Annotated in this window: 60 protein-coding genes and 1 riboswitch (2 of these 61 only partly in view); of the genes, 33 read left to right on the forward strand and 27 right to left on the reverse strand. The window is 64.3% G+C overall.

Annotated features, from left to right (window positions below):
• The 9 genes in view from cobJ to cobW are tightly spaced (at most 23 nt apart) and all read right to left on the reverse strand, a layout consistent with a single transcriptional unit that may run on beyond the window.
• A protein-coding gene (gene cobJ, locus AC1RRE_RS03135; protein ID WP_492979628.1) for a precorrin-3B C(17)-methyltransferase crosses the window boundary here: on the reverse strand, window positions 1-573 show its 5' portion. 1230 nt of this gene lie to the left of the window's left edge; only the first 573 of its 1803 coding nucleotides appear in the window; it begins with the start codon at window positions 571-573; its stop codon lies off the left edge, out of view.
• Complete coding sequence (cobI, locus tag AC1RRE_RS03140) at window positions 570-1289, reverse strand: precorrin-2 C(20)-methyltransferase (protein ID WP_492979629.1); 720 nt, start codon at window positions 1287-1289, stop codon at window positions 570-572. Before cobI ends, cobJ begins: the two co-directional genes overlap by 4 nt.
• Window positions 1286-2485, reverse strand: coding sequence for a precorrin-6y C5,15-methyltransferase (decarboxylating) subunit CbiE (gene cbiE, locus AC1RRE_RS03145; protein WP_492979630.1), 1200 nt, complete (start codon window positions 2483-2485; stop codon window positions 1286-1288). Before cbiE ends, cobI begins: the two co-directional genes overlap by 4 nt.
• A gap of 4 nt (window positions 2486-2489) precedes the next feature.
• The gene (locus AC1RRE_RS03150) at window positions 2490-3125 is read right to left on the reverse strand and encodes a precorrin-8X methylmutase (RefSeq protein WP_492979631.1); all 636 of its coding nucleotides are present in this window, start codon (window positions 3123-3125) and stop codon (window positions 2490-2492) included.
• The gene (locus AC1RRE_RS03155) at window positions 3122-4138 is read right to left on the reverse strand and encodes a sirohydrochlorin chelatase (RefSeq protein ID WP_492979632.1); all 1017 of its coding nucleotides are present in this window, start codon (window positions 4136-4138) and stop codon (window positions 3122-3124) included. Before AC1RRE_RS03155 ends, AC1RRE_RS03150 begins: the two co-directional genes overlap by 4 nt.
• Before the next feature lie 23 nt (window positions 4139-4161).
• Window positions 4162-4545, reverse strand: a complete 384-nt coding sequence (locus AC1RRE_RS03160) for a RidA family protein (protein ID WP_492979633.1) — start codon at window positions 4543-4545, stop codon at window positions 4162-4164.
• On the reverse strand, window positions 4545-5159 hold the full coding sequence (gene cobO, locus AC1RRE_RS03165; protein WP_492979634.1) for a cob(I)yrinic acid a,c-diamide adenosyltransferase: 615 nt from the start codon (window positions 5157-5159) through the stop codon (window positions 4545-4547). The genes AC1RRE_RS03160 and cobO overlap by 1 nt, the downstream gene beginning before the upstream one ends.
• Window positions 5156-8938 carry a cobaltochelatase subunit CobN gene (cobN, locus tag AC1RRE_RS03170; protein ID WP_492979635.1) on the reverse strand — a complete coding sequence of 1261 codons (3783 nt, stop codon included), beginning with the start codon at window positions 8936-8938 and terminating at the stop codon, window positions 5156-5158. The genes cobO and cobN overlap by 4 nt, the downstream gene beginning before the upstream one ends.
• An 18-nt stretch (window positions 8939-8956) precedes the next feature.
• On the reverse strand, window positions 8957-10024 hold the full coding sequence (cobW, locus tag AC1RRE_RS03175) for a cobalamin biosynthesis protein CobW (protein WP_492979636.1): 1068 nt from the start codon (window positions 10022-10024) through the stop codon (window positions 8957-8959).
• A gap of 115 nt (window positions 10025-10139) precedes the next feature.
• Window positions 10140-10380, reverse strand: a riboswitch (cobalamin riboswitch).
• A 120-nt stretch (window positions 10381-10500) separates the two neighbouring features.
• On the opposite strand from cobW, the gene AC1RRE_RS03180 reads away from it, so the two are divergent.
• Together AC1RRE_RS03180 and AC1RRE_RS03185 are read left to right on the forward strand one after the other, a co-directional pair.
• Complete coding sequence (locus tag AC1RRE_RS03180; RefSeq protein WP_492979637.1) at window positions 10501-11130, forward strand: HupE/UreJ family protein; 630 nt, start codon at window positions 10501-10503, stop codon at window positions 11128-11130.
• Window positions 11123-11890 (forward strand): sulfite exporter TauE/SafE family protein, encoded by a 768-nt coding sequence (locus tag AC1RRE_RS03185; RefSeq protein WP_492979638.1) that lies wholly within the window; start codon window positions 11123-11125, stop codon window positions 11888-11890. The genes AC1RRE_RS03180 and AC1RRE_RS03185 overlap by 8 nt, the downstream gene beginning before the upstream one ends.
• Window positions 11891-11893: 3 nt before the next feature.
• Here AC1RRE_RS03185 and AC1RRE_RS03190 read toward each other — a convergent pair whose 3' ends face one another.
• From AC1RRE_RS03190 to AC1RRE_RS03200, 3 genes are all read right to left on the reverse strand, one after another.
• Complete coding sequence (locus AC1RRE_RS03190) at window positions 11894-12382, reverse strand: hypothetical protein (protein ID WP_492979639.1); 489 nt, start codon at window positions 12380-12382, stop codon at window positions 11894-11896.
• Window positions 12383-12404: 22 nt separating this feature from the next.
• The gene (locus AC1RRE_RS03195; protein WP_492979640.1) at window positions 12405-12935 is read right to left on the reverse strand and encodes a response regulator; all 531 of its coding nucleotides are present in this window, start codon (window positions 12933-12935) and stop codon (window positions 12405-12407) included.
• Window positions 12936-13147: 212 nt separating this feature from the next.
• A complete protein-coding gene (locus AC1RRE_RS03200; protein WP_492979641.1) occupies window positions 13148-14566 on the reverse strand; it encodes a penicillin-binding protein activator in 1419 nt (472 codons plus the stop codon).
• Between AC1RRE_RS03200 and rsmI the strand changes: the two genes are divergently transcribed.
• From rsmI to AC1RRE_RS03240, 8 genes are all read left to right on the forward strand, one after another.
• Complete coding sequence (gene rsmI / locus AC1RRE_RS03205) at window positions 14565-15464, forward strand: 16S rRNA (cytidine(1402)-2'-O)-methyltransferase (protein WP_492979642.1); 900 nt, start codon at window positions 14565-14567, stop codon at window positions 15462-15464. The two genes, AC1RRE_RS03200 and rsmI, sit on opposite strands and share 2 nt — an antisense overlap.
• Window positions 15448-15804: a YraN family protein gene (locus AC1RRE_RS03210; protein ID WP_492979643.1), complete on the forward strand. Its 357-nt coding sequence runs from the start codon at window positions 15448-15450 to the stop codon at window positions 15802-15804. Before rsmI ends, AC1RRE_RS03210 begins: the two co-directional genes overlap by 17 nt.
• A gap of 43 nt (window positions 15805-15847) precedes the next feature.
• Window positions 15848-16462, forward strand: coding sequence for a BON domain-containing protein (locus AC1RRE_RS03215; protein ID WP_492979644.1), 615 nt, complete (start codon window positions 15848-15850; stop codon window positions 16460-16462).
• A gap of 8 nt (window positions 16463-16470) precedes the next feature.
• Complete coding sequence (locus AC1RRE_RS03220) at window positions 16471-17295, forward strand: SirB1 family protein (protein ID WP_492979645.1); 825 nt, start codon at window positions 16471-16473, stop codon at window positions 17293-17295.
• Window positions 17296-17320: 25 nt separating this feature from the next.
• Complete coding sequence (gene gshB, locus AC1RRE_RS03225) at window positions 17321-18277, forward strand: glutathione synthase (RefSeq protein ID WP_492979646.1); 957 nt, start codon at window positions 17321-17323, stop codon at window positions 18275-18277.
• Window positions 18278-18345: 68 nt separating this feature from the next.
• The gene (locus AC1RRE_RS03230; protein ID WP_492979647.1) at window positions 18346-18543 is read left to right on the forward strand and encodes a hypothetical protein; all 198 of its coding nucleotides are present in this window, start codon (window positions 18346-18348) and stop codon (window positions 18541-18543) included.
• Window positions 18544-18642: 99 nt separating this feature from the next.
• Window positions 18643-19401, forward strand: a complete 759-nt coding sequence (locus tag AC1RRE_RS03235) for an FkbM family methyltransferase (RefSeq protein WP_492979648.1) — start codon at window positions 18643-18645, stop codon at window positions 19399-19401.
• A gap of 162 nt (window positions 19402-19563) precedes the next feature.
• On the forward strand, window positions 19564-20703 hold the full coding sequence (locus AC1RRE_RS03240) for a DUF2336 domain-containing protein (protein ID WP_492979649.1): 1140 nt from the start codon (window positions 19564-19566) through the stop codon (window positions 20701-20703).
• Between the two features lie 10 nt (window positions 20704-20713).
• On the opposite strand, the gene AC1RRE_RS03245 is transcribed toward AC1RRE_RS03240, so the two are convergent.
• The 4 genes from AC1RRE_RS03245 to AC1RRE_RS03260 all read right to left on the reverse strand — a co-directional run bounded on the left by AC1RRE_RS03245 (window position 20714) and on the right by AC1RRE_RS03260 (window position 24813).
• A complete protein-coding gene (locus tag AC1RRE_RS03245; protein ID WP_492979650.1) occupies window positions 20714-22507 on the reverse strand; it encodes a sensor histidine kinase in 1794 nt (597 codons plus the stop codon).
• A gap of 65 nt (window positions 22508-22572) precedes the next feature.
• On the reverse strand, window positions 22573-23706 hold the full coding sequence (locus AC1RRE_RS03250; protein WP_492979651.1) for an alanine racemase: 1134 nt from the start codon (window positions 23704-23706) through the stop codon (window positions 22573-22575).
• 11 nt (window positions 23707-23717) lie between these two features.
• On the reverse strand, window positions 23718-24110 hold the full coding sequence (locus AC1RRE_RS03255; RefSeq protein WP_492979652.1) for a PaaI family thioesterase: 393 nt from the start codon (window positions 24108-24110) through the stop codon (window positions 23718-23720).
• A gap of 7 nt (window positions 24111-24117) precedes the next feature.
• On the reverse strand, window positions 24118-24813 hold the full coding sequence (locus AC1RRE_RS03260) for a glutathione S-transferase family protein (protein WP_492979653.1): 696 nt from the start codon (window positions 24811-24813) through the stop codon (window positions 24118-24120).
• Between the two features lie 260 nt (window positions 24814-25073).
• On the opposite strand from AC1RRE_RS03260, the gene groES reads away from it, so the two are divergent.
• The 4 genes from groES to AC1RRE_RS03280 all read left to right on the forward strand — a co-directional run bounded on the left by groES (window position 25074) and on the right by AC1RRE_RS03280 (window position 28392).
• Window positions 25074-25391 carry a co-chaperone GroES gene (gene groES, locus AC1RRE_RS03265; RefSeq protein ID WP_374466228.1) on the forward strand — a complete coding sequence of 106 codons (318 nt, stop codon included), beginning with the start codon at window positions 25074-25076 and terminating at the stop codon, window positions 25389-25391.
• A 44-nt stretch (window positions 25392-25435) separates the two neighbouring features.
• Complete coding sequence (gene groL / locus AC1RRE_RS03270; protein WP_492979654.1) at window positions 25436-27094, forward strand: chaperonin GroEL; 1659 nt, start codon at window positions 25436-25438, stop codon at window positions 27092-27094.
• Window positions 27095-27202: 108 nt separating this feature from the next.
• Window positions 27203-27613, forward strand: a complete 411-nt coding sequence (locus AC1RRE_RS03275; RefSeq protein WP_492979655.1) for a DUF2177 family protein — start codon at window positions 27203-27205, stop codon at window positions 27611-27613.
• A gap of 119 nt (window positions 27614-27732) precedes the next feature.
• Entirely contained in the window at window positions 27733-28392 is a 660-nt protein-coding gene (locus AC1RRE_RS03280; protein WP_492979656.1) for a peroxiredoxin, read from the forward strand.
• A gap of 67 nt (window positions 28393-28459) precedes the next feature.
• Here the strand turns inward: AC1RRE_RS03280 and AC1RRE_RS03285 are convergent, their stop codons facing one another.
• From AC1RRE_RS03285 to AC1RRE_RS03300, 4 genes are all read right to left on the reverse strand, one after another.
• Window positions 28460-29200 (reverse strand): hypothetical protein, encoded by a 741-nt coding sequence (locus tag AC1RRE_RS03285; protein ID WP_492979657.1) that lies wholly within the window; start codon window positions 29198-29200, stop codon window positions 28460-28462.
• A 105-nt stretch (window positions 29201-29305) separates the two neighbouring features.
• Window positions 29306-29635 carry an aminoglycoside phosphotransferase family protein gene (locus AC1RRE_RS03290; RefSeq protein WP_492979658.1) on the reverse strand — a complete coding sequence of 110 codons (330 nt, stop codon included), beginning with the start codon at window positions 29633-29635 and terminating at the stop codon, window positions 29306-29308.
• Between the two features lie 416 nt (window positions 29636-30051).
• Complete coding sequence (locus AC1RRE_RS03295; protein WP_492979659.1) at window positions 30052-30348, reverse strand: SemiSWEET family sugar transporter; 297 nt, start codon at window positions 30346-30348, stop codon at window positions 30052-30054.
• 77 nt (window positions 30349-30425) lie between these two features.
• Window positions 30426-31460, reverse strand: a complete 1035-nt coding sequence (locus AC1RRE_RS03300; RefSeq protein ID WP_492979660.1) for a methionine synthase — start codon at window positions 31458-31460, stop codon at window positions 30426-30428.
• Between the two features lie 149 nt (window positions 31461-31609).
• Here AC1RRE_RS03300 and AC1RRE_RS03305 point away from each other — a divergent pair, with 149 nt between their 5' ends.
• On the forward strand, window positions 31610-32800 hold the full coding sequence (locus AC1RRE_RS03305) for an acyltransferase family protein (RefSeq protein ID WP_492979661.1): 1191 nt from the start codon (window positions 31610-31612) through the stop codon (window positions 32798-32800).
• Here the strand turns inward: AC1RRE_RS03305 and AC1RRE_RS03310 are convergent.
• A complete protein-coding gene (locus AC1RRE_RS03310) occupies window positions 32786-33811 on the reverse strand; it encodes a GlxA family transcriptional regulator (protein WP_492979662.1) in 1026 nt (341 codons plus the stop codon). The genes AC1RRE_RS03305 and AC1RRE_RS03310 overlap by 15 nt on opposite strands.
• 121 nt (window positions 33812-33932) lie before the next feature.
• Here AC1RRE_RS03310 and AC1RRE_RS03315 point away from each other — a divergent pair, with 121 nt between their 5' ends.
• The 4 genes from AC1RRE_RS03315 (at window position 33933) to AC1RRE_RS03330 (ending at window position 37545) form a co-directional block, all read left to right on the forward strand.
• On the forward strand, window positions 33933-34991 hold the full coding sequence (locus AC1RRE_RS03315) for a class I SAM-dependent methyltransferase (protein ID WP_492979663.1): 1059 nt from the start codon (window positions 33933-33935) through the stop codon (window positions 34989-34991).
• A gap of 2 nt (window positions 34992-34993) precedes the next feature.
• A complete protein-coding gene (locus AC1RRE_RS03320; protein WP_492979664.1) occupies window positions 34994-35227 on the forward strand; it encodes a YjiS-like domain-containing protein in 234 nt (77 codons plus the stop codon).
• Window positions 35228-35260: 33 nt separating this feature from the next.
• A complete protein-coding gene (locus AC1RRE_RS03325) occupies window positions 35261-36628 on the forward strand; it encodes an MATE family efflux transporter (RefSeq protein WP_492979665.1) in 1368 nt (455 codons plus the stop codon).
• An 86-nt stretch (window positions 36629-36714) separates the two neighbouring features.
• Window positions 36715-37545, forward strand: a complete 831-nt coding sequence (locus AC1RRE_RS03330) for a hypothetical protein (RefSeq protein ID WP_492979666.1) — start codon at window positions 36715-36717, stop codon at window positions 37543-37545.
• A 77-nt stretch (window positions 37546-37622) separates the two neighbouring features.
• Here the strand turns inward: AC1RRE_RS03330 and AC1RRE_RS03335 are convergent, their stop codons facing one another.
• Window positions 37623-38903: an MFS transporter gene (locus AC1RRE_RS03335; protein ID WP_492979667.1), complete on the reverse strand. Its 1281-nt coding sequence runs from the start codon at window positions 38901-38903 to the stop codon at window positions 37623-37625.
• Between the two features lie 184 nt (window positions 38904-39087).
• Complete coding sequence (locus tag AC1RRE_RS03340) at window positions 39088-39873, reverse strand: MipA/OmpV family protein (RefSeq protein WP_492979668.1); 786 nt, start codon at window positions 39871-39873, stop codon at window positions 39088-39090.
• A 395-nt stretch (window positions 39874-40268) separates the two neighbouring features.
• Between AC1RRE_RS03340 and AC1RRE_RS03345 the strand changes: the two genes are divergently transcribed.
• The 5 genes from AC1RRE_RS03345 to AC1RRE_RS03365 all read left to right on the forward strand — a co-directional run bounded on the left by AC1RRE_RS03345 (window position 40269) and on the right by AC1RRE_RS03365 (window position 46286).
• Window positions 40269-41660: a CmpA/NrtA family ABC transporter substrate-binding protein gene (locus AC1RRE_RS03345; RefSeq protein ID WP_492979669.1), complete on the forward strand. Its 1392-nt coding sequence runs from the start codon at window positions 40269-40271 to the stop codon at window positions 41658-41660.
• Between the two features lie 46 nt (window positions 41661-41706).
• Window positions 41707-42546, forward strand: coding sequence for a nitrate ABC transporter permease (gene ntrB, locus AC1RRE_RS03350; RefSeq protein ID WP_492979670.1), 840 nt, complete (start codon window positions 41707-41709; stop codon window positions 42544-42546).
• A gap of 10 nt (window positions 42547-42556) precedes the next feature.
• The gene (locus AC1RRE_RS03355; protein ID WP_492979671.1) at window positions 42557-43408 is read left to right on the forward strand and encodes an ABC transporter ATP-binding protein; all 852 of its coding nucleotides are present in this window, start codon (window positions 42557-42559) and stop codon (window positions 43406-43408) included.
• Window positions 43409-43441: 33 nt separating this feature from the next.
• Window positions 43442-43891, forward strand: a complete 450-nt coding sequence (cynS, locus tag AC1RRE_RS03360) for a cyanase (protein ID WP_492979672.1) — start codon at window positions 43442-43444, stop codon at window positions 43889-43891.
• 208 nt (window positions 43892-44099) lie between these two features.
• The gene (locus AC1RRE_RS03365; RefSeq protein WP_492979673.1) at window positions 44100-46286 is read left to right on the forward strand and encodes a methyl-accepting chemotaxis protein; all 2187 of its coding nucleotides are present in this window, start codon (window positions 44100-44102) and stop codon (window positions 46284-46286) included.
• 21 nt (window positions 46287-46307) lie between these two features.
• Here the strand turns inward: AC1RRE_RS03365 and AC1RRE_RS03370 are convergent, their stop codons facing one another.
• The 3 genes from AC1RRE_RS03370 to AC1RRE_RS03380 are packed head-to-tail and all read right to left on the reverse strand — an operon-like array spanning window position 46308 to window position 48564.
• Window positions 46308-46802: a hypothetical protein gene (locus AC1RRE_RS03370; RefSeq protein WP_492979674.1), complete on the reverse strand. Its 495-nt coding sequence runs from the start codon at window positions 46800-46802 to the stop codon at window positions 46308-46310.
• The gene (gene rlmN, locus AC1RRE_RS03375; RefSeq protein WP_492981329.1) at window positions 46802-47968 is read right to left on the reverse strand and encodes a dual-specificity RNA methyltransferase RlmN; all 1167 of its coding nucleotides are present in this window, start codon (window positions 47966-47968) and stop codon (window positions 46802-46804) included. The genes AC1RRE_RS03370 and rlmN overlap by 1 nt, the downstream gene beginning before the upstream one ends.
• 32 nt (window positions 47969-48000) lie before the next feature.
• Window positions 48001-48564: an invasion associated locus B family protein gene (locus AC1RRE_RS03380; RefSeq protein ID WP_492979675.1), complete on the reverse strand. Its 564-nt coding sequence runs from the start codon at window positions 48562-48564 to the stop codon at window positions 48001-48003.
• A 244-nt stretch (window positions 48565-48808) separates the two neighbouring features.
• Here AC1RRE_RS03380 and AC1RRE_RS03385 point away from each other — a divergent pair, with 244 nt between their 5' ends.
• From AC1RRE_RS03385 to AC1RRE_RS03400, 4 genes are all read left to right on the forward strand, one after another.
• Entirely contained in the window at window positions 48809-49366 is a 558-nt protein-coding gene (locus tag AC1RRE_RS03385) for a sigma-70 family RNA polymerase sigma factor (protein WP_492979676.1), read from the forward strand.
• A 141-nt stretch (window positions 49367-49507) separates the two neighbouring features.
• A complete protein-coding gene (locus AC1RRE_RS03390) occupies window positions 49508-50086 on the forward strand; it encodes a PAS domain-containing protein (protein WP_492979677.1) in 579 nt (192 codons plus the stop codon).
• A gap of 95 nt (window positions 50087-50181) precedes the next feature.
• Entirely contained in the window at window positions 50182-50730 is a 549-nt protein-coding gene (locus tag AC1RRE_RS03395; protein WP_492979678.1) for a PAS domain-containing protein, read from the forward strand.
• A gap of 78 nt (window positions 50731-50808) precedes the next feature.
• Window positions 50809-51165, forward strand: coding sequence for a hypothetical protein (locus AC1RRE_RS03400; protein WP_492979679.1), 357 nt, complete (start codon window positions 50809-50811; stop codon window positions 51163-51165).
• 14 nt (window positions 51166-51179) lie between these two features.
• Here AC1RRE_RS03400 and AC1RRE_RS03405 read toward each other — a convergent pair whose 3' ends face one another.
• Window positions 51180-52031, reverse strand: coding sequence for an NHL repeat-containing protein (locus AC1RRE_RS03405; RefSeq protein WP_492979680.1), 852 nt, complete (start codon window positions 52029-52031; stop codon window positions 51180-51182).
• 145 nt (window positions 52032-52176) lie between these two features.
• On the opposite strand from AC1RRE_RS03405, the gene sppA reads away from it, so the two are divergent.
• The 5 genes in view from sppA to AC1RRE_RS03430 are tightly spaced (at most 40 nt apart) and all read left to right on the forward strand, a layout consistent with a single transcriptional unit that may run on beyond the window.
• Window positions 52177-53100 carry a signal peptide peptidase SppA gene (sppA, locus tag AC1RRE_RS03410; protein WP_492979681.1) on the forward strand — a complete coding sequence of 308 codons (924 nt, stop codon included), beginning with the start codon at window positions 52177-52179 and terminating at the stop codon, window positions 53098-53100.
• A 40-nt stretch (window positions 53101-53140) separates the two neighbouring features.
• On the forward strand, window positions 53141-53446 hold the full coding sequence (gene ihfB, locus AC1RRE_RS03415) for an integration host factor subunit beta (RefSeq protein WP_492979682.1): 306 nt from the start codon (window positions 53141-53143) through the stop codon (window positions 53444-53446).
• Window positions 53447-53466: 20 nt separating this feature from the next.
• A complete protein-coding gene (locus tag AC1RRE_RS03420) occupies window positions 53467-53769 on the forward strand; it encodes a LapA family protein (RefSeq protein ID WP_492979683.1) in 303 nt (100 codons plus the stop codon).
• A gap of 2 nt (window positions 53770-53771) precedes the next feature.
• Window positions 53772-54713, forward strand: a complete 942-nt coding sequence (gene lhpI, locus AC1RRE_RS03425) for a bifunctional Delta(1)-pyrroline-2-carboxylate/Delta(1)-piperideine-2-carboxylate reductase (RefSeq protein WP_492979684.1) — start codon at window positions 53772-53774, stop codon at window positions 54711-54713.
• A protein-coding gene (locus tag AC1RRE_RS03430; RefSeq protein ID WP_492979685.1) for an FAD-dependent oxidoreductase crosses the window boundary here: on the forward strand, window positions 54710-55195 show its 5' end (the start). 717 nt of this gene lie beyond the right edge of the window; 486 of the gene's 1203 nt are visible here — the first part of the coding sequence; its start codon is at window positions 54710-54712; the stop codon falls past the right edge of the window. The genes lhpI and AC1RRE_RS03430 overlap by 4 nt, the downstream gene beginning before the upstream one ends.

Raw genomic sequence — 55195 nt, forward strand, 5'->3', positions numbered from 1 at the left:
GGTCACCTCGATCACCAGCGTGCCATCCTCGCGGATCGGCAGACTGCTGTCGGCCAGCCAGGGTGCCTCGCCGATAATGCGGATACCGGTGCCACGCAGAAGATTGGCCATCAGGCCTTTCGCGTCATCGGGATTGGCCAGCGTGTAGCCTTCGGGCGGTTCGTCCAGCCCGAGGCCGAAGGCCAGATCGCCAGCCGTGGTGATGGCGGCGATGCCCTGCAGCACACTGGCGATGCGGCGCGAAAGGAGATTGGCGCCGTGATGACCACCCAGCAGCGGCACGACGCTGGAGCCATCGGTGGCCACCGCGATCAGCGGTGGTTCGGTCTGCTTGTCGCTCACCACCCTGGCCACGGCACGGATCAGGATGCCGGCGGCGCAGATGCCGATCACCGGCCGGCCGGCCGCAAAGAGCTGCGCGATGGTGTCGGTGGGCTTGCCGATAGGCAGGGCATGCACCAGCGCCGCATCATCGGGCGCATAGACATCCCAGGCCGGAAACGCCGTCATCAACGCCTGCGCCACGCCGCGGGCATTGGGCGTCAGCAGTACCAGCGCGGGTTTTCCGCTCACGACTGGAACTCCATGAAATGTCGATCGCCCTGCTTGTGGATGAGGATCATGGCAAAATACGGGATGCTCTGCGGGTCGACATCCTTCAGTGGCAGGATGCGCTGTTCGGTCATGGTGGCACGTTCGATATATTGCGCGCGGTCGGTCAGACCAAGCTGTTGCAGCAGCGCCACGATGCGCGGGCCATGACGGCCGAGCTTCAGGATCGCGGCGGCATCGGTATGCAGCAGCTTCTGCGCAATGGTCTCGTCATCCAGCGGCGCCGGAATCACGGTCAGCACGTCGTTGCGCGACACCAGCGGATGTTTGAGTGCGGCAGCGCAGGCGTTCAGCGACGACACGCCGGGCACGACTTCCACCGGGAAGCGCTCGGCCAGCCGGCCGAACAGATACATGAACGAGCCATAGAGGAAGGGGTCGCCTTCGCATAGAACGGCAATATTCCGTCCCTGCAACAGGTGAGCAGCCAGATCACTGGCGGCCTGGTCGTAGACGGTCTGCGCGGGAAAACGCGCCACGGTGAGCGGCATGCGGATGGCCAGCTCGATCTGACCGCCCTTCAGATGCGGCGCGATGATGCGCCGCGCCAGACTGTCGCCGGTTTCCGGTGCCGGATAAGCCACGACATCTGCAGACTGCAGCAGCCGTAGCGCCTTCAGCGTGATCAGCTCGGGGTCGCCCGGGCCGATGCCGAGACCATAAACGGTACCATTCATTCCTTGACCGCACTCCACTGGGTGACCGGAAACATCGCGTGCCAGCCATGGAAGCGGCCGACAGGCTCGGCGCGCTGCACGGAAAAGCGGGCGAGGTCGCCGCCATGGGTCTGGCGCGCCTCCGTCAGCAGGCTTTCGCCTTCCAGCGTGACGACATTGGCCACGATACGCCCACCGGGCTTGAGTGCGTCCCAGCAGCGCGCGATCACGCCCTCGGCGGTGACGCCGCCGCCGATGAAGATGGCATCGGGTTCGGGTAGGCCATCGAACACCTCCGGCGCACGGCCTTCGCGGATATCCAGTGTCGGCACGCCAAGCTGCACGGCATTCTGCGCGATCATATTGCGGCGCGAACCCTTGTCCTCGATGGCGATGGCGCGGTTGCGACTATCGGCGCGCATCCATTCGATCGAGATCGAGCCCGAGCCGGCGCCGACGTCCCAGAGCAGGTCGCCGGGGAAGGGCGACAGCCGGGCCAGCGTCATGGCGCGGATTTCGCGCTTGGTGATGTTGCCGTCGTGCAGATAGAGGTCGTCTTCCAAACCGGCGAGGCGGGTGAGTCCCGGCCCGTCATGCAGCTGCAGCGCGATGGTGTTGAGATCGGCGCAGGGCCCATGCGGCCAACCCTTGGCGCGGCCGTGCAGAAGATTTTCTTTCTCGCCGCCCAGATGTTCCAGCACAGTGATCTCGGCGGAGCCGAAGCCGCGTTTGTCGAGCCAGGCGGCAAGCTTGGCCGGCATCGCGCCGTTTTCACTCAGGATCAGCAGGCGTGCGCCGGGATGCAGATGCACGGCCAGCAGGTCAAGCGGGCGGCCATGAAGCGTCAGGCAGGTCACCGCATCGAGCGGCCAGAGCAGCTTCGCCGCCGCCAGCGCAAACGCACCCGGATGGCTGACGGCGATCATCTCGCTGGCCGGGACGCGTTTGGCGAGCGTCGCACCGATGCCGAACCACATCGGATCGCCGCTGGCCAGCACGCAGGTGCGGCGGCCTTTATGCTCCATGATGCGGTCGGCCTGATCCAGCAGCGGCGAGGTCCAGGCGATGCGCTGCTGCCCGTCGCGTGGCGGTGCCATCGCCAGATGACGCTCGCCGCCGATCAGCAGATCGGCCGACTCCACCAGCGTGCGGGCAGCCGGGGTCAGACCCGCCAGGCCGTCCTCGCCGATACCGACCACCGATAGCCAGGCTGTCATTATGTCAGGGCTCCCATGCGGCCAGGGCGTTGATGGCGGCTGCCGCCATGGCGCTGCCGCCGCGCCGTCCCTTCAGTGTCGCATAAGCCACGCCCTTGGGCGACGCCTCGATCAGCGCCTGCTTGGATTCTGCCGCGCCGACGAAGCCGACCGGGAAGCCGAGGATGGCCGCCGGGCGTGGCACGGCTTCATCCTGCAGCAGTTCCAGCAGGCGGAACAGCGCGGTCGGCGCATTGCCGATGACGACAACGGCACCCTCCAGATGCGGCACCCAGAGTTCGACCGCGGCGGCCGAACGGGTGATCTGCTTCTGCTGGCCGATCGCGCGGGCCTCGGGGGTGTTGAGGAAACTCAGCACACGATTGTCGGCCGGCAGGCGCGAACGGATCACGCCATAGGCCACCATGTCGACATCGCTCAGGATCGGCCTGCCGGCATGCAGCGCGCCATGCACGGCCTGCGGCAGGCCCTCGGTCCAGACCAGGTCGGGCAGGATTTCCGGCATGGCGCAGGCATGGATCAGGCGCAGCGCCAGCTCGTCGATGCCCGCCGGCAGGTGGCCCAGATCGACCTCCTTGCGGATCAGGTCGAAGCTGAGGCGATAGATCGCATCGGGATCGCGCAGGTAATCGTAGGTCATTTCACAAGCGTCTTCGGACCATGCGGATGGTCGGCATGCGGATAGGGGTGGTGGCCATGATCATGATGGGCATGGTCATGGCCGTGATGATCGTGGCTGTGGCTGTGGCTGTGGCCAGAGCCGATGCCTTCCACATGATGATGATGGCTTTCCTGGGCCAGGCCGACCTCGTCTTCGAAGCCGAGCACCTGTGCGCGGTATTTGCACATCTGGCAGTTCATGTTGTTGGTGCCGCCGAGTATCTCCTGCAGGCGATCTTCAAAGACTTCCAGCACCAGCGGATGGTCGTTCAGGTAGCCGGCCTTGATGAATTCGATGCCGGCATGGTTCGCCGCTGCCTCGTCGACGGCGCTGTAGATGCGCTCGACCAGGATGCCGGTGAACAGGAAATAGGGAAAGACAATGACGCGCCTGTAGCCGAGCTTCGCCACATGCGCGAGCGAGGGCTGCACCAGCGGGAAGGTCACGCCGGAATAGGCGGTCTCGCCCCAGCCGAAGCCGAAGCCTTCCCACAGCAGGCGCATGACCTTGGCCACATTGGAATTGGCGTCGGGATCGGAGGTGCCGCGGCCCACGACGACCAGACAGGTCTCATGCCGCGGCACGTCATTGCCGGCGGCATCCAGTGCCTGCTGAACGCGGTCGCCGGCGGCGCGCAGCATCTTCAGGTCGATGCCCAGGTCGCGGCCATAGGTGATGGTGACGTCGTCATGCTCGGCCTGATAGCGGTTGAGCACGCTCGGGATATCGTTCTTGGCATGGCCGGCAGCGAACAGCATGCCGGGCAGTGCGAGTATCCGCGTGTTGCCCTTGGCGCGCAGGGCGTCCAGGCCGTCGCGGATGATCGGTGTGGCGAATTCCAGAAACCCGTAATCGACGTCGTATTGCGGCAGGCGCCGCTTCATATGTTCGGCCAGCGCCTTGAACTCGGCCACCGCGCGCGCGTCGCGGCTGCCATGGCCGCACAGCATGACGGCGGTTTTCTCGAAGGCGGATTTCTCAAGCGAAAACATGGGGCGGTGGTGTCCTGAATCCGTCAGGCCATGGCGATGGCTTCGATCTCCAGCAGCCATTCCGGCAGGAGGGTCGAGGCCACGATGGCGCTGGAGGCGAATTTTCGGTCGCCGATCATGTCGTTGCGGACCTGACGGTTGGCCTGCAGGTATTTGTGGTCACTGAGGAAGATCGTGGTTTTGACGAGGTTGTCGAAGCTCATGCCGGCGTCCTGCAGGATGCCTTCGATGTTGCGCCAGCAGTTGCGGGCCTGGCTTTCGAAATCCTTCGGGATGGTGCCATCCTTGTCGGCAGGAATCTGGCCGCTGATGAACAGCATGCGCTGGCCGCCGGTGACCAGAACGCCATGGGCATAGTTGCCGACGGGCGGCGCGACGCTGGCGGGATTGATCAGGGTCTTTTCCATCAGAACTCGATTCCCTTTTGTGCCTTCACGCCGGCCTGGAACGGATGCTTGATCTCGGTCATTTCCGTCACCAGATCGGCAGCCTCGATCAACTCCGGCTTGGCGTTGCGGCCGGTCACCACGATGTGGAGTTTCGGGTCGCGGGCCTTCAGCGTCTCCACCACATCGGCCAGATCGAGATAATCATAGCGCAGCACGATGTTCAGTTCATCGAAGACCAGCATGTCATATTGCGGGTCCGCGATCATGCGTTTGGCCTCGGCCCAGGCTTCGGTGGCGGCGCGGATGTCGCGGGCGCGGTCCTGGGTATCCCAAGTGAAGCCTTCGCCCATCGCCTTGATGGTCACCTGGTCGGGGAACATCTCCAGCACCGGGCGTTCGCCGGTCTGCCACTTGCCCTTGACGAACTGCACGATGCCGATGCGGAAGCCGTTGCCGATGGCGCGCATCACCAGACCGAAGGCGGCGGTGGATTTGCCCTTGCCCTTGCCGGTATGGACCATGAGCAGGCCCTTCTCGATAGTCTTTTCGGCCAGCACGCGCGCCTTCACTTCCTGGCGCTTCTTTGCCTTTTCATTGGCGCGTGCGTTGAGGTCATCATCAGCGGTTGTCATGCAGCCCGCATCCTTTCCAGCAGATCGGCGGCGGAATTGGCCTGCGGCCGCCACAGGCCGCGCCGGATCGCCTCCGAAAAGCGCTCGGCAATCTCGCGCGCCGCCGCCGGATTGTTGATCTCGATGAAATGCCGCGTATCCGGATCGGCCAGATAGGCATCGTACAGCGCATCGAACTGGTGGTCGCGCACCAGCCCCGTGGTGGCGGCGAAGGCGAACAGGTAATCCACGGTGGCGGCGATCTCGAAGGCACCCTTGTAGCCATGGCGCTTCACGCCATCGATCCATTTCGGATTGGCGGCGCGGCCGCGCACCACGCGCGCGATCTCTTCCTCCAGCCGGCGGATGCGCGGTGCTTCGGGGCGCGAATGATCATTGTGATAGGCCGTGGGCGCCGCGCCGGAAACAAATTGAACAGCCGCCACCGCGCCGCCCTCGAACTGGTAATAGTCGTCGGAGTCCAGCAGGTCGTGTTCGCGGTTGTCCTGATTCTGCACCACGGTGTCGATGACGCCGAGCCGCCGGGTGAAGCCGTCCTTGGCCTCCACGCCTTCCGCATCGCCGCCATAGGCATAGGCGCCCCAGGCGATATAGGCCTTGGCCAGATCGGCGGCCTCGTTCCAGCCGCCCTGGTCGATCAGCGCCTGCAGCCCGGCACCATAAGCGCCCGGCTTGGCGCCGAAGATGCGATAGCCGGCGCGGCGTCTGGCGTCATCCTCGGTCAGACCGCGTGCCATCATGGCTTCCACTTCGTCGCGGAAGCGTGCCGCCAGCGGATTGAGCTCGGGCGGTTCATCCAGCATCTGCACGGCGCGGATGGCGGCATCGAACAGCGTCAGCTGTGCCGGGAAGGCATCGCGGAAAAAGCCGCTCACCTTCAGGGTCACGTCGATGCGCGGACGATCCAGCAGGTCGAGCGGCACAATCTCGAAGCCGGTGACGCGGCCCGATGCGGTTTCCCATGTCGGTCGTGCGCCAATCAGCGCTAGCGCCTGCGCGATATCGTCGCCGCCGGTGCGCATGTTGGCGGTGCCCCAGGCATTGAGCAGGATGGCGCGCGGCCATTCGCCATGATCCTGGCGATGGCGCTGCAGCAGCGCATCGGCCGACTGCCAGCCCAGCGTCCAGGCGGTCGGCGTCGGCAGGCTGCGCGCATCCAGCGAGAAGAAGTTGCGTCCCGTCGGCAGCACTTCGGGCCGGCCACGCGTCGGTGCGCCGCTCGGGCCCGGCGGCACGAAGCGGCCATCCAGGCCCAGCAGCAGGTTCTCGATCTCGGCGCGACCGCAGGCCAGCACGCTCGGCCGCAGGCGATAGTCGATTTCGTTCAGCACGGCCTGCGTCGCGGTCCAGGTCTCTTCCGGCATGCGGCGGTCGCCGACCAGCTGCTTGGCCAGCAGTTCCAGCCGCTCGATGGTGTCGCCGTTGCTGCGCCAGTAGCCGTCGGAGACAATCTCCTCCAGCACGGCGGGGCGTGCGCCGGTCCATTCGGATACGTAATCGGTGGTCAGCGGATCGAAATCGAGGCCGAGATCGGCACTCAAGGCGCGCAGCACGGAAGCCTGTCCATCTTTTCCGTTGCCGCGCGGCAGCCGCACCAGTGCCACCAGCAGGTCGACCAGCTGTTCGCCATGGGGCTTCACGCCATAGACATGCAGACCGTCGCGGATCTGCAGTTCTTTCAGGTCGCAGAGATGGTTGTCGAGCTTCAGCAGCGCCTGTTCGGTCGGTTCGCCCGGCTGGATGTCGCAATCGGCATCCAGACCCAGCCGGCGCGCCTCATCGATGATGCGCTCGGCCAGCAGCGGCAGGCGGCGGCGATCAAGGCCGGCAGCCTCGTAATATTCATCGATCAGTTGTTCCAGCGCGGACAAATCGCCGTAGATTTCGGCGCGCGTCAGCGGCGGCGTCAGATGCGACAGGATCACCGCCGATGTGCGGCGCTTCGCCTGCGTGCCTTCGCCCGGATCGTTGACGATGAAGGGATAGAGCTGCGGCACAGGCCCGAACACTACTTCGGGGAAGCAGGCATCGCTCAGGGCCAGCGCCTTGCCGGGCAGCCATTCCAGATTGCCATGCTTGCCGCAATGGATCACCGCATCGGCGCCGAAGCTTTCGCGCAGCCAGGCATAGGCGGCCAGATAATTGTGCGGCGGCACCAGGTCGGGATCGTGATAGCTGCGCGAGGGATCAATGTTGTAGCCGCGCGCCGGCTGGATCATCACCGCGACATTGCCCAGCGGCAGCACCGGCAGGGTGAAGCCGCTGCCATCAGGTCCGTCATGCAGCAGCGGATCGGCTTCGGCATCGCCCCAGCGCGTCTGCACGGCCTGCTGTACGGATGCCGGCAGGGTTTCGAAGAAGCGGCGATACAGCGCCAGCGGATAGGTGGCGCGAATCCGGCGGCCGGCCGCGCGGGCGAAATCGTTGGTGACGCCTTCCTGCAGCGCCTCGATCAGGCGGTTGCCGCTGACCGGCAGGGCGTTCAGCTCATAGCCGGCGTCCTTCATGGCGCGCAGGATTTCCACCACGCTCTGGGGCGTGTCCAGCCCGACGCCGTTGCCGATGCGGCCGTCGCGGTTCGGATAATTGGCCAGCACCAGCGCCACCTTGCGCTCGGCGGGCGCCAGCCGCGCCAGCCGCGACCAGGCGGAGGCCAGTTTTGCCACATAGAGGCAGCGTTCGGGCATCGGCTGCATGCGCACGATGCTGCATTCGGTGCGCGTATCGAAGGTGGCTTCTGCCTTGAAGGCGACGGCGCGGGTCATGATGCGGCCATCGATCTCGGGCAGCGCCACGGCGATGGCAAGATCGCGCGCATTCAGGCCGCGCGTGCCGGTCATCCAGTCCTCGCGCGGGCCCGAGGCGAACACCACCTGCAGCACCGGGCAGTCGCATTGCCCGAGCGGATCTTCGTTCTGCGGTCCGCCATTCGGGCTGGCGCCATTGGGATTGCCGATGGCGAAGCTGGTGGTGTTGAGGATGACGTCGGGCAGCGCCTGGTCCAGCATGGTGCCGACCAGATCGGCCGACAGCCTGTCCTTCAGGCTGGTGACATAGATGGGCAGCGGATGCAGGCCCTCGGCGCTCAAGGATTCGATCAGCGCATCGACGGCGGCGATGTCGCCGGCCTGCATCAGCGCGCGATAAAAGACGATGGCGCAGATCGGGTGCGGCGCACCGCGATGCGTCGCGGCCCAGGCATGGCGCAGCGTATCCAGGTCGGGATCGGGCAGGCCGGGCCAGTAGAGACCGGCGGCCGGCAGCGGTCGCGCCGGCGGCGGGTCTTCGGCGCGGCCGATGATCGATGCGGCGTAGCGCAGCGCGTTGCGCAGGTTCTCGATGCCGCCTTCACGGAAATAGCTGAAGAGTTCGGCGCGGGTTTCGTCGGTGACGGTGGAGAAGCCGTCGAGACCCGGATCAGCCTGGCGGTCGCCGGGCAGGAAGGCCAGCGCGATGCCTTTGGCGCGACAGATGTCGCTCAGGCGCTCGACGCCATAGGCCCAGTAGCTCTGGCCGCCCAGCAGCCGCACGATCACCAGCTTGGCCTGCGCGATCACGCTCTCGACATAGAGGTCGACGGCATAAGGATGGCCAAGCTGCAGCAGGTTGGCCAGGCGCAGGGTCGGGAAGTCATCGGTCAGCGCGGCGCAGGCGCTGCTCAGGGCCGCCAGTTCGGAATCGGCGGCGCTCAGCACCACGATCTCGCCCGGCGACTGCCGCAGGTCGACAGCGCCATCCGCTGTCGCCGTGCCGCCGGGTATGGCATTGAGCAGATGCAAGGGGCCGCCTTTATCCGGTCAAGCGGCGAGGAGCGCGGCGCGGATCGCCGCCTCGTCGAGGCCGGCGCGGCCGATCACCACCAGACGGGTGGTGCGCGCTTCCGTGCCGCTCCAGTCGCGGTCGTAGTAATGCGACAGACGCGCGCCCACGCCCTGCAGCACCAGCCGCATGGTCTTGCCGGCGACGGCGACAAAGCCCTTCACCCGCAGGATGTCGTGTTCGGCGATCACCGGCAGCAGGCGATCCAGCAGCGCATCGGGGCTGCCCTGTTCGGGCAGGGTGAGCGCGAAGCTGAAGAAATCCTCGTGATCGTGATCGTCTTCATTGTCGTGATGCGACTTGCGTGCGGCGATATCGTCCTCGGCCGCCGCATGCAGGCCCAGCAGGATATCGGCGGCGATCTCGCCCCTGGAAATCGCCAGCGTTTTCACGCCGCTGCGCAGATGCGCGCCGATCTCGGCCCGCACATTGTCCAGCGCGCCGTCGTCCAGCAGGTCGGTCTTGTTCAGCAGCACCAGATCGGCGCAGCCGAGCTGGTCCTCGAACAGTTCCTCCAGCGGATTGTCATGATCCAGATTGGGGTCGGCGGCACGCTGGGCGGCGAGGGCGTCTTCATCATCGGCAAAACGCCCTTCGGCCACGGCGGCTGCATCCACCACCGTCACCACGCCGTCCACGGTGGTGCGGTTTTTGATGCCGGGCCAGGCAAAGGCCTGAACGAGAGGTTTCGGCAAGGCGAGACCGGAGGTCTCGATCACGATATGCGTCGGCGGATTGGGCCGGTCGAGCAGCTTCTGCAGCGTGGGCAGGAAATCATCGGCAACCGTGCAGCACAGGCAGCCATTGGCCAGCTCGACGATATCGTCTTCCGTGCAGTCGGGCGCGCCACAGCTTTTTAGCAGGTCGCCGTCGATGCCGACTTCGCCGAACTCGTTGACGATCAGCGCGATGCGCCGGCCCTTGGCGTTGGTGATGAGGTGACGGATCAGCGTGGTCTTGCCGGCGCCGAGAAAACCGGTGACGACGGTTGCCGGAATCTTGGGGGCGGGAATTTTTGCCGTGCTGGTCTTCGCGTTCGTCTGCATGTTCTAGCGTCCTGATCCTGTGACGCCGACGCGGACAGGCTTTGGCCGATCCCGCCTTCGGAGGGGCGCAGAATGGCACAGGCCGGCTGCCGGCACACCCCGTCCGACATGTCCGCTTCGACTGAAGCCGATGGCAGGTCTCCGGGCTCGCGGGTTATCGCGGTCAACGCGCCTTCCCGGACCGTCATGCTGGTCCAGTGGCTTGTTGCGTGCCGCTCGCCGCCTACCGTAGCGGGGGCTGCCGCGGTTTTCGGAGTTGTACAGAAACCTGCACAGGAATCCGGCACCGCGTTCCCTTTTCATCGCCGCACTGCCCGTCAAAGGCGGCTTGGCGAACCATCGCGGCGGACCGTAAGCCCCGGGTATGCTCTTGTCAAACCAGGGTCCGGCTTGTCAAACGCGACCGGCTTGGGGCACAAAGGAGCGGGTGGTTCGCACGCGCATGATTGAGGGCGCGCATCATACAAGAGGTCGCCATGTCGTTCAGGTCCAAGCTCGGTCAGTCCATTCTGCCGGTCCTTTTTCTGGCGAGCATCGCCCTGCTTTGTGCAGTACCGGCTGCCCTGGCCCATCCGGGTCATCCCGGCGGTGAGCCTGCGGCGAGCGGTTTCGCGGCCGGCTTCGCGCATCCCTTTGGCGGTTTTGATCATCTGATGGCCATGCTGGCCGTCGGCCTCTGGGCTATCCAGCAGTCTGCGGCGCAGCCGCGTGCACTCTGGCTGCTGCCGGCCAGCTTCATCACCGCCATGGCCGCGGGTTTTGGCCTTGGCCTGACCGGTGTCGCTCTGCCCGGCGTCGAGGCCGGCATCGCGCTGTCGGTGCTGCTGCTCGGCCTGATCGTCGCCTTTGCCGCGCGTCCGCCGCTGCCTGCCGCCATGGCCGTCACCGCGCTGTTCGCGCTGTTCCATGGCCATGCCCATGGCACCGAAATCGCCGATCCGTCGCAGGCGCTGGTCTATGCCGGCGGCATGGTGCTGGCGACCGCGCTGCTGCATGGCTTCGGCCTGGTGGCCGCGCGTCTGGCCCAGCAGCTCAATCTGTCGGTGCTGACCCGCGCCGCCGGTGCCGCCGTGGCGCTGGCCGGCATCGTCATCCTGGTTGGCTGACACCCTTTTCAGTTTCCTGACCGAGCCGCGTTACTGGGCCGTCGCCGGCGCAGCAGCGCTGGCCGGTCTGGTGCGCGGCTTTTCCGGCTTCGGCGGCGCCATGATGTTCATGCCGATCGCCGGGCTGCACTACGAGCCCAAGCTCGCTGCCATCCTGCTCTACATCGCCGATGATCTCGCGGCCCTGCCCCTGTTGCCCGATGCGCTGCGCCGCTGCGTGTGGCGCGAGGTGCTGCCGCTGGGCCTGAGCGCCGTGGTCGCCGTGCCGTTCGGCGTGGCGCTGCTGGTGATCGCCGATGCGGATGTGATGCGCTGGACGATCTGTATCCTGATTCTTCTCGCGGTCGGCATGATGGCGGCCGGCTGGCGCTATCGCGGCCGCCTCAGCCTGCCCGCCACCCTGGGCACCGGCGCACTCGCCGGATTGAGCGGCGGCGCGGCGGCGCTGCCGGGTCCGCCGGTGGTGCTGCTTTGGCTCGGTGGCCAGAGCGAGGCGGCGACCGTGCGCGCCAATCTGGTGGTTTTCTTCGGTTTCACGGCGGTAGCCTCAGGCGTGGCCTATTGGTGGAATGGCCTGTTCACCGCGGAAAGCCTGCTGATGTCGCTGCCGCTGATCCCGGCCTATCTGCTGCCGCTGCAGCTGGGCAGCCGGCTGTTTGCGCGCTCCAGCGAGCGGCAGTTCCGCATGATGGCGTTGCTGCTCTGCGCTTTTGCCGCGCTCAGCGGCTTGCCGCTGTGGCGCATGCTGTTCGCAGGCTGACGATCAGGTCTTGTGGGCTTCCATCGCCTGGCGCAGGGCCTGCAGCAGCTCGGCCTCGACCTTGGTGCCATAGCCCTGAATCTGCTGACCCATCACCACATACAGCGCATCGATCTGCGCCGCGATGATGTCGAGCTGGATCGGGCTGGGCGCGCCCATATCCCTGGTGAAGTCGTTCAGCGATTTGGCGAAGGCGGTCAGCAGCGGATACTTGAACATGCCGCCCATGCCCTTGATATCCAGCGACAGCGAGCGGATCGCCTGCATCGCCTGATCGACGGCATGGTTCATCGCCACGTCTTCCAGCGCGGCGCGCAACTGTCGGAGCTTCTCGGCGATTTCCTGGCTGAAACTGTCGGTGGCTTTTTCCACCACCTCTTCCAGCCGGCGCAACTCCGCAGGCTCCAGCTTGAGGCGGAAGCCTTTCTTGAAGTTGACCGCCTTGCGACGCAGGTCCTGCTGCGGCGGAGTGAAAACCGGCTTCTTTGCCATTGGTCTGAATAGGGCCGGTCGATCAGTTCATGTCGATGCGGCGTTCGGGGCCGCCATATTCGGCGATCCTGCGGCGGCGGCGATCGGGGCCGTAATACTCGCCTACGCGGACGAACTGGCGCGGCCGCGCGACGGCGGCGACCAGGCGGGTGTAGAAGCCGTTCACGGTGTAGGGCTTGGCGACGAATTCCGAGACGCCGCAGTCGCGGGCGCGGCAGACATACTCTTCTTCCGAATTGGCGGTCATCATCACGACCGGCATCATGCGGTTGGGCGAGGCGGCATCATTGCGCACCCATTGCACGATATCCATGCCGGTGCGGCCGAGCTTTTCCTGGCCCAGCGCCCATTCGGTGATCATCATGTCGGTGCGGCCGAGCCGCAGGATGTTGGTGGCGGTGTCAAAGTCGCGGGCGCGATCGATGTACTGGGCATCCAGCATCATCAGCACATCACGCACCATCTGGCCCATCAAACGGTTCGGCTCGACGACCAGAAAACTGATCTTCGAGAAATCAATACGCTCATGGTCAACCATGCTGTCTTCGCTCACTGCTAGTATCCCCCCTGCCTAGGGCCGCAAAAACACTACTAGAAACAAATCCCGAGCAAAAGCGCGTTACAGTAGTATTAGAGTATTAGGGGTCGTAGCACGGGGGCTTAGCAGGTGCGGGATTATTTATTGGTAATCAGAGAATCCCAACTCATCTCTGGGCGAAGTAACGCGAAGTTCAACCTTCGGGCGGGGTCTCGCCGGGGAACCGGTTAATTTGCGGGCGGCTGGAAGCTGGCCGGGGCCTTGTCGATCACCCGGCTGCCGCGGCGCTGGATTTCCAGCACGGCCAGGCCGCGTTGCACCAGCCCGTCGCTGCGGAACCGGAAAATCCCGTCATAGCCGGCAAAACCGTCCGGGTTGGTCATCGCGGCATCGCTGAACATATCGGTGCCGGCCGGGCCGCGGGCCAGGATGCCGACCAGGGCGGTGGCATCATAGGACAGGCTGGCCAGGCGCGGCGGCCGGCGGCCGAAGCCCTGCTCGAAACGGCGGGCGAATTCGGCAAACCCTTCCGGGGCCGGGCCTGCATACCAGCCGCCGACCAGGGCCGGTTCGCTGCCCAGCGCGGGATCGTCCCACAGGCCGGTGCCGAGGAAGCGCGTGGCGCGCGGGTCGATGTCGAAGAAGGGCAACAGGGGCGCCAGGGCGCGCAGGCGTGCGCCGCCCTCGGGCAGTAGCAGGGCATCCACCGGTCGCGGCAGGTTGGGATCGACGCCGTCCACCGGCGGATCCTCCAGGCTGCGGGCCGGCAGGGCGCGGAGCGAGGCGGCGAAGCGCCGCACGATCGGGGTCAGGTCGGGCGTGTCGCCGGGATAGCGGTCCTGCTTCAGAAGCTGCGTGCCGGTCTGGCTGGCGGCGCTTTCGGCCGCTTGCGCCACGGCGGTGCCATAGGCGGAATCCGGCGCCAGCAGCGCCAGCCGCGTCATGCCCTTGCCGCGCGCATAGGCGACCACGCGTTCGATCTGCTGGTCCGGCGTGAAGCCGAGCAGGAAAACGCCACCGCCGGCCACGCTGCGGTCGGTGGAGAAGCTGAGCACCTTCACATTGCGCAGGCGGGCGACCGTCGCCACAGCCGCGGTTTCATTGGCAAATAGCGGCCCCACGATGACCTGCGCGCCTTCGGCGATCACCTGGTTGGCGGCGATGGCGGCCTTCTCGGGCGACCCTTCGGTATCGCGCGGCACCAGCAGCAGGCGGTCGTCGGCCAGATCGAACAGCGCCAGCTGGGCGGCGTCGAACAGGGCGCGGCCCAGCGCGGCGTTCGGCCCGCTCAAGGGAACCAGGAAACCGATCCGGATCGCATCGACGCTGGGCGGGCGCAAGGCCGGCGCCGAGGGCATCGGCAGGGTCTCGATCGCCACCGACGGCGTCGCGGCCGGCAGAAGTGCCGGTTGCGCCGGTCCGGCAGGAACTGTATTCGCTTGGGTCTGGACGGGTGCGCCGGGCGAGGGCGCCACACGTTGCGGCGCACCGGCCCCAGGCACCACGCGCTCGATCAGGCCGGGCAGGCCGCCCTGACTGCCGCTGCCGCTCTGGCAAGCGGTCAGAATCATGACTGGCAGCAGCAGGATAGACACGGCCGAAAGGCCGGCCTTAAGGTAACGCACGCAGCTCATTGCAACGCTCATGACAGACCCGATCCAGCCGCTGCCCGACAATCTTGGGGTCGATGCGGCGCAATTCACTCCCGGCTTATATCTGGTGGCTACCCCCATCGGCAACGCCGCCGACATCACGTTGCGCGCCCTGGCTTTGCTCCGCCGCGCCGATCTGGTGGCCTGCGAAGACAGCCGCGTGAGTGGCCCGCTGCTGAAACGATACGGCATCGGCACCCCGCTCTTCCCATATCATGAGCATAATGCGGCGAAAGTGCGACCCCAGTTGATCGGCAAACTGCAGGCCGGCGCCGTGGTGGCGCTGATTTCCGATGCCGGCACGCCGCTGATCAACGATCCCGGCTACAAGCTGGTGCGGGACTGCATCGCGGCCGGCGTGGCTGTCACGGCTCTGCCCGGGGCGTCGGCGGTGCTGACCGGCCTCAGCCTGTCCGGCCTGCCCAGCGACCGCTTCCTGTTCGCGGGCTTCCCGCCGCCGAAAGAGGCCGCCCGCCTCAAATGGCTGGCCGAGCTGAAATCCGTCCGCGCCACGCTGGTGCTGCTGGAAGGCCCGCAACGCCTGGCCGACAGCCTGGCCAGCATGGCCAGCGTCTTCGGGCCGCAGCGCGAGGCTGCGGTGGCGCGCGAGCTGACCAAGAAATTCGAGGAAGTGCGACGCGGCCCGCTGGCCGAACTGGCGGCGCATTATGCCGAACACGGACCGCCCAAGGGCGAGATCACGCTGGTGATCGGTCCGCCGCCGGAGGATGCCTCAGAGGCCACCGCCGACGATCTGGACACCGCGCTGCGCGCGGCGATGGCACGCCTGCCGCTGCGCCAGGCCGTCGACGAGGTGGCCACCGTGCTCAATCTCGCCCGCAAGCCGGTCTATGCAAGAGCGCTGGAATTACGGGATGACGACAACGGATAGCCGGCACCGGCGTGGCCGGCAGGGCGAGGCCTGGGCGGTGTGGTGGCTGCGCCTGCAGGGCTATCGCATCCTGGCGCGCAACTGGCGGCATCCCTTGGGTGAAATCGACATCCTGGCCCGGCGCGGCCGCCTGCTGGTTGCCGTGGAAGTGAAGGCGCGTGACACTTACATGCAGGCGGCCGAGGCGATACGCCTGCAGCAGCGCCATCGCATTGCCAATGCGGCTGCGGTATTCTTGGGCCAGCAGCCGGATGCGGCGATTCTGTCGCTGCGGTTCGATGCGATGCTGCTGGTGCCGCGCCGCTGGCCGTATCATATCCGTGATGCCTGGCGACTGTAGTGGCCGGCCCTGTGACGATCGACTGACTGACCGGGAGATGCTCGTGCGTTTCAAGACTGCAAGCCGCCTTGTTCTTTGCCTCGCCCTGCTGGGGGCCGCGCCGCTGCTGAGCGGGTGCATCGGTGCCGCCATCGGTGCGGGTGCCGCGACCGGCGTGGCTGCCGCCGAAGAGCGCGGCATCAAGAATGCCGGCAACGACAAGGGCATCCAGCTGGCGATCAACGACCGGCTGATCAAGGACAACCAGTATCTCTGGCGCAAGCTGTCGATCACCGTCTACGAAGGCCGCGTGCTGCTGACCGGAGTTGTCGGCACCGAATATTCGCGCGATGAAGCGACCCGCCTGGCCTGGGCTGCGTCCGACCGCGTCAACGAGGTGATCAACGAAATTCAGGTCACGCCGTCGGGCAACCTGTTCGATTACGCCAATGATGCCTGGGTCACCACGCAGCTGCGCACCAAGATCGCCACCGACAAGCAGATCGTCGACATCAACTATTCGATCGAGACGGTCAACGGCATTGTCTATCTGATCGGCATCGGCCAGTCCGATGAGGAGATCACGCGCGTGACCGATCATGCGCGCACGCTGAAAGGCGTGAAGCGCGTCGTCAGCCATGTCTGGCTGAAAACCGACACCCGTCGTCGTCCGGTCTAGGGCAGGGCATGAGCGAGCGCGCGGCGATCGAGATGGCTTTGAAGGCGCTCGGTGCCGCGCCTGACGACGGCATCGACATCGCCGAAGCCGCGCTGCTGCTGGCGGCGCTGGATCGACCCGGCCTCGACCTGACGCCCTATCGCCGCCATCTCGCCGATATTGCCGCAGCCCTCAGCCGCATCGGCGCCGATGCGGAAGCCGCGCCGCGCGCCATGGCGCTGGCCGGCGTGCTCGGCCTGGAATTCGGTTACCGCGGCGACACCGAGTCCTATGACGATCCGCAGAATGCCGATCTGATCCGTGTGATCGACCGTCGCATGGGCCTGCCGGTCAGTCTGGGCATTCTCTACATCTTTGCGGCGCGCGCGCAGTCCTGGCCGGTGGCCGGCATCGATTTCCCCGGCCATTTCCTGATCCGGCTGGAGGGCGAGGACGGCATGCTGGTGATCGATCCCTTCCATGGCGGGCGGATTGCGGCGCCGCCGGAAATGACCGATCTGCTGCGCCGCGTCGGCGGTGGCGAGGAAGTGCAGCCCGAACATGTCCGCGTCATGACGGGGCGCGAGGTGCTGCTGCGCCTGCAGAACAACATCAAGGGCCGCGCCTGGCGCGCCGGCGATGTCGACCGCACGGCTGAAATATTGCAGCGCATGCTGCTGGTGGCGCCGAATTTCGCGCCGGCCTGGCGCGAGCTGGGCGTGGTCGAGGGCAAGCTCGGCCACATCCGCCAGTCGATCGCCGCCACCGAGCGGTTCCTCATGCTGGCGGGTGATGAGGCGGCAAGCCTTGAGGCCGAGGCCTTCCTGCGCCACATTCGGCTGCAGCTGAATTAAGGTTTCTACAAAAAAGGACTGTGCCATGGCCCTCAAGGTGGCGATCCAGATGGACCCCATCGAAAGCATCGATTTCGATGGCGACAGCACATTCGTGCTTGGCCTCGAAGCCGAGGCGCGCGGCTACAGCCTGGTCCATTATCTGGCCAAGGACCTGAGCTTCCGCGATGGCCAGGTGCTGGCGCGCGCCCGTCCGATGAAGCTGCGGCATGAGCGCGGCAATCATTTCACGCTGGGCGAACCGGCGCTGATCGATCTGGCCGAAATGGATGTGGTGCTGATGCGCCAGGATCCGCCGTTCGACATGTCCTACATCACGGCCACGCATATCCTGCAGCACATTCACCCCAAGACGCTGGTGGTGAACAATCCGGTCGCCGTGCGCAACGCGCCCGAGAAGCTGTATGTGACGCATTTCGACGGCGTGATGCCGCCGACGCTGATTTCGTCGGACATGGAAACCATCAAGGCCTTCCGTGACGAACACAAGGACATCATCCTCAAGCCGCTGTTCGGCAATGGCGGTGCCGGCGTGTTCCATCTGAAGCCCGATGACGAGAATCTCGGCTCGCTGCTGGAAATGTTCACCAAGCTCAGCCGCGAACCGGTGATCGTGCAGAAATACCTGCGCGAGGTGCGTCAGGGTGACAAGCGCATCATCCTGATCGACGGCAAGCCGGTTGGCGCGGTCAACCGCGTGCCGGCAGCCGGCGAGGCGCGGTCCAACATGCATGTCGGCGGCCGTCCGGAAAAGATCGGCCTGACGGCGCGCGAACGCGAAATCTGCGACATCATCGGTCCGCATCTCAAGCGCGAAGGCCTGATCTTCGTCGGCATCGATGTGATCGGCGACTATCTCACCGAGATCAACGTCACCTCGCCCACCGGCCTGCAGCAGATCAACCGCTTTGACGGCGTGAAGCTGGAAGCGGAAATCTGGGATGCGATCGAGGATGCGCTCAGCCGCCGCGTGATGGCTTAGTCCCGTTAAGGTCACAGGAACCGAGCTGCGCCACAGGGTGTTTTCCTCTTACACAAGGAGGAAACACCATGCGCAAGATATTGATGGCCGCCGCTGTGCTGGCCGCCCCGCTGATGCTGGTCGCCTGTGCCAGCCCGGCCCCGCAGCCCCAGACGGTGATTGTCGATCCGCCGCCGCAGCGGGCGGTGGTGCAGCCAGGCCAGGCGGTCGTCGTGCCGCCCGGCAGCACGGTTCGCACCTGCCCGCCGGGTTACACCGTCTGCTAAAGGGATGCAGCTTCCGGCTGAAATGAGCCGGTAAGGCGCAAATATCCTGCCCTCCCGTCATGCCTTGCTCTACAGTCTTCTGAACGGGGACTGTGGGGCATGGCAATGGCGGGTCTGGAGCGGGGGCTCTGGACGGTGGAGGAGCGTGTGAAACACGCCCTGATTCCGTCTGGTCTGTATATCCGGTACAAGGTGCTGAAGGAGCGGTGGCGGGGTGAACCCGAACTGCGTCTGCTCGACATTCTGGTCGACAGGGATCGCAACGCTGTTGATGCCGGTGCCAACAAGGGCACCTTCACCCATGTGATCGCCGGCCTGTCACGGCATGTCTATGCCTTCGAACCCAATCCGAAAATGTTCAGCGTGCTGCGCCGGACGGCGGGACGCAATGTCACGGTGTCGTCGCTGGCCCTGTCCGACCAGGACGGCAGCGCCGATTTCCTGATCCCGCGCGGCCATGACGGCAGCCACTCCAACCAGGGCGGGTCGCTCAGCCGCATCAAGGTTTATGGCGATCATACTGCGCTGCCGGTCAAGACCGGGCGGCTGGACGACCTGAACCTGCCCGATATCGGCTTCATCAAGATCGATGTCGAGGGCAGCGAACTGGAGGTCCTGGCCGGAGCGGAGGCGCTAATCGCGCGTGACCGTCCAGTGCTGCTGATCGAAATGGAAGAAATCCACACCCGCCAGCCGATCGAACAGTCGCTGGCGCGCGTGGTGCAGCGTGGCTATCGCGGCCTGTTCTTCGATCGCAACCGGCACAGCCTGCGCCTGCTTGAGGATTTCGATCCAGAGACGATGCATCGCCAGCGCGACGCCGGCTATGTGTTCAATTTCATATTCCTGCCGGTCTGATTTCTGGCGGTCTGATTTTCTGCCGGTCTGATCACGGGCCGTAGGTATGCATACAAAGCTGGTGGACCTGCCTGTATTCTGATCAGATTTCATCAGGATATTTCCCGTGACATTCAGCGAAGCTTTGCTATTGTCCGCCGCCAAGATTGCGGGGGAAATTCAGTGGCGTCTGGGGCGTTTCTGAGCGTACAGGATGTCGAAAGGCTGCTGGCGGATCCGTCCCCGACAGCCCGCAAGGACACCGCCGTCAAGGTCGCGCTGGCCTGGACCGGTGGCGCGCTGACTCCGGCCGAACGCCATCTCGCCGAAGCCATTGTGCATGCCCTGGCCCGTGATGCCGAAATCACTGTGCGGCAGGCGCTGGCCGATCACCTCAAGGACACTGCGGCCCTGCCGCGCGGCGTCGCGCTGAAACTGGCGCGTGATGTGGCTGCCGTCGCCACGCCGCTGCTGCAATTCTCGCCCGTCTTCACCGATGCCGATCTGATCGAGCTGGTTCAGGCCGTGTCGCCGCTGCATCAGGGCGCCATCGCCGGCCGCCGCACGGTGTCGCCGGCGCTGTCGGATGCCCTGGTCACTCACGGCGCGGAACCTGCCGTGGCGATCCTGCTGTCCAATCGCGGCGCGCAGGTCAGCCCGGCGATGATGGAGCGCGCGCTCGACCGTTTCCCCGACAGCCGGGGCGTGGGCGATGCGCTGGCCCGTCATCCGAAGCTGCCGCCGAAATTCGCCGCTCGCCTGATCGCACAGGTCTCGGTCGCGCTGCGCGATGCCCTGGTGGCGCGGTATCAGATTCCGCCGGCCATGGCCGCCGACCTGATGATGCAACTGCGCGAACGCAGCCTGCTGGGTCTGACCGGCGACGGGGCCGAACCACTGGCGCTGGCCGACCTGGTCGCCGATCTGCAGAAGCGCGGGCAGCTCTCGGCCACGCTGATCCTGCGCGCGCTGGGTGGCGGCGATCTCGCCTTCTTCGAGCAGGCGGTGGCGCAGAGCGCCGGCATCTCGCTGGCCAATGCCCGCCTGCTGATCTACGATCCGGGCCGTCGTGGCCTGACAGCGCTGTATCAGCGCATCGGCCTGCCCAGCGACCGCTTCCGCATGACGGAAGCCATCATCGATCTGGCACGGGGCTTCGATTTCCTGCGCGGCACCGTGGAGCGCGCCGAATTTGTCGATGTGGTCATCGGCATGATGCTGGCCGATTACGCCATCCTGTGGGATCCGCAGGAACAGCGCTGGCTCACCCGCCGTCGCAGCCGTGCGCAGGCGGCCCAGCGTATGGCCGTCGCCGCGGCTTAAATCCGACTCTTTAAAGTGTGGTGCCGGTCCGGCTGGCCGGGAAGGTGACCGTGATCAGCGTGCCGCGGCCCGGCGCGCTGTCGATGGCGATGCGGCCCTGATGGGCCAGCACGAAGGCGCGCACCAGCGACAGGCCCAGACCGACGCCGCCATAGTTGCGGCTGAGCTGGCTGTCGGCCTGTTCGAAGGCATCGAAGATGCGCTTGTGATCCTCGGGCGCGATGCCGATGCCCTGGTCGCGCACGGCAATCGACAATTCCCGGTTTTCAGTATCGTAGCGGCCAGAGACCTGCACCGGCACGCCCGAGGGCGAGAATTTCAGCGCGTTGCCGATCAGGTTGATCATGATCTGTCGCACCAGCCGCGCATCGGCATGCAGCGGCGGCAGGTCGTCGGGTACATCGAGACGGGCGGCGTGTATGTCGCGACCGTAATGCGAGGCGGCGAGGCGTGCCGAAATCTGCAGCTCCTCGTCCAGCATCACCGGCTGCTCGTTCAGCACGATCTGGTTCGCCTCGATGCGGGCCAGGTCCAGGATGTCGTCGATCACGCCCAGCAGATGCCGGGCGCTGCCATTGATGTCGACCAGATACTCGTCGTATTTCTCCGGTGAGTCGCCGAACAGCTTTTTCTGCACGATGTCGGAAAAGCCGATGATGGCGTTCAGCGGCGTGCGCAGCTCGTGGCTCATGTTGGCCAGGAAAATCGACTTTGCCTGACTGGCCCGCTGGGCTGCGTCGCGTGCGTCCGAGACTTGGCGGAACAGGTCTTCCAGCCGGGTATTCTGCTGTTGCAGCTGGGCCGAGACCTGCTGCTGTTCGGTGGTGTCGATGACGATCAGGGCCTGGTCGTTATGCGGCGTGGTGCGGCGGCTGATCTGCACCCAGCGCCCGTTCGGCAGTTGCAGCGTGCCGCCGGCGATCTCGCTGGTCAGCAGCGCATCGGGCATGCCGGCGTTGCGCAGGATCGCGTCCAGGCTGCCGCCACGCTGCAGCAGGGCTTCGTCCAGTCCCAGAATGCGCGGCAGGCGGCTGTTCCAGAGTTGCAGCCTGCCCTGCGGATCGAGAAACGCAAAGGCCTCGGTGCTTTCGGCGATATCCAGCAGTTCGGTCTGGGCGCCGCGGATGCGATCGTAGAGCGCGGTGTTTTCCTCGTGCAGGCGGCGATTGCGCCGGATCACGCCATTGACGATGCGGTTGGTCATGATCATCGCGGTCGTGAACAGCGTCGAGGCGACCGCCATGGCGAACGCGACCGGCGTGCCCTGCAGCAGGAAATGGCCGGTGAAGGGGATGGCGATGGCCAGCATGAACGCCAGCGCCGCGCGCGGCACCACGGCCAGCGTGGCCGCCGAGCCGGCGATCATGCCGGCGGAGACCATCACCACCAGCAGCTGATACTCCTGGGCGAGATAGGGCAGGAACAGCGCCGTGGAGCCCCAGGACGCACCGGAGAAGGTCGCACTCCAGAAATCGAAACGACGCAGGCGCTGTGCGCGTTCAGGCGTGCGTTCCTTGCGGCTTTCACTGAGCCAGCGATGGATGATCGCGGTAAAGGTGATGGCATGCAGTGACCACCAGCCGAGCAGCCAGCGTGTCTCGACCTCGCCATACAGCAGCAAGGCGATGGCGGTGACATTGATCAGGGTGACGGCCGCGTTGATCGGCATCACCTGACGGAAGCTGATCGGCGCGTTGGCGCGGCTGCGGTTCTGCTGGTCGCTGTCCTGCGCCTGTGAGCGCTGTTCGTCCCGCAGCGATAGCGGAACGGTGATGGCTGTATCGGGCTTTACAGTCTCGGACATGCCGGCGAGTTTTCCCCTCGCCGGTACTCAACCGGAAATATAGAGGAAGCGCAACCGGTTTGGTTTTACCAGCCGTTCACGCGATCCCATTCGTCGACGACGGTGTCGCCGCCATCGGTCACGTAATAGCGGTCATACATCGCGCCGGTCATGCAGATATGATTTGTAAGGACGCGCAGGCGGCTGCCCGGCGGAAAGGCGCTGAAATCCAGCGGGGCGGCCTGCGGGCCACCAACCAGGCCGTGCTCCTGATGCACGTCATGGATGCTGAGACCCGGCAGAGGTAGTCCTTCTGCGGGACGACAGACGCGGCCATAGCCGGTGCCGGGCACATGCTGGTTGGCGCCGGTATCCTTCGACAGCGCCAGGCCGCCGGCATCGATCAGCACATGGTTGCGCTGCGGATGATGGCTGACCACCGAGGCCAGCACCGAAACGGCGATGTCGTCCATCCTGCAGCTGCCCAGGCCGGCCTGGAACAGGTCGAAGAAAACAAAATTGCCCGGCCGCATCTCGGTGATGCCATCCAGGTGTTTTGCGAACAGCGCCGTCGGCGTCGAGCCGACCGACACGATCTCGCAAGGCTGCCCGGCCTCACGCAGCCGCGTGGCGGCCAGCACCACGGCGGCGCGTTCCTCTTCGGCGATGCGCTCGATCTCGGCGATGCTCTTCGCGCCATAGGAATGCCCGGCATGGGTCAGCGCGCCGGCCAAGGCCGCACCCTGCTGCGACAGCGCGGCGGCCAGCGGCAGCAGGTCGGGTGCATCGGGTGCGATGCCGGCGCGGCCCAGGCCGCAGTCGATCTTGATCAGCGTGCGGAAGGTGACGCCGAGTTCGCGGCCCCTGGCGGCAATCGCCTCCGCCACGGCGATATTGTCGGTGATGATCTTCAGGTCGGTGCCGTCTTTCATAATGGCGGCGACCTGCGCCAGCTTCTGCGGCGCGATCGGCACGGCATAGGTGATGTCGCGGAAACCGGCCTTGGCGAAATAGGCGGCCTCGGCCAGTGTCGAGACCGTGATCGGGCCCTTCGCGCCGTCATGGCAGAGCTCAGCCACCTTGGCCGACTTCGCCGTTTTCAGATGCGGCCGCAGGGTCACCTTCAGCGCAGCGGCGCGATCGCGCATGCGCTTGATGTTGCGCAGCAGGCGCTGGCGATCCAGCAGCAGGACAGGCGTGGGCAGGTCGTCGAGGGTCATGATGCGGCTGCTTATGAACGGGGCGCGAGAACGAGCTGGGTCTGGGTCACCACGGCGGCCAGCTTGCCGTCGTTGCGGGTGATGCGGGTCTGCCAGACCATGGTGGTCTTGCCGCGATGCAGCGGCGTGCATTCGGCCTTGGCCGTGTCGCCGGCGGGAATGGCGGCGAAGAAGTTGGTCTTGCTTTCGATCGTGGTGGTGCTGAAGCCCTCGCCCAGATTGGCGACGGTGGCGACCGCGCCCAGCGTGTCGGCAAAGGCCATCACCGCGCCGCCATGCAGCACGGCCGGCCGCGTGCACAGATCGGGACGCACCGGCAGTTCGGCCAGCACTTTCTCCGGCGTCACGCTGACGATGCGCAGACCCATCAGGTCGGAAAACGGCAGGTTGGTCAGATCGGACATGGTGTCTTCACTTCATCAGTTCGTAGGGCCCGCCGGACTTGAGCGCGCGCTGGTAGGCCGGCCGCGCATGGATGCGGGCCAGGAAATCGTGGATCGGCTTGTGGTCATCGCCCAGCTTGGCGCGCGAGACGGCGGCTTCCAGCGGGAAGCTCATCATGATGTCGGCGGCGGTGAGGTTGCTGCCGGCGAACCAGCCGGTCTGCGTCAGTTCCTTGCTCCAGTAATGCGCATGCTGCGACAGCTGCGGATCGATCAGGGTCGCCTGCGCCTTGCCGGCGACCGCCTTGATGATCGGCCGGATCAGGCCGGGCACATTCTTTGGCAGGCGCAGGAAGATCAGCTTGAGCAGCAGCAGCGGCATGGCCGAGCCTTCGGCGTAATGCAGCCAGTAGGTGAAGCGGCGCTTCTCCGCCGTGCCGGCCGGCGGTATCAGGCGGGCCCCGTCTTTGCTATTCGGGCCATAGGTCTCGAGCAGGTATTCGACGATGGCGCCGGTCTCGGCGATGGTCTGGTCGCCGCTGGTGATCGCGGGATCGGTGATCACCGGCGACTTGCCCAGCGGATGGATTTTGCGCAGCTCGGCCGGCGCGCGCATGTCGGGGCCGCGCTGGTAATGCACCACCTGATAGGGCACGCCCAGTTCCTCCAGCAGCCAGAGCACGCGCTGGGACCGGGAATTGTTCAGGTGGTGGACGGTGATCATGCGGCAGGCTCCGGATTGAAGGCGTCACGAACTTAGGCTGCCCTCCAAAGCCTTTCACCTGTCGGCCCCCGTTTTGTGAACCGTGCCGGTTTCAAAAAAGATGGCGGAATCCGGGCAGGCTCCCTTGACGGGGGGGTGGGGGCTGCTTAAGTGTCTGGCGCTCTCCTAGGGGGAGTGCTAACAATCTGAAGACTTTCGCGGAAAACTGCGATTTCTGACGATTTCAGAATTTATCGATGCGACAATACATGGAGGATCGCATGAAGTTTCGTCCGCTGCATGACCGGGTGGTCGTTAAGCGCGTGGCCGAGGAAGAGCGTACGGCTGGTGGCATCATCATCCCGGACAGCGCCAAGGAAAAGCCGATGCAGGGCGAGATCATCGCCGTCGGCGCCGGCGCTCGTGATGAAAACGGCAAGGTGCAGCCGCTCGACGTCAAGGTCGGCGACCGCGTGCTGTTCGGCAAGTGGTCGGGCACCGAAGTGAAGCTCGATGGCACGGACCTTCTGATCATGAAGGAATCCGACATCATGGGCATCATCGAAGGCACCCCCGCCAAGAAGTCCAAGGCTGCTTAATCAGCGCCGCTTAGACCCTACAGATATTCCAAGGAGATAATCTCATGGCTGCTAAAGACGTTCGTTTCGGCGCTGACGCGCGCGGCAAGATGCTGCGCGGCGTCGACATCCTCGCCGATGCCGTCAAGGTGACGCTGGGCCCGAAGGGCCGCAACGTCGTTCTCGACAAGTCCTTCGGCGCACCGCGCATCACCAAGGACGGTGTGACGGTTGCGAAGGAAATCGAGCTGGCTGACAAGTTCGAGAACATGGGCGCCCAGATGGTGCGCGAAGTGGCCTCGAAGGCGAATGACCAGGCCGGCGACGGCACCACCACCGCCACCGTGCTGGCCCAGGCCATCGTGCGCGAAGGCGGCAAGGCCGTTGCCGCCGGCATGAACCCGATGGATCTGAAGCGCGGCATCGACCTCGCCGTCGAGAAGATCGTCGAAGATCTCAAGACCCGCTCGAAGAAGATTTCCGGCACCAAGGAAATCGCCCAGGTCGGCACCATCTCGGCCAATGGCGATACCGAAATCGGCAACATGATTGCCAAAGCCATGGAAAAGGTCGGCAACGAGGGCGTCATCACGGTTGAAGAGGCGAAGAGCCTGGAGACCGAGCTGGACGTCGTCGAAGGCATGCAGTTCGATCGCGGCTACCTGTCGCCGTACTTCATCACCAACGCCGAGAAGATGCTCTGCGAGATGGAGAACCCCTACATCCTTCTCCATGAGAAGAAGCTGTCGGGTCTCCAGGCCATGCTGCCGGTTCTCGAAGCCGTCGTGCAGACCGGCCGTCCGCTGCTGATCATCGCCGAAGACGTCGAGGGCGAAGCCCTGGCGACCCTGGTGGTGAACAAGCTGCGCGGTGGCCTGAAGGTTGCCGCCGTCAAGGCGCCGGGCTTCGGCGATCGCCGCAAGGCCATGCTGGAAGACATCGCGATCCTGACCGGCGGTCAGCTGATCTCGGAAGACATCGGCATCAAGCTGGAGAGCGTCACGCTCGCCATGCTGGGCACCTCGAAGAAGGTGTCGATCGACAAGGAGAACACCACCCTCGTCGCCGGCGCCGGCAAGAACAAGGACATCCAGGCTCGTGTGGCCCAGATCAAGGCGCAGATCGAGGAGACCACCTCGGACTACGACCGTGAGAAGCTGCAGGAGCGTCTGGCCAAGCTGGCCGGTGGCGTTGCCGTGATCAAGGTTGGCGGCGCCAGCGAGATCGAGGTGAAGGAGCGCAAGGATCGCGTTGATGACGCGCTGCATGCGACCCGCGCCGCGGTTGAAGAAGGCATCGTCCCGGGCGGCGGCACTGCGCTGCTGTACTCGGTGCGCGCCATCGACAAGGTCAAGGTCGACAATGCCGACCAGAAGCATGGCGTGGAAATCATCCGCCGCGCCCTGCAGGCCCCGGTTCGCCAGATCGCCGAGAATGCCGGCGTTGACGGTGCCGTGGTTGCCGGCAAGCTGCTGGAGTCCAAGGACACCAGCTGGGGCTTCAACGCCCAGACCGAAGAATACACCGACCTGGTGAAGGCCGGCGTCATCGACCCGACGAAGGTCGTGCGCGTCGCGCTGCAGGGCGCTGCTTCGGTGGCCGGCCTGCTGATCACCACCGAAGCCATGGTTGCCGACAAGCCGGAGCCGAAGTCGGCCGGCGGCGGCATGCCGGGCGGCGGCGGCATGGGCGGTATGGGCGGCATGGGCGGCATGGACTTCTAAGTCCGACGCTCTTTCGTTCAGAGCTTACGGAAAGGCCCGGTGGAAACACCGGGCCTTTTCTATTGCGGTTTCGGTCTACATGATGGGCAGAGCGAAGGAGCGCCGTTCATGACCAAGAGCCTTGCCATTGCCGCCGCCGCCATGTGGGCCACCCTGGCCGTGCTGGATTTCGTCTGGCTCAGCACGGCGACCAAACTGTTCTACCGGCCCAAGCTCGGTGCGCTCTTGAGCGAACAGATCGTCTGGGTGCCGGCCATCCTGTTCTATGTGCTGCATGGCTTGGGCGTGGCCTTCTTCGTGCTGCGCCCGGCGCTGAATGACGGCGACAGCCTGCTCACAGTGCTGCTCTGCGGCGCCTTCTTCGGCCTGGTCGCCTATGGCGCCTATGACCTGACCAATCACGCCACCATCCCGAACTGGCCCTTGAGCGTCACCATCGTCGACATGGCCTGGGGCGCCATTGTCACGGGTCTGGCGTCTACCGCCGGCATCTGGGCGGCGCGCAAGTTCGGCGCCTGATTTCACCGGGGACTATTCCACACAAAACCGTGTGTCGATCTGACAAAAAATCTTCGTTTCCGGAACTGCTGCCACCGCCCTAGCTTATGTCTTTTCCAGAAACCCGGAGGGAGGACATCATGAGTCTGCGCATTGGCGCCAAGGCGCCGGATTTCGAGGCCGACAGCACGGTCGGCAAACTGAAATTCCATGACTTCATCGGCGATGGCTGGGGCATCCTGTTCAGCCACCCCAAGGACTTCACGCCGGTCTGCACCACCGAGCTCGGCGCCGTGGCCAAGCTGAAACCCGAATTCGACAAACGCAATGTGAAGGTGGCGGGCCTCAGCATCGATCCGGTCGAGGATCACAAGCGCTGGGTCGGCGACATCAAGGATGTCACCGGCTTCCTGCCGGATTATCCGCTGATCGGCGATCACGATCTGAAGGTGGCCAAGCTCTACAACATGCTGCCCGAGGAAGCCGGCGACTCATCCAAGGGGCGCACGGCGGCCGACAACGCCACCGTGCGCACGGTCTATATCGTCGGGCCCGACAAGACCATCAAGGCGCAGCTGCATTACCCGATGACCACGGGCCGCAACTTCGATGAAATCCTGCGCATCGTCGACAGCCTGCAACTGACCGCCACGCACAAGGTGGCGACGCCGGCCGACTGGCAGCCGGGCGAGGATGTGATCATCGCCGGCAGCGTGAGCGATGATGAAGCGAAGCAGAAATACCCCGGCGGCTGGAAGGCGCCGAAGCCTTACCTGCGGATCGTGCCGCAGCCGAAATAGAGGATGCGAGCATCGTAACGACAAAGGGCGCCGGAAACGGCGCCCTTTTCTTTCACGCCCCCGTCTTTCATGAAGAGGATGAAAGATTCCATGCGTAGGGCGGATATAGTCTTCTTATCTCCTGAACTATTTTTCCCAGCTTGTTTTCAGTGGGCGCCAGATTGCGTGCATAAATGAACAGATCGTCGGCTTCGCTCAGACGATCCCGCAATTGCATCCTGACGCCAACCACACCGTGTGACAGGGATTGCATGCTGGCATTAAGCATTTGCGGGTCTGCCCAAACCTCATTCGCGGCACAGACAATACTTTCGATGTCTGTGGCTAAAAGTGGCTTCCGGGTCACGACTTCCATTTCCATTTGCTGCTCGGTTTCCCATTTGCGAGCAAAGCTTGCAGCTTTTTTGTCGGTAAAGACTGGGTCTCTGGGCCTTCGGCTCTGTCTGTTGCGAGCGTCGTATGATCGGCGCTCTACATGAATGACTTCCATGCGGTCGAGGTCTATGCCGGTCCAGAAACTACCATCGGTCAGAAAGAGGCCCACTAGGCCCCCGCTTATGTGGGCAATGTAACCACGTTCTATCGCCGAGATTTCTGGCGGCGTTGTCAGCCGTGCAGACTGAGTGATTATCTTTCCGGACTGACGGGCTGCGGATGCTGCTGCTTCCGAAAAACTACGACGCAAGGAAAGGACAAGAGGATATTTCTCGTCATAGCCAGCTTTGGTGGATGAATAGGGAGCGCCATGGCAGGAGACTTCAATTTTTGCCGTTGGTGACTGACAGGCCATGAGCAACGCCGCCAGCACGCTGTATACAATTATCCTCACCTGTCCTCCGAACCTGCTGTAGAGTTTTAGAAGATACAGAATGTGGCTCGGACTGAAATCATAAAGTGGCTGCAATTTCCGCCATCAGCAGCGGATACTTCGCGGTCTCCCGGTCGTCTTCTGCCGTCGCCAGCACGCCGCCCTACAGGGAATGCGCGTCGCATCGTCGTCAGTGTTCTGCGTGTCATGCGCCATGGCGGGCAGCGATGATGTGGGCGAGAGTCGTTCGAGCAGCAGCGTGCCGATGTTCTCGTGGTCGTCATAGGCCAGCACGCGCGCCGCGCCATCGCCATCCCACCAGCGCATCCGAAAGCCGCCCAGGCGTTCGTAGTGTTCCTGCGGACATTTCAGCATCGCCGGAATGCCATCCGTCGTGACGACGGGCAGCAAGTGGCTGCTGTGGGTTTTGATCACCGCGCCGCCATGCGGCAGATCGGGCGCAGGCCCAGCGGTCGAGCCAGGACTGGAAGGAAAAATCGTTGTCCATCGAACTGGTTTAATGTACTCTATATGTTCTTATCGGTCAAATATCCAGGCAAGCCGGTTTTCCACCGTTTTGCCTGCTGTTGTCGTGCATCGTGAATCCAGCAGAGGTGAGGCCCGCCGCTCTCGGTGGTGGTCTGCATATAGATGTATTCGCGGGCGCCAGTGGGCTCCAGCGGTCGTTAACGGACTCCAGTGAACCGTAACGAACCGGAATGAACGCAAACGAAGCCAAACGAACCAAAACGAACGCAAACGAAGCGAAACGAACTGAAACGAAGCCGAACGAACGCAAACGAAGCAAAACGAAGCAAAACGAAGCGAAAGGAACGAGAGTCGCGCCCGGCTTATTTCGCCGGATCGACCCTATCCGCCACCTCGTCCTTCACGCGCTGCGGCGACAGCTTCATGAACAGGATGAAGCCCGAGAGCAGCAGGCAGAGGCCATTGCACAGGATAATCGGCCACTGCATCAGCACCAGGCCGTAGGCCAGCCAGAGCGCGAAGCCCACCACGGTGATGCTGTACATCACCGCCGAGATATCATGGGTGCGGCGCGAGCGGATCACTTTCCAGGCCTGCGGCGTGAAGCTGACCGTCGAGGCGATGGCGGCGCCGGCGCCAAGCAAAGTGGCGGTATCCATGAAAAAGGGCCCCGGTTTGTGACGACCGGGACCCCAACGGTTTTACAAGGCGGACCGTTCCTTAAGCGAACTGTTCCCTAGGCGAATTGCTCCCGCGCCAGCGCCGCACCATCGCCCAGCGCCTTCAGCTTGGCCTGCGCCACCGCCGTGTCCAGCGGAGCCAGACCGCAGTTGGTGCAGGGAATGATCTTGTCCTTGGGCACATACTGCATGGCGGTCTTGATCGTCTCGGCGATCTCCTGCGGTGTCTCGATGGTGTCGGATGCCACATCGATCACGCCGACCATGACCTCCTTGCCCTCCAGCATGGACATCAGGTGCGGCGGCACCTTGGAGTGGAAGCATTCCAGCGAGACCTGGTCGATCTTGCTCTTGGCCAGACCGGGGAAGAAATCCTCATACTGGCGCCATTCCTGGCCGAGCGAATTCTTCCAGTCGATATTGGCCTTGATGCCATAACCGTAGCAGATATGCACGGCGGTCTTGCATTTCAGGCCGTCGGCGGCGCGATGCAGCGCCTCGATGCCCCATTCGCCGGCCTGCTTGGTATAGGCGTTGAAGGCAGGCTCATCAAACTGAATGATATCGACGCCTTCGGCCTCCAACGCCTTGGCTTCGGCATTCAGCAGATCGGCAAAGGCCATCGCCATCTTGATGCGGTCGCCGTAATACTCATCCGCAATGGTGTCGATGATGGTCATCGGGCCGGGCAGGGTGAATTTCAGCGTGCGCTTGGTATGGGCGCGGCAGAAGGCGCCTTCCCACGGATGGGCGCGCTGCTTCTGCTCCAGCTTGCCCACCACGCGCGGCACCATCGCCTTGTAGCGGTTGTCGCGAATGCCCATCTCCACCTTGTTCTGGCGGTCGATGCCGGCGATATGCTCGACGAAGCCATGCACGAAATGCTGGCGCGACATCTCGCCGTCGCCCACCGTGGTCAGGCCGGCATCTTCCTGCGACTTGATCCACAGCAGGGTCGCGTCGCGCTTGGCATCCTCAAGGTCCTTGCCCTCCGCCTTCCACTGCGGCCACAGCTTGTGGGTTTCCGCCAGCCAGGCGGGCTTGGGCAGGCTGCCGGCGACGGCGGTGGGGAACAGGTGCTTGGCGGACATGGTGCGTGATTTCTCCATGAATCAGACGGCGTGAATCGGCCCGCACGATACCACCTGTGACCATGATGAGACATAGCCTCACGGTGGTGTGAAATCTGCTGCGCTGCAGCGTTGAATCTGCCGTCTGACGACTATGGGCGGGATGAGGTATGCGCCGGATTCTGTATCTCGATGGATTGCGTGGCTGGGCAGCGCTGTTCGTGCTGTTCCATCACCTGCTGCTGGCCTTTGCGCCGGATGGCCATGAAGCCGGGATCAAGGCGTCACCGGCGGCCGCGCCCTTGAGCTTCCTGACCGATGGTCCGCTGGCGGTGTCGATCTTTTTCATCCTGTCGGGGATCGTCCTGACGGCCGCGGTGAGCAATGCGCGCGACAAAGGGCTGGCGCTCGGCCTGCCGGCGCTGACGCTCAAGCGCTGGCTGCGGCTCGGGCTGCCGATCTTCGCCGCCGGACTGGTGGTGCTGGCGCTGCTGCAGATGAATGCCGACCGCAGCATCGCCATCGGCTGGGCCTCGGAGTCGAGCTGGATGCGCAAGTTCTTCCCGCCGGCCTACGATCCGTCCGTCTGGGACATCCTGCGCGAGGCCTTTGTCACGGCCTTCGTCGGCCCCGATACGCCGGTGCATGATCCGGTGCTGTGGACCATCCGCATCGAATTCCCCGGCTCCATTCTGGTTTTCCTGCTGGCGCTGTATGTGCCGGGCGGGCTGCCGCGCCTGGTCACGGCTTTGCTGGTTGGTTGCGGCCTGGCGCTGCTGCCGCAGGCCTGGCCGGGCGGCTGGATCGCCAATTACTGCTCGCTGTTCGCGCTCGGCGTCGTGTTCTATGAACTGGCAACGCTGGATGCGAAGCGCGGCGTCGAACCCGGCGTCTGGCGCGGCCCGGTTGGCGTCACGCTGGTGATCCTGGGCCTGTGCCTGTTCCCGCTATTCGGTATCAGCGTCTACGATCCGGCCTCGACGCCGCCCGATCCGGCCGGGCAGGCGATCCTCGGCACCAGCCAGATGCGTGCGGCGCTCATCGTGTTCGGCGTGATGCTGGCGCCGGTGCTGCAGCATTTCCTCGCCAACAGCCTGTCGGCGTTTCTGGGCCGCATCTCGTTCGGCCTGTATCTGCTGCATGCGCCGCTGATCTGGTCATTCGGCGGCATGGCCTATCTGCCGCTGGCGCCGCATCTGGGCCATGCGCCGGCCTCGGTCATTGCATCCATCGCGGTCGGTGCGCTGGCGGTCACCGCCGCCTGGCTGCTGCATCATCTGGTGGAGCAGCCGGCGATGACGATCTCGGCGCGGGCCGCGGCGCTGGTGACGCCATCGCCGCGGCGACTACGGACGGCCTAGGTCTTTTATGTAGGTGGGGAACTGGAACTGGCGGCGGTAGGCGCTGGGCGATAGACCGGTGATGCGCTTGAACAGCCGGCGAAAGAAGGCCGGCTCCTCATAGCCGACCTGCCAGCCGATCTCATCGACGGAGTCATTGCTGCGTTCCAGACGCAGCTTCGCCTGTTCGACGCGCAGGCGCTGCACATAGTCGAGCGGGGCATGGCCGGTCGCATTGGTGAAGCGGCGCTTGAAGGTGCGTTCTGCCAGCCCTGACTGCTTCATCGCTTCCTCGACGGGATCGGCAACCTGATAATGCGTGCCCAGCCAGTTCTGCGCCGCCAGCACCGCCGCGTCGCCATGATCCTGCCGGCCTTCGAAGATGATGTAGGGGGACAGGCCGTCCCGATGCCATTGCACGGCGAAGAACTTGGCCACGCCCTGCGCGGCGGCGGGGCCGACATGGCGTGCAACCAGATACAGCGCCAGATCATGCCATGACATGGATGCGCCGCAGGATGCGAACTGCTGGCGTTCACCGGCCACGACCAGTGGCTTTTCAGGATTGAGCGGAACAGCCGGATACAGTTTCTCGAACTGCCTGGCAAAATTCCAATGGATCGTGGTGGCCTGACCGTCGAGGAGTCCGGTTTCCGCAATCAGGAACGCGCCCGAGCAGGCCGAGCATATCATCGCGCCGCTTTCATGAGCCGCCTTCAGCCAGTTCACCAGCTCCGGATACCGTCCTGTTTTCCAGTCGGTGGTGATCAGCGTCGGCACGATCACGATATCTGTCCGGTTTATTTCTGCGATGCCGCGATGGATATGCACGGGCGTGCCTCCAGCCAGAACCAGCTGTCCGGAGGAATGGCCCACAATCTCGACCTTGAAGGGCGGCGTGTCGGGCGAGCCCGGCACAAATCCCGCCATCATGCGAAACGCATTCAGCAGGTCATGTAGGCCAAACATGGTCGAAACCGAGGTTTCCGGCACGGCCACCAGGCTGACATGAAGGTGCGGCAGTTGGCTCATGACTGGCACAGATGGCATATCAGGACCGATATTGACAAGTTACGCTCTCATCTTCCGCCACGAATCAAGCCATTCTCCGCCGCCCGCCCCCCGGGTAAATAGCAGAGAAGGGAATGATTCTATGATGATAGATCAGGATAAGCTTAACGCCCTCGTTGGCATGGCCGTGACCGACATGTCGGCCAGCCAGGGCGGCATCATGATTGTGATCGGCCACAAGCTTGGCCTTTACAAGGCCATGGTGGGTGCCGGCCCGCTGACCTCGACCGATCTGGCCAAGCGCGCCGGTTGCGCCGAACGCTATGTGCGGGAGTGGCTGAACTGCCAGGCCGCCGGCGGCTACGTGATGTATCACGCCGTCGAGCAGAAATACGAACTCACGCCCGAGCAGGCGCTGCTCCTGGCTGACGAGAGCAGCCCCGTCTTCATTCCCAATGCCTGGGAGGTCGGTGCTTCGATGTGGCATGACGAACCCAAGACCATCGAGGCCTTCCGCACCGGCAAGGGCGTCGCCTGGGGCGATCATCACGAGCGCCTCTATTGCGGCATCGCCGCCTTCTTCCGCAACGGTTATGCCGCCAACCTGGTGCCGGAATGGCTGCCGGCGCTGGATGGCGTGGTTCCCAAGCTGCAGAAGGGCGCGAAGGTCGCCGATATCGGCTGCGGCCATGGCCATTCCTCCATCCTCATGGCCAAGGCTTTCCCGAATTCGAAGTTCTGGGGTTTCGATACCCATGTCGGCTCGATCACCCAGGCGCGCGAGAACGCCAAGAAAGAGGGCGTGGCCGACCGCGTTTATTTCGAGGTCGCCAAGGCCGGCGACTATGTGACGCAGGGTTTCGACCTGATCTGCTTCTTCGATGCACTGCATGACATGGGCCATCCTGACAAGGCGCTGAAGCAGGCGGCCTCGGCGCTCGCGCCCGATGGCACGCTGATGCTGGTCGAGCCCTTCGCCAACGACAAGGTGGAGGACAATCTCAATCCGATCGGCCGCATGTACTATGCCGGCTCGACCGCCCTGTGCTGCGCCCATGCGATTTCGGAAAACGGCACGCACGTGCTGGGCGCGCAGGCGGGCGAGGGCCGGCTGGCGGAACTGGTGAAGGCCAACGGTTTCTCGCGGATGCGCCGCGCCACCGCGACGCCGTTCAACCTGATCCTGGAAGCGCGGCGCTGACCGTGCGGGCCATTGCCTGGACGATCATCGGGCGTCGTGCCGATGATCGCCACACGGACTGCCTGACGCGGCTTGTCGATGCTCTGCATGCATGGCGGGGACGGATACAGGCGCGTCAGGCCCTGGCGCAGGTCGATGGCCGCACGTTGCGCGATGCCGGTATCGATCCGGTTGCCGCGCAATTCGAGGCACGGCAGCGCTTCGGGATCGCAGAACGGCGTTTGCGCAACCGCTAGAACGCCGCAAGGCGGCACTTCATGGGTAATTCAATGTCTATTGCACAAGACAGTCTTGCGATGCCAGCCACGGATTCCGGCTGGCGTCTGCGCCTGACGGAAGGGCAATCGCTGCTGCGACTGGCCATGCCGATCATGCTGATCGCGCTGGTCAACATGGGCATGAGCGTGACCGACACCCTGATGGTGTCGATGCTGTTCGGCACCGATGCGCTGGCGGCGGTGTCGGTCGGCAGTGACCTGTACTCGATCATCTTCTACCTCTGCGCCGGTACGATTGGCGGCATCGCGCCGTTCTATGCGGCGGCTGCGGCGCGTAACGATGCCGCCGATCGCATCCGGCTCGAACGCATCGGCTGGGCGATGGTGGTCCTGCTGGCGGTGCCGGCCGTGCCGCTGGTGTGGTTCGCCCCTGTCTGGCTGCAGGCCTTCGGCCTGCAACGCGACCTGCTCAATCTCGGCGCGGGATTCACGCAGACCATGGCGCTGACCCTCATTCCGATGCTGGGAGTCACGCTCTATCGCACGATTCTCACGGCGGCAGAAAAGCCGAAGGCCTTTCTCAAGGTCACGCTTGCCATGCTGCCGCTGAATGCCATCGGCAACTATGTCCTGATGATGGGCCTCGGTCCCATCCCCGCGCTGGGTCCGACCGGATCGGGTGTCGCCACCCTGCTGGTTGCGGCGGGAACGCTGGCGGCCCTGGTCGTGATGGCGCGTCGGGCCGCGGTCACAACGGGAGCAGCATCCGGCTTCGACTGGCGTGGTCTGGTCGCCGTGCTGCGTGTCGGTCTGCCGATTGGCGTAACCGCCGCCACCGAAACCGGCATCTATCTGGCGGTGACGCTCTATGCGGCCACGCTTGGCGCGGCCGATGTTGCCGCGCATACGCTGACCTTGCGCATGGCGGGAATCGTTTATGCAGGATCGATGGCGCTGCAGCAGGCCGCCATGGTGCGCATGGCACGCGCCATCGGTCTTGGGGATGCGGGCGCCAGCCGCGCTGTTTCTGCCGCCAGCCTGTTCCTCTCTGTCACCGGCGGGGCGACGCTGTGTCTTCTGCTGGTGACCGGTGCCCAGCCGCTGGCCGCATGGTTCTTTGATGCCGGTGCGGCGGGGATCGCAGCCGCGCAGGTTGCCGTCGGCCTGCTGTTACTGCTCGGACTGCTGCAGTTTGTCGGCTATCCCGGACTGGCCGCCCTGGGTCTGCTGCGCGGGTGCAAGGACACGCGTACGCCCATGATCTACAAGCTCATCTCATACTGGGGCATTGGCGTGCCGCTTGGTCTCTACCTCTGCGAGATGCGGGCGCTCGGTGTCACCGGACTCTGGATCGGCCTGGTTGCCGGCGCCTTTCTCACCACGCTCCTGACGGTCGGAAGGCTGTTCAACCGGCGCTAGCGGATTGGTTCGTATGGAACGGGTTTGACCTCCGATTGGCAGGCGCACTACAGTCGCGTCATAAGCCAATAAAACGGAGGAAACACATGGCTCAGCGCAAACGGTCCCTGCGGGACATCACCATCGGACTCGCGGCGGCCCTGGTGCTGTCGGTCACTGCCACCGCCGCCCTGGCGCAGACCAAGCCGGCGGTGAAGGATCTCGGCGGCGCCGCGCCGGCCTCGGTGATCTATATCGGCAACAGCTTCTTCTACTACAACAACAGCATGCACGGGCATATCGCCCTCATGGTCCGTGAAGGCATGAAGGATCACAAATACCGTGCCTCCTCGGTGACGATCAGCGGCTCCGGCCTCGACTGGCATAACGTCGATGCCTATTTCCAGCCGAACGGCATCGGCCGTTATTCCTTCGTCGGCGACAACGAAGTGGTGTTCAATCCGCCGGGCGGCAAGCTGTTCGAAGTGGCCGTGATGATGGATTGCAGCCAGTGCCCGGTGCATCCGACCCTGAGCAAGGTCTTTGCCGAATTCACCAAGAAGCATAGCGATACGGTGCGCAAGCATGGCGGCCAGCCGGTCTTCTTCATGTCCTGGGCCTACCAGGACAAGCCGGAAATGACCGAGCAGCTGGCCGAGGCCTATACCAAGGCCGGCAACGAGCATAAGGCGCTGGTAATCCCGGCCGGTCTGGCCTTTGCCAATTCGATCAAGCTGAAGCCCGATCTCAATCTCTATGTCGCCGACAAGCGTCATCCCAGCTTGGCCGGCACCTATCTGGCCTCGGCCGTCACCTATGCCACGCTGTTCGGCAAGTCGCCGGTCGGCCTGAAGTATACGGCCGGTCTGGATGCCGATACCGCCGCACATCTGCAGAAGGTGGCGCAGGACACCGTGCAGCAGTACCTGGCCCGCTGAACTGCAGGGCACAAATGCAAACGGCGGCGGGGTGATATCCCGCCGCCGTTTTTTTGTTTTGTCGATGACCGCGCGGCTTATTCTGCGGCTGTCGCCGCGCGCTGGCTGGCCAGTACGCGTTCGGTCGGCGTGGTGTTCATGAACAACTGCATCACACCGGCGGCTGCGCCGATGCCGGCGGCAAGCTGCCATGCCAGTGTATAGGAGCCGAGCGTGTCGTAGATCACGCCGCCGGCCCAGGCGCCGAGGAAGCTGCCGACCTGGTGGCTGAAGAAGGCGATGCCGGTCAGCGTCGCCAGATAACGGATGCCGAAGATCTGCGCGACCAGGCCGTTGACCAGCGGAATCACGCCCAGCCACAGCGTCCCCATCATGGCGGCAAAGACCAGCGTGCTGAACTGGCTGACCGGCGACATGAAATACACGGCGATGGCGACCGAACGCAGCAGATAGATCAGGCCCAGCAGCATCGGCTTGTGATAGCGATCGCCGAGCCAGCCGAACAGCCAGCTGCCGAAGACATTGAAGGCGCCGATCACCGCCAGCGCCTGCGCGCTCAGCATCGGGTCGGCGCCGCAATCGGCCAGGAAGGTGGGCAGATGCGTGGTGAGGAACACCAGCTGCAGGCCGCAGACAAAGAAGGCGGCGGCCATCACGATATAGCCGCCATGGCCGGCAGCCTCGCCCAGCGTGCTACGCATGGTCTCGGTGGCGCCGGGGATGCCGTCCACCGGCACCTTGTCGGCGCGGCCGCCCATCAGGGCAGCGGGCAGCATTGCGGCGGCCAAGGCGACGAAGACGAACATCGCCATCTGCCAGCCGCTGGTCTGGATCACGCCCTGCGCCAGCGGCGCGCAGAAGAAGGTGCCGATCGAGCCGGCTGCAGAGACGAGGCCGAAGGCCAGGCTGCGGCGTTCGGGCCGCACGACCTTAGCGGCGATCTTGGCGGCAATGCCCGAGGTCGTGCAGGCCAGCGCCACGCCGATCATGACACCCGAGCCCAGCGTTATCATCCAGGCCGCATGCGCATAGGCGGTGATGATGAGGGCGGCGGCGTAGAGCAGGCCACCGAACAGCGCGATCAGACGCGTGCCGAAACGATCCACCAGCGCGCCGGCAAAGGGCTGCGCCACGCCCCAGACGATATTCTGGATTGCCAGCGCGAAAGCGAAGTCGGCGGCCGAAATGCCGATGTCGCGCGTCACCGGCTGCATGAACAGGCCAAGGCTCTGCCGCATGCCCATGGCCAGCGACAGCATCACGGCAGCGCCGGTGAGGATCGAGACGCTCTGCCATTGGCTGAGCGAGGGATGATGGAAGGAGGGGCGAGGCGCGGAGGAAGCAGTATCAGTGGCCATGGCGGCGGCTCTTTATGATTCTTGTCTCGGGTGCCGCGATGATAGGGGCGCTTTATCACAAGTCCAGAGGGGGAAATGTATCGCTACATCTCCGCCTGCCGTGAGGGAAGGCCAGGAAAGGGCGGGGGGAAGCGTTGGAATTACTTGGAAGATCGGGATTTAGGCGCGCTTACCAGTCGCCAGCCTACCAGTCGAAGGTATAGCCGAGCGTGAGGCCGAGGCGGGCCTGGGTCGGCGAGCCGGCCTGGTCGACCAGCGGGCTGTCGGCCGCGTCGCCGGCAATGCGGTCGACGCCGGCAAAACCACCGAGCGACAGGCGCTCGGTCAGCATGTAGGTGAGATTCGCGCCGAAGCCGTAACTCATGTAGGCGCCGTCGGGATTGTACTGGCGATAGCCGCTGCGCGCCGACTGGCCGGCATCGACACCGAAATAGGTCTGGGTGAAATCCTTCGACGCCAGGGTGGCGCGCGGCCCCGCCGTCAGCATCAGACTGTTGGTCAGGTTGGTCGACCAGCTGGCGAAGATGTCGCCGACCACGGCATCATGGCCACCGAAGCCCTGGCGGACCTCCGCGCCGATCCTGAACGGCCGCAGATCGTAATGCACATAGCCGCCGGCTTCGCCGGCACCATCAACATCGCCCATACCGCGCAGCGCGCTGTCGTCATCCTGGTCGCGTGCCCAGCGATACTTGATCACCGGGCCGGCCTTCCAGTTCGACCCGCGCTCCAGCAGGTTGGCACCGAGGCCGTCGCGTGTGGAGAGGAAGAGGCGGTCGGCATGACGCAGGTCGATCAGCGGAATGGGATCGACGTCGTAGCTGTCCGAGCCCAGATAGGTCGGCGCGAACAGGCCGCCGCCGCCGATGGTGAGGCGGGTGTCGCCGCCTGCGGTCTGGGCAAGCGCAGGCATTGCCGCAAGGGCGGCGGCAAGAGCGGGGATGGCGTACAGACTGGCGAGGCGAGACATGGTCGTTATATCCATGCCGCGCAAATACGGCTGCATCATGGCGGCTGCGCCGCATTCTTCGGCAGATCGGCGGGGTCTGATGGCGCCTTGACCCACAACGGGTAGCGTTTCGCTCGCTTTTTATCCGGCTTGCCCAAGTTTTTTGCAGACGCTGTCCGGCAAAGCGGCCGTATTGACGGACGGGGCCGGGAGGAGTGTCTGTTTCAGCTGGAATGCGCATGGCCCCGGCAGCCGAAGGCGCGGGCCAATCGTATGAAGCTGCGAACCAATGATCCGTATGGCGGCATTTGCAGCGATTCGCGGTGCGGTAACCATAATGTCAGTCTCGTCATCACCCCTCTGGCACATGCCTTGCACTTTTATGCGCAGGTAAGGCTGTAGGGGATACACCGACAATGTCGCTGTTCAAGAATCCGTTCGACGCGAGTGCCGATCTGTCTGCATGCCCGTGTGGCGCGCATAAATCCCTAGGCGACCACAATGCCGAACTGGCGCTCCTTCAGCATAATCAGCAGCTGGCAGTCGCGGCCGATGAGGAAAAGCGCCTCACCAATGCGGTCGACCAGGCCGTGGTCCGCGCCCTGATCCCCAATGACGTCACCCGCCGCCGCGTGCTGCACACCATCGGCGCCGGTACTTTCCTCTCGGCGGTCGAGCAGTTCTTCCCGCTGGCCACCGCGCGCGAAGTCTTCGCGCAAGACAAGGGTCCACTGGAAAAGAAGGACCTCAAGGTCGGCTTCATCGCCATCACCTGCGCCACGCCCATCATCATGGCGCATCCGATGGGCTTCTATTCCAAGCACGGCCTGAATGTCGATGTGATCAAGACCGCCGGCTGGGCGGTGATCCGCGACAAGACCATCAATAAGGAATACGACGCGGCGCATATGCTGTCGCCGATGCCGCTGGCGATCACCACCGGCACCGGTTCGGCGCCGATCCCCTATACCGCGCCGGCGATCGAGAACATCAACGGCCAGGCCATCACGCTGGCCATGAAGCACAAGGACAAGCGCGACCCGAAGTCCTGGAAGGGCTTCAAACTCGCGGTGCCTTTCGACTATTCGATGCACAACTACCTGCTGCGCTACTACCTGGCCGAACATGGCATCGATCCGGATACCGATGTGCAGATCCGTTCAGTGCCGCCGCCGGAGATGGTGGCCAACCTGCGCGCCGACAATATCGACGGCTTCCTGGCGCCCGATCCGGTCAACCAGCGCGCGGTCTATGACGGCGTCGGTTTCATTCATATCCTGACCAAGGAAATCTGGGACGGCCATCCCTGCTGCGCCTTCGCGGCCAGCCAGGAATTCATCAACACGACGCCCAACACCTACCGCGCCCTGCTGCGCGCCATCATCGAAGCCACGGCTTATGCGACCAAGGCCGAGAACCGCAAGCAGATCGCCGAAGCCATCGCGCCGGCGGCCTACCTGAACCAGCCGGTGACGGTAGTCGAGCAGGTGCTGACCGGCACCTACGCCGATGGCCTGGGCGGCGTGAAGCGCGTGCCCGACCGTGTCGATTTCGCGCCCTTCCCCTGGCAGAGCTTCGGCATCTGGATTCTCACCCAGATGAAGCGCTGGGGCCAGCTCAAGGGCGATGTCGATTACCAGAAGGTGGCCGAACAGGTCTTCCTCGCCACCGATACGCAGAAGCTGATGCAGGATGTGGGGCTCACGCCGCCCAGTTCGCCGTATCGCACCTTCTCGGTAATGGGCAAGACCTTCGATCCCTCCAAGCCGGACGACTACATCAAGTCGTTCAAGATCAAGCGCGCGTAACGACCCAAAGAATTTGGGCCGAAGAAATCGGACTGGAGTATCGCGTATGAAGATGTCGTTCCGCCTCCGGGCAGCCATGGTGTCGCTGCTGCTGCTGCTCGCCTTGCTGGGGAGCTGGCATGTCGCCACCTCCGGCGTCGGCGAGACCCAGGCCATGGATCCGGAATATGCCAAGCTGATGGGCCTCACGGCCACGCAGGGCAAGTCGGCCATGCCGGGTCCGCTGGATGTCGCCAGGATTCTGGGTGGTCATCTGGCCGATCCCTTCTATGTGAAGGGACCGAACGACCAGGGCATCGGCATCCAGCTGGCATACTCGGTCGGCCGCGTGGCGTTGGGCTTCGGCCTCGCGGTGCTGGTCGCCGTGCCGCTTGGTTTCCTGATCGGGCTTTCCCCCCTGTTCCGCCAGGCGCTCGATCCGTTCATCCAGATCATGCGGCCGGTCTCTCCGTTGGCATGGATGCCGCTGGCGCTCTACACCATCAAGGACAGCGCGATCTCATCCATATTCGTCATCTTCATCTGCTCGGTCTGGCCGATGCTGACCAACACCGCCTTTGCGGTCGCCAACGTCCGCAAGGAATGGCTGAACGTGGCGCGCACGCTGGAAGTCGGCACCTTCCGCAAGATCTTCCGCGTCATCCTGCCGGCCGCTGCGCCAACCATCCTGACCGGCATGCGCATCTCGATCTCGATTGCCTGGCTGGTGATCGTCGCCGCCGAAATGCTCGTCGGCGGCACCGGCATCGGCTACTTCGTGTGGAATGAGTGGAACAACCTGTCGATCGCCAATGTGATCAACGCCATCCTGTTCATCGGCGTGATCGGCATGCTGCTCGACCAGCTGCTCGGTTTCCTCACCCGCCTTGTCACCTTCACGGAATGAGGATCACGCCATGAGCCAGCATTTCATTTCGGTCGAGGCGCTGAAGCGCCAGTTCCCCGGCAACGACAAGGCGGTGTTCGAGGACCTGTGGTTCAGCATGGAGAAGGGCGAGTTCGTCTGCATCATCGGCCATTCCGGCTGCGGCAAGACCACGGTACTCAATATCCTGGCCGGCCTGGACACGGCCTCCGAAGGCGGCATCATCTTCGACGGCACTGCCATCGAAGGTCCCAGCGTGGATCGCGCCGTGGTGTTCCAGGGCCATGCCCTGATGCCGTGGATGACGGTGCTCGACAACGTCGTCTTCGCCGTGCTGTCGCGCTGGCCGAAATGGACCAAGGCCCAGGCCGCCGAACATGCGCTGAAATACATCGGCATGGTCGGCCTGTCCGGCGCCGCCGACAAGAAGCCGGCCCAGCTGTCGGGCGGCATGAAGCAGCGCGTGGGCATTGCGCGCGCGCTCAGTGTCGAGCCCAAGACGCTGCTGATGGATGAGCCATTCTCGGCTCTCGATGCATTGACCCGTGGAACATTGCAGGACGAAGTGCTGCGCCTGCGCGCCAGCACCAACCTCACGGTCTTCATGATTACCCATGATGTGGACGAGGCCCTGCTGCTCGCCGATCGCATCGTGTTGATGACCAACGGTCCGGGCGCCAAGGTCGCGGAAATCCTGGTCAACACGCTGCCCAAGACCCGCACCCGCGAGACCCTGCACCAGCTCAAGGAATATTACCCGATGCGCAACCATCTGCTGGATTTCCTGGTGCGCCGGTCGAAAAGCTTCAGCCCGCCGCCCGGCTGGGATGCGAAGACACCGCCGCATGTGCGCCCCATGGGCGTCGTCGCAGCCGCCGAATAACAGTCGTCACAAGAAAGCACAGGAGAGAAACCCGTGAAGCGCGAAGATGTCACCGCCAAGATTCTCGATGTCAAACGCCTGAAAGGCTGGGCCTGGAAGGACATCGCCAAGAAGATCGATGCCAAGCAGTCGCATATCTTCCTCACCGCCGCGCTGCTCGGTCAGATGAAGCTGGAGCCGGCGCAGGCCGCCAAGGCCGCGAAGCTGTTCGGTCTGGGCAAGCTGGAGGAAAAGCTGCTGGCCGAGGTGCCCTATCGTGGTTCGCTGCCGCCGGGCCCGCCGACCGATCCGACCATCTATCGCTTCTACGAATTGGTGCAGGTCTATGGGACCACCTGGAAGGAATTGATTCACGAGGAATTCGGCGACGGCATCATGTCGGCGATCGACTTCAACATGACGATGGAGCGCCTGCCCGATCCGAAGGGCGATCGCGTGAAGATCGTCATGACCGGCAAGTATCTCGAGTACAAGCGCTACTGAGTCACAGCGCAGTCGATTCATAGCCCAGGGGTATGATGAAGAATGGGATGCTGGCACCTCAGCATCCCTTTTTCTTGTGTCATTCGTGCATGCAGATCGCTGATCAGACATCGGATAGAAACTTTCAGATGGCGAAAATCTTGGCACGGAACATGCTTTGATTTCAGGCAGAAGCGCAGTGTCGCAAAAGGCGATAAGAGGTCAGTCAATGCCCGATGGTGTTCTATCCAGCGTAGATCGAAGTGGTCAGGTCAGTTCGCGCCGCCTGTCAGTTCTCGGATTTGTCGGTTACGCCGCCACCCAGCTTTATGAGACGCGCCAGCGCCGCGCCGAGGCGCCTGCCACCGCAAAAGCCATCGCCTATGCCATCGCAGTGGGTTTGCTCGCTCATGACCTGCAGCGCGAGCGCGGCTCCAGCGCCTTGTTCATTGGCAGCAAGGGCACGCAATTCCGCGAGCAGCTGCAAACCGCGCGCGTCGATCTGGACCAGCGGGTACTGGTCCTGCGCGCCGCGCTGGATGATTGCCGCGACTTCACCCTGCTGGCGCCGCTGCTCGGACCCGGCGATACGCTGAGCAAGACCCTGGATTCCGCCCGTCTGGCGCGGCCGGCCATCGACCGGCTTGAACTCACCACCCAGCAGTCCTTCACCAACTGGACGACACCGATCCGGCAGGCGCTCGAAAGCGTGCAGAGCCTGGGCTACATGCTGACCAATATGGAATTTGCCCGTGGCCTCGACGCCTATCTGGCGCTGCTGGAAGGCCTGGAGAAATCGGCGCAGGAACGTGCCACTGGATCAGGCGCGCTGGCGGCCGGCAAGTTCGAGCTGGCGATCTTCCAGCGCTTCATGAGTCTGGGCTTCCTGCAGGAAGCCGACTTCACTGTCTTCCGCAGTCATGCCACATCGGCGCAGATCGCCTATTTCGAAGAACAGCGCGGCAAGGCTGAATTCGCCGAAGTGGAAGACCTGCGCAACCGCATCTATCACGGCTTTGCAGATGGCACCGCCAGCGGCATCGAGGCGCCCTACTGGTTCCAGGTTACTACCCGGCGCATCGATCAGATGTGCCTGGTGCGTGACCGCGTGGCCGCCGATCTGCAGTCCAGCTGTGCCGGATTGCTGGCTGAAAAGCCGGATCGCCTTGCCGGCATCTTCGGCGTCTGCCTGACGATCGGCCTGCCGGTGATCGGCTTGGTCGCGACCCTCACCGGGGCCGGCCCGCGCCTGCAGGGACTGCGTGCGTCCTGGCGCAGCTGGCGCAGCGAGGCGACGGCGCGGCGCAAGAGTTCACGCGACCGTCAGGTGGCGCGCGATGGCGAACAGCTCAAGCGGGCCGAGGCCGAAGCGCGCGAACGCGTCTCCGCTGCCGAAGTCACCGATCTGGTCAACCGGCTGATCGCCGGTGATCTCGGCAGTCGCCTGGCTCAGGACGGCAAGGCCGGATTCTTCCTCGACATCAGCAAGCAGCTCAACCGTTTCGCCGAGATGATGCAGGCGATGATGGATGAGATGGCGCTGGTGACGGCGGCGCTGGGCGCCGGCGATCTGACCAAGCAGGTGCGGGGCGATTACGCCGGCCTGTTCGGTCAACTGAAGGATGGCACCAATGCCATGGCCGGCCTGCTCGGCGATTTCTCGGAACGGCTGGCCGAAAGCGCAGTCGCGGTGAAGACGGCGTCGGCAGAAATTTCGTCGGGCAGCCTCGATCTGGCCCAGCGCAGCGAAAGCCAGGCCGCGGCGCTGGAAGAGACGGCGGCGACCATGCAGGAGATCACCGCCACCGTGAAGCAGAATGCCGACAACGCCACCCGGGCCGATGGCCTGAGCGGCGGGGCGCGCAACAAGGCGCTGGCCAGCGGCGAGGTCGTGCAGGGCGTGATCGCCGCCATGCAGCAGATCGAGACCAGCGCCACCAAGATCGGCGACATCATCGCGGTGATGAACGAGATCGCCTTCCAGACCAACTTGCTTGCCCTGAACGCCAGTGTTGAGGCGGCAAGGGCCGGTGAAGCCGGCAAGGGCTTTGCGGTGGTGGCGCATGAGGTGCGGGCGCTGGCTCAGCGCTCGGCCAACGCAGCCAAGGAGATCAAGAGCCTGATCGATACCTCGAACGGCCATGTTCGCGACGGTGCAGCCCTGGTGGAAAAGGCCGGGTCATCACTGACCGAGGTCAACGATGCGATCCGCGGTGTATCGGATATCATCGCCGAGATCGCGGCCGCGTCGCGCGAACAGGCAACCGGCCTGGATCAGGTCAACACGGCGGTGGCGCAGATGGATGAGGCGACCCAGCGCAATGCAGCGCTGGTCGAGGAAACCACGGCCTCGGCACAGGCGCTGGCCCATCAGGCGACCGAACTGGCCGACCTCGTGGGCTTCTTCAAGCGCTAGAGTTCAGACGGCGGGCGCGGCTCAGAAAATGATGCCGCTGAGGATATCGAGCACTTCGCCATTCGCCGTGTTCACCATCAGCACATCCTTGCCGACGATGACGCGGTCGGTGCCGGGCCGGGCCGGGGGCAGATCGCGCACCAGCGGACCGGGCAGGCGATGCAGTTCGGCCAGCACGGGCTGGGGCAACTGATCGCCCTTGCCCGGATTCTGCGTCAGGCCGGTGGGCAGGCTGCGTTGATACCGCTTGCTGCGCGCGGCACGCTTCTGGCCCTCGCGCACCTTCTGGAAATACTGCGGGATCAGCCATTGCTCGGTGGCATTGAAGGCAACGCGGTCGTCCACCACACGCACCGGCGTCGGCGCCGCCGTTGCGGGTTCGGTCGGTTGCAGGGCAGTGGGCGGAAGCGGTGCGGGAGGCAGGAGGCCCGGCTGCAGCAGGCCGGAACTCTGGGCTGCGGCCAGGCCGGGCAGGGCCAGCAATGCGAAGGCGAGAAGAGAAGCGCGGATCGTCATCAGACAGGCAGCGCGGCGGCCGCCGCGTCCTTGGCGGCCTGTTCGCGCAGGATGTCGGCCTTGCTGCGCTTCACGCTGGCCGATTTCAGCTGGCCGCAGGCGGCCATGATGTCGCGGCCGCGTGGCGTGCGCACCGGCGAGGAATAGCCGGCGTTGAAGACGATGTCGCTGAACTTGCGGATCGCCTCGTCACTGGAACATTCATACGGAGCGTTGGGCCAGGGATTGAACGGGATCAGGTTCACCTTGGCCGGCACGCCCTTCAGCAGCCGCACCAGTTCCTTGGCATCGGCCGGCGTGTCGTTCACGCCTTTCAGCATCACATATTCAAACGTGATGCGGCGCGCATTGCTCAGGCCGGGATAGCCGGCGCAGGCGGCCATCAGGTCCTTGATCGGGTATTTCCTGTTGATCGGCACGATCACGTCGCGGATGTCGTCACGCACGGCATGCAGGCTGATTGCCAGATTGACACCCAGTTCGGAGCCGCAGCGTTCGATCATCGGCACCACGCCGGCCGTGCTGAGCGTGATCCGGCGCTTCGAGATCGCGATGCCCTCGTTGTCCATCACGATCTTCAGCGCCTTCGACACATGGTCGAAATTGTACAGCGGCTCGCCCATGCCCATCATCACGATGTTGGACAGCATGCGGCCTTCCGGCGGCGAGGGCCATTCATTCAGATGGTCGCGCGCCAGCATCACCTGGCCGACGATTTCGCCGGCATCCAGGTTGCGCACCAGCTTCATCGTGCCGGTATGGCAGAAGCGGCAGGTCAGCGTGCAGCCGACCTGGCTGGAGACGCAGAGCGCACCACGATCTTCTTCCGGGATGTGCACGCACTCGGCTTCTTCGCCGTCCGAGAATTTCAGCAGCCACTTGCGGGTACCGTCGGTGCTTTTCAGGTCGCGGCTGGCAGACGGCCGGCCGACGCTGAAATGTTGGATCAGCCGCTCGCGCAGCTCCTTCGACAGCGTGGTCATCGCCGTGAAGTCGCGGCTGCCGCGGTAATAGACCCAGTGCCAGATTTGGTTGGCGCGCATCTTGGCGGACTTTTCCGCCTCACCGGCCGCAACCAGCGCTGCGGCGATCTCGGCGCGTGTCAGGCCCAGCAGCTCGGTGCAGCCGTCAGTGGCAGCAACAGCGGCAGGCGTGCGGTCGCGCACGCCGACATCCGGAACGATAGCTGTTGTCGTGCTCACGACGTCGCCGCCATGCCGCAGGCCTTGTCGATTGCCTGCAGCGCCGGGCCGAAGCCGCCCAGGTCATAAGTATCGGTGGTCTTGGTGCCACGAGCGGACTCGCCCTTCACCACCAGGGTCTTGCCCTTGCGCAGGGCGTCGACCAGCTTCTGGTCGGCGGATGAATCGGCAGCCCAGGCGGCTTCCTGGTGGGTGAACATCTCCACCGTGGTGCCGGCGACCACGGCCTGCGCCGGCAGGCTTTCCTTCAGCGCGTAGCCGAAATAGATGCTGACCTCGTTGCGAATCTTATCCTTCGGCTTGTGTGTCACCAGGATATAAATCTCGCCGCGCTTGGCACTCACTGGTTCTTTCTTCTGCGGCAGGGCATGCAGGTAGCAGAGCTTGGCGCCCTTGTCGGTATGCTCATAGGCATCCCAGCCGCTGAAGCTGCCGATCTTCTTGGTTTCGGCTGGTGCGGGCTTGGCCGCTTCCTGTTTCTTCTTGGCCTGGGCGAAGGCATCGCTGCCGGCACCCGGCATCAGGCCCAGCATCAGGGCGGCGAGGGCGAGCAGGCGCACGAGGCTGCGCCCCGGGCTTTGCAGAGACAAAAGCGGGCGCGAGGCGAGCATCGGGGCTGCGGATCGGATAGCCGTGTTGTCGGTCATGGCGGCGAACATAGCGGGGTGGATAATCGATTTCCACCCGATTTCATGGCGACATCATGGCAGTGTGATCCATGTTCCCGGCTCGTTATCTAACCCTTTGGCCTGCTTGCCTTATCTCTCCTCTTACCGCACCATCGCGGCATGAGTGGGGAGCCCCATGGATCGTGAGCGGCAGGCGGAGCTGATGGCGGCGGTGGCCGGCAACGGTGACCGGTCCGCCTTTGCCCTGCTGTATGGGCATTTCGCTCCTCGCCTGAAGGCTTATCTGATCCGGCAGGGCGCGCCGGAGGATGTGGCCGAGGAGGTGGTTCAGGAAAGCCTGATCATGGCCTGGCGCCGCGCCGCGAGCTTTGATCCCGTGCAGGCTTCGCTGGCCACCTGGCTGTTCACCATCGCCCGCAACAAGCGCATCGACCGCCTGCGCCGCGAAAAACGCCCGGAATTCGATCCCAATGATCCGGCGCTGGTGCCCGATCCGGAACCCGCGCCGGATCAGGGGCTGGATGTCGCCCAGGATGAAACGCGGCTGCGCGCCGCCTTGGAAACCCTGCCGCCGGAACAGACGCGGCTGCTGCAGCTCGCGTTCTTCTCGGACATGTCCCATCGCGATATCGCCGAAAAAGAGCAGCTGCCACTGGGCACGGTGAAGTCGCGCATCCGTCTCGCACTCGCACGGCTGAAAGCCCAGCTTGAGACCGGCAAACCGCACAAATAACCCTCCTGTGCGATATTTTAAGTGTTAATCATACGCGGACAGGTTGCAACCCATTGAATCCGAATAGGAATTGCCTGACTGTCGGATCATGTTACAACGCTCCGATTCGTTTGGTCGGGTTTAAGTCGAGTCTGCGTATCAGTGTCTACCGGCCACTCCCTGCCTTTTGCCGATGATCGTGTCCTGCTCAACCTGGCCGCCTACTGGTCGGCCAAGCGGGCTGGTCATCCTCTCCCCCCCCGCAGCGCCATCGATCCGCTGGATATGCCGCGCCGGCTGCTGCCTTACCTGGCATTGGTGGAGCCCACTGGCAAAGGCCGTGAAATCCGCTTCCGTCTTGTCGGCACCGAACTGGCGCAGCGCTTTGGCCGCGACGCCACCGGCAAGACCAGCACCGACCTTTATGGCGGTACTGACTATCTGGCCTATCTGGAAGACATCTACGCCACGGTCTTCACCAAGGCGCAGCCGCTGTTCGTTGAAACCGTGCGGGTCTGGAGCGAGGAAGGCCATGGCCGCGTGCGTCGCCTGCTGCTGCCGATGGCCGCGGAAGAAGGCGGGCAGCAGGTCGCTTTCGTGCTCAGTGCGCTGAGCTGGACGGCCGCCGACAGCCAGAACGGACATCAGCCGCCTACACCGCGCCAGCGCCTGATCGCAGTAGAAGCGCTGGAAAAAGGCGTTTTACAGGCGACGTTCCGCGGCATGTTCGACGCGCCCTGAGGCGCCATCCTGCAAAGCTTGTAGCCCTTCAATATTATTGTATGTCGCTGCGACGACTGCCTTGATCTGGTGATAACAATCCGCCGGAGCGGTCGTTGGAGCAATCTGTCGACAAGGGTTTGCCGTTGCGCGACGACGCCGTGCTGATGTCGCTGGGGCGATATTGGTCGGACCGCCGCCAAGGCCGAGCCATGCCTGATCGTGCCGACATCGATGCGCTGACCATGCCGCGCCGCGTGCTGCCCAATGTTGGTCTGGCCGAACTCAGCGATGGCGGCCGGCAGATCAAATACCGATTGGTCGGCACCGAGATCGTCAATCGTCTCGGCGTGGACTTCACCGGCCGTTATGTGTCGGAAGTGATGAACGGCAGCTACCGCCTCTACATCACCAGCATGTTTCGCGCTGTCTTCGAACATCGTGCGCCGCTCTACTCGGAAAGCACGTTCCGCTGGGACAGTCGCAACATGTCGCGCACCCGGCGGCTGCTGCTGCCATTGACCAGGGGCGGCAGCCGCGTGGATATGGTGCTGATCGGACAGACCTGGCCGCCCAGCGATCATACCGAACAGCAGCCGCTGCTTTACGTGCTGGATGGCGGGACATTCGAGGAAACGCTGCGCCACGTCATCGACTTCCCCTAAGGTCGGGGCCCCGGCGCAATTGGCGACGACGCTGCTCTTCTGTACAGTGCTGCCAGCACCACACAGGATGACGCGCGCATGGACGACCCTTTCATCACCATCACCGGCGGTTCGCTGTGCATTCTGGTCATCCTGGCCGGCTGGTCGACGGTGCGCTACGAACTCGACACCACCAACAGCTGGCGCATCGCCAAATACGCCACCAACGTGCTGTCGCTGGTGCTGGGCTTCGGTCTGGGCCAGGCGGTGGCACTGAAGATCGGCGCCATGCGCGGCATCGCACCCGACAACATGCTGATCACCATCGTCGGCAGCTTTGTCGGTGCCTTCATCGTGATGTGGGCCGTGCAGATGATCGAATATGCACTGCGCCGCCATTATGGCCTGCCGGCGATGCCTTATCGGCTGGTGCGCTTCGATCTGTTCCGCTGGTAATTCTTCAGCGTCTGTTATTTCAGGGCGGCAGGATCGAAGGAAAACAGCAGCGGGAAAAAGGTTTTCCAGCTGTTCCAGCGCTGTGATCCGGCTTCGCCGACTGCCCACAGCAAACCATCGCTGCCGCGCGCAAGGTCTTCCAGTCCCGCCATCGCCGCATGCTCGGCCAGCACCGCGCCGGTTCGCGTGTCGATGCGATAGAGTTTGCCCATGCTGCCATTGCTGGCGCTGATCCACAGCCGGCCCTGCGCATCGAAGGTCGCGCCCTGCGCATGGAAGGGCAGCGGCAGGCTGCGATCCGCCTGCGCCGTGCGAAACGGCTCACTGGAATTGCCGAACAACACGGCTGGATCGGCGGCGACCAGACGCGCCGCTGCATCGTCGCGGCTGTAGCGGCCGAACCACAGCAGGCGTCCGTCGAAGGCGAGGAAGCTGCTGCCCAGCGCCGGATCCTTTTCCAGTTTGCGTGGCATGCCTACCGGCACGGCGCGTCCGGCCTGCAGCGACCGCGGCAGGTCGAAGGCATAGAGCGAGCGGCCGCTGTCGGCGACGAACAGCAGACCGCCATCGGGCGTGGCGGCAAGACCGTCGGCATGGCCGATACTATCGGGCAGATCGAAACTGCCGATCACCGCGCCGTTCTTGGGATCAACGGCGAAGACGCGCGCCGGCCCGCGATTGACCTGCGGCTCGGTGCTGCGATAGGCGCCGACAAATAATGTATCGCGCGCCCAGGTCAGCCCCTGTGGCACATAGCCTTCGGTGAGACCCGGCGCCCAGTAGCGATGACGGATGGCGGAATCCAGCGGCGTGGCCGACACTGTGCGTTCGGTGTAGCGCGGCGCATCGCCACCGGTCACAGCCATGTCGGCTGCTCCTGCCGGCGACAGGCTCAGGAGCAGCAGAAGGGCGGTGCAGGCGACACGCATCAAGGAACTGTAACCCTGGCCCGGCGGTTTTGTCTGCCGTCCTCCCTTGGCAAAAACCAAAGCCCTGCCTAAGTTTACCCCCATGTCCGATACCGATGCCTGGCTGGAACGCCGCAAACTCAGCCGCCGCCTGACCTGGTGGCGCTTCATCGCCGTTGCTGCGGTTCTCGCCGTCGCGCTGATCGGGCTGTACCGCCTCGATCCCGGCAATCTCATCCGCAGTCATCAGGTGCATGTCGCGCGCCTGGAGATCAGCGGCGTGATTTCCGAAAATGACTGGTGGATGGAAAAACTGCAGGAGGCGGCCGAGGATGATCGCGTGCGGGCGCTGGTCCTGCAGATCAACAGTCCCGGGGGCAGCACCTATGGCGGTGAGGCGCTGTTCCAGGCGGTGCGCAAGGTCGCCGAGAAGAAACCGGTGGTGTCGGTGATCGGCACGCTGGGCGCTTCGGCCGGCTATATGGTGGCGATTGCCGGTGATCATGTGCTGGCGCGCGAGACCTCGCTGACCGGCTCGATCGGCGTACTGTTCCAGACCGCCGAATTCTCCAAGCTGATGGAAAAGGTGGGGGTCAGCGCCGAGACCATTACCTCGGGCGCGCTGAAAGCCGAGCCCAACCCGACCCGGCCGATGAGCCCCGCCGGTCGGGCCCAGATCCAGGGCATGGTCAACGAGACCCATAGCTGGTTCGTGGGGCTGGTGGCCGACCGCCGGAACCTGCCGGCCGAGAAAGTGCGCCAATTGGCCGATGGCCGGGTCTATTCCGGCCGCGCCGCCCTGGATAACAACCTGATCGATGCCCTAGGGGGCCTGCAGGAGGCCCGTGGCTGGCTGGCCGGGCGTGGTATCCCGGCCGATTTGCCGCTCCGGGACATCCCGCCGGACCCGCCGGCGAGCATGCTGGACGGCCTGGGCAGCCGGGCCTTTGCCAGCCTCCTTGGAAAAAGCCTTTTTTCCGAAAGACTTAAGCTTGACGGCCTGACCTCGGTTTGGCACCCTGAGTAGCGAACGAGGGGGCCCGCAGCCGCTGGGCTAAGGAAAACCGATGATCAAGTCCGAACTCATCAACCGTTTGGCCGAGCGTAATCAGCATCTGACTCAGCGCGACATCGAGCGCATCGTCGGCACGATTTTCGATGAGATCGCCAATGCGCTGTCGCGCGGCGATCGCGTTGAATTGCGCGGTTTCGGTGCCTTTTCGGTGAAGCGTCGTCCGGCGCGCACCGGCCGCAACCCGCGCACCGGCACCGCTGTCGACGTGCAGGAAAAGTTCGTGCCCTTCTTCAAGACCGGCAAGGAACTGCGCCAGAAGCTCAATCTGTCCGCCAAGCAGACTGCCGACGCCGAGTAATTTCCAGAGCGGGGGTCCGCATGCGCTTTCTGCGCGTTTTCCTTGGCGCCCTCCTTCTCCTGATCCTGGTGGTGTTTGCCGTCGCCAATAAGGGCGCGGTGACGGTCAGCGTCGATCCGCTGCCGTTCCAGATTGAACTGCCGCTGTATCTGCTGGTCTTCCTGGTGTTTTTTGCCGGACTTGTTCTGGGCGTCGTGACCGGCCGGCTGAATGCCTGGTCGGCCTCGCGCCAGAAGGCCGCCGAACAGCAGCTCGCCGCGCAGAAGGCGGCCGCATCCGCCGATACGTCTGGCGCGCCGCTGCCGCCCGCACCGCTCGTCTGATCATGCGCCTGATCGAGACTGCCGCTGTTCATGGGGCGCTGCCTTACGCCAGGTTGATCACGCATCTGCGTGAGGCTTTTTGCATCGGTGGCGAAGCGCCGTTGCGCAGCCGCTTCCATATCGACGACCCCAAGGGTGGCGTGGGCGGAACCCTGCTGGTCATGCCAGCCTGGCAATCGGGCCGCCATATCGGCGTCAAGGTGGTCACTGTCTGCCCCGACAACGCGCAACTCCGTCTGCCGTCGGTGGGCGCTACCTATCTGCTGATGGACGCGCGCACCGGCGCGCTCAAGGCGGTGATCGATGGCGAGGCGCTGACCTTGCGCCGCACCGCCTGCGCTTCGGCACTCGCTGCCGGCTATCTGGCGCGCAAGGATGCGCGACATCTGCTGATGATCGGGTCGGGTTCGCTGGCGCCGCATCTGATCCGCGCGCATTGCACCATGCGCGACTATCGGCGCATTGAAATCTGGAATCGCAGCCGGGCTGGAGCCGAGACGCTGGCTGCAAAGCTCACGGATTTGGGCGCATCGATTGCCGTGGTTGATGATCTGGAATCGGCGCAACGCGCGGCCGATACGATCTCCTGCGCCACGCTCAGCCGCGAACCATTGGTGCGTGGCGACTGGCTCAAGCCGGGCACCCATGTCGATCTGGTGGGCGGTTTCACGCCGCAGATGCGTGAGGCCGACGATGTCGCAATGGGGCGCGCTGCCGTCTGGGTTGATACGCGTACCGGTGCGCTGAAGGAGGCGGGCGACCTCGTCGTGCCACTGACGAATGGCGCGATGAAGGAAGAAAACGTGCGCGGCGATCTCTTTGATCTCTGCCATGCGAACGAATTCGTGCGTGGCGATGCGGCTGTCACGGTCTTCAAGTCAGTGGGCACTGCGCTGGAAGATCTGGCGGCGGCCGAGCTTGTGGTGGAGACGCTGGGTCCATGAAAATCATCATCGTCGGCGGCGGCATCATGGGTCTGAGCAGCGCCTGGGCCTTGCGGCGCATCGGCGCCGAGGTGGTGCTGATCGAGCAGGGCGCATTGCCCAATCCGCTTGGCTCCTCGGTCGACCAGCATCGCCTGATCCGGTATCCATACGGCGCGCAGGCCGGCTATACCCGCATGGTGCGCCATGCCTATCACGCCTGGGACCGCGTCTGGCGCGATCTGAAGATGAAGCTCTATGCCGAAACCGGTACGCTGGTGATGAGCGGCGAGGGTGATGACTGGGCGGCCAAATGCGCCGCCGTGCTGAAGGACGAAGAGGTCGAGCATCTGAGCTTTGATGCGGCCACCATCGCCGGCCGGTATCCCATGCTGAACGAGGCCGGCCTGCAGGATACCTTCTACTGTCCCTCGGGCGGGCTGCTGTTCGCCGAGGCCATTGTGGCGGCGCTGACCACACATCTGCGCGACCGTGGCGTGAAG

Source organism: Ferrovibrio sp. GW821-FHT12D07 (assembly GCF_058807275.1).

Bases quoted from the DNA above. Each gene is read 5' to 3' on its own strand.
- AC1RRE_RS03250 (WP_492979651.1), bottom strand. From the start codon at position 23,706: ATGACCCTCGACGACCTGCCCACGCCTGTCCTGCTGCTGGATCGCCAG.
- groES (WP_374466228.1), top strand. From the start codon at position 25,074: ATGAAGTTTCGTCCGCTGCATGACCGGGTGGTCGTTAAGCGCGTGGCC.
- AC1RRE_RS03315 (WP_492979663.1), top strand. From the start codon at position 33,933: ATGATGATAGATCAGGATAAGCTTAACGCCCTCGTTGGCATGGCCGTG.
- cobO (WP_492979634.1), bottom strand. From the start codon at position 5,159: ATGACAACCGCTGATGATGACCTCAACGCACGCGCCAATGAAAAGGCA.
- AC1RRE_RS03245 (WP_492979650.1), bottom strand. From the start codon at position 22,507: ATGTCCGAGACTGTAAAGCCCGATACAGCCATCACCGTTCCGCTATCG.
- AC1RRE_RS03275 (WP_492979655.1), top strand. From the start codon at position 27,203: ATGACCAAGAGCCTTGCCATTGCCGCCGCCGCCATGTGGGCCACCCTG.
- AC1RRE_RS03365 (WP_492979673.1), top strand. From the start codon at position 44,100: ATGCCCGATGGTGTTCTATCCAGCGTAGATCGAAGTGGTCAGGTCAGT.
- AC1RRE_RS03420 (WP_492979683.1), top strand. From the start codon at position 53,467: ATGCGCTTTCTGCGCGTTTTCCTTGGCGCCCTCCTTCTCCTGATCCTG.
- AC1RRE_RS03300 (WP_492979660.1), bottom strand. From the start codon at position 31,460: ATGTCCGCCAAGCACCTGTTCCCCACCGCCGTCGCCGGCAGCCTGCCC.
- sppA (WP_492979681.1), top strand. From the start codon at position 52,177: ATGTCCGATACCGATGCCTGGCTGGAACGCCGCAAACTCAGCCGCCGC.
- AC1RRE_RS03180 (WP_492979637.1), top strand. From the start codon at position 10,501: ATGTCGTTCAGGTCCAAGCTCGGTCAGTCCATTCTGCCGGTCCTTTTT.
- AC1RRE_RS03255 (WP_492979652.1), bottom strand. From the start codon at position 24,110: ATGTCCGATCTGACCAACCTGCCGTTTTCCGACCTGATGGGTCTGCGC.
- AC1RRE_RS03235 (WP_492979648.1), top strand. From the start codon at position 18,643: ATGGCAATGGCGGGTCTGGAGCGGGGGCTCTGGACGGTGGAGGAGCGT.
- cobI (WP_492979629.1), bottom strand. From the start codon at position 1,289: ATGAATGGTACCGTTTATGGTCTCGGCATCGGCCCGGGCGACCCCGAG.
- AC1RRE_RS03200 (WP_492979641.1), bottom strand. From the start codon at position 14,566: ATGAGCGTTGCAATGAGCTGCGTGCGTTACCTTAAGGCCGGCCTTTCG.
- AC1RRE_RS03220 (WP_492979645.1), top strand. From the start codon at position 16,471: ATGAGCGAGCGCGCGGCGATCGAGATGGCTTTGAAGGCGCTCGGTGCC.
- groL (WP_492979654.1), top strand. From the start codon at position 25,436: ATGGCTGCTAAAGACGTTCGTTTCGGCGCTGACGCGCGCGGCAAGATG.
- AC1RRE_RS03230 (WP_492979647.1), top strand. From the start codon at position 18,346: ATGCGCAAGATATTGATGGCCGCCGCTGTGCTGGCCGCCCCGCTGATG.
- AC1RRE_RS03330 (WP_492979666.1), top strand. From the start codon at position 36,715: ATGGCTCAGCGCAAACGGTCCCTGCGGGACATCACCATCGGACTCGCG.
- AC1RRE_RS03340 (WP_492979668.1), bottom strand. From the start codon at position 39,873: ATGTCTCGCCTCGCCAGTCTGTACGCCATCCCCGCTCTTGCCGCCGCC.
- AC1RRE_RS03190 (WP_492979639.1), bottom strand. From the start codon at position 12,382: ATGGCAAAGAAGCCGGTTTTCACTCCGCCGCAGCAGGACCTGCGTCGC.
- AC1RRE_RS03295 (WP_492979659.1), bottom strand. From the start codon at position 30,348: ATGGATACCGCCACTTTGCTTGGCGCCGGCGCCGCCATCGCCTCGACG.
- AC1RRE_RS03325 (WP_492979665.1), top strand. From the start codon at position 35,261: ATGTCTATTGCACAAGACAGTCTTGCGATGCCAGCCACGGATTCCGGC.
- AC1RRE_RS03210 (WP_492979643.1), top strand. From the start codon at position 15,448: ATGACGACAACGGATAGCCGGCACCGGCGTGGCCGGCAGGGCGAGGCC.
- cbiE (WP_492979630.1), bottom strand. From the start codon at position 2,485: ATGACAGCCTGGCTATCGGTGGTCGGTATCGGCGAGGACGGCCTGGCG.
- ntrB (WP_492979670.1), top strand. From the start codon at position 41,707: ATGAAGATGTCGTTCCGCCTCCGGGCAGCCATGGTGTCGCTGCTGCTG.
- AC1RRE_RS03260 (WP_492979653.1), bottom strand. From the start codon at position 24,813: ATGATCACCGTCCACCACCTGAACAATTCCCGGTCCCAGCGCGTGCTC.
- cobW (WP_492979636.1), bottom strand. From the start codon at position 10,024: ATGCAGACGAACGCGAAGACCAGCACGGCAAAAATTCCCGCCCCCAAG.
- AC1RRE_RS03345 (WP_492979669.1), top strand. From the start codon at position 40,269: ATGTCGCTGTTCAAGAATCCGTTCGACGCGAGTGCCGATCTGTCTGCA.
- AC1RRE_RS03160 (WP_492979633.1), bottom strand. From the start codon at position 4,545: ATGGAAAAGACCCTGATCAATCCCGCCAGCGTCGCGCCGCCCGTCGGC.
- lhpI (WP_492979684.1), top strand. From the start codon at position 53,772: ATGCGCCTGATCGAGACTGCCGCTGTTCATGGGGCGCTGCCTTACGCC.
- ihfB (WP_492979682.1), top strand. From the start codon at position 53,141: ATGATCAAGTCCGAACTCATCAACCGTTTGGCCGAGCGTAATCAGCAT.
- gshB (WP_492979646.1), top strand. From the start codon at position 17,321: ATGGCCCTCAAGGTGGCGATCCAGATGGACCCCATCGAAAGCATCGAT.
- AC1RRE_RS03370 (WP_492979674.1), bottom strand. From the start codon at position 46,802: ATGACGATCCGCGCTTCTCTTCTCGCCTTCGCATTGCTGGCCCTGCCC.
- AC1RRE_RS03355 (WP_492979671.1), top strand. From the start codon at position 42,557: ATGAGCCAGCATTTCATTTCGGTCGAGGCGCTGAAGCGCCAGTTCCCC.
- AC1RRE_RS03310 (WP_492979662.1), bottom strand. From the start codon at position 33,811: ATGAGCCAACTGCCGCACCTTCATGTCAGCCTGGTGGCCGTGCCGGAA.
- AC1RRE_RS03335 (WP_492979667.1), bottom strand. From the start codon at position 38,903: ATGGCCACTGATACTGCTTCCTCCGCGCCTCGCCCCTCCTTCCATCAT.
- AC1RRE_RS03305 (WP_492979661.1), top strand. From the start codon at position 31,610: ATGCGCCGGATTCTGTATCTCGATGGATTGCGTGGCTGGGCAGCGCTG.
- AC1RRE_RS03155 (WP_492979632.1), bottom strand. From the start codon at position 4,138: ATGTTTTCGCTTGAGAAATCCGCCTTCGAGAAAACCGCCGTCATGCTG.
- AC1RRE_RS03400 (WP_492979679.1), top strand. From the start codon at position 50,809: ATGGACGACCCTTTCATCACCATCACCGGCGGTTCGCTGTGCATTCTG.
- rsmI (WP_492979642.1), top strand. From the start codon at position 14,565: ATGACAGACCCGATCCAGCCGCTGCCCGACAATCTTGGGGTCGATGCG.
- AC1RRE_RS03385 (WP_492979676.1), top strand. From the start codon at position 48,809: ATGGATCGTGAGCGGCAGGCGGAGCTGATGGCGGCGGTGGCCGGCAAC.
- AC1RRE_RS03280 (WP_492979656.1), top strand. From the start codon at position 27,733: ATGAGTCTGCGCATTGGCGCCAAGGCGCCGGATTTCGAGGCCGACAGC.
- AC1RRE_RS03150 (WP_492979631.1), bottom strand. From the start codon at position 3,125: ATGACCTACGATTACCTGCGCGATCCCGATGCGATCTATCGCCTCAGC.
- AC1RRE_RS03405 (WP_492979680.1), bottom strand. From the start codon at position 52,031: ATGGCTGTGACCGGTGGCGATGCGCCGCGCTACACCGAACGCACAGTG.